The sequence below is a fragment of the Blastococcus sp. SYSU DS0533 genome (assembly GCF_054050775.1).
In genome coordinates, this window is the sequence record NZ_JBJGZZ010000003.1 from 113,319 (window position 1) to 169,563 (window position 56,245).

The window sequence follows — 56,245 nt, forward strand, 5'->3', positions numbered from 1 at the left end:
CCTGGGCCAGTCGCTGGCCGAAGGGCTCGCTGCGCACGTGGCGGCCGTGCAGGCCCGGGTGCCGGGGGCGCGGATCGTGGTGCAGCTCGACGAGCCGTCGGTCCCCGCCGTCCTCCAGGGCGCGCTGCCGACCGCCAGCGGGTTCGGGAAGCTGCCGGCCGTCGCCGAGGACGTCGTCGAGCAGGAGCTCGCGGCCGTGCTGCGCGCCCTGCCCGGCCCCGTGGTCGTGCACTGCTGCGCGCCCCGGATGCCGCTGGGCCTCTTCCGGGCGGCCGGTGCGGCCGGGCTCTCGTTCGACCTGGGGCTGGTGCAGGACCTGGACGCGGTGGGCGAGGCGGTCGACGCGGGGGTGCACCTGCTGCCCGGTGTCGTCCCCGGCACCGACGCCTCCCTGCCCGCGCCCAGGACGACGGCGACGCGGGTGCAGGCGTGGTGGCGCGAGCTCGGCTTCGCCGCCGACCGGCTGCCGGACGCGGTCACCCTGACCCCCGCCTGCGGGCTGGCCGGGGCCACGCCGGCCTACGCCCGCGCCGCGATGCGCCAGGTGCGCGAGGCCGCGAAGTACCTGCTGCCGGGGTGACTCAGGCCAGGACCGCGGCGCCGACGGCCCCGGCGGCGACGGCCAGGAGCGCCAGCACGACGAGCGCCTGCAGCGACGGCGGCGTCCGGGCGAACGCCGGGCGCGTCCGGAAGCAGGCCAGCAGCACCACGCCGAGCAGGCCGGCGATCCCGAGGAACGGCGCGGCCAGGGCGCCGGCGAAGCCCACGCTGTCGGCCGGCGTGAGCGAGCAGCCGAACCCGATCCCGGTGCACTGGCCGCCCGCGTTCTCGTCCGGCAGCGCCAGGGAGCCGGCGACCACCGCCAGCGCGGGGAGCAGCCACAGGACGCCCAGGAGGTACCCGTAGGCGCGGCTGCCCGGCGCCCGGTCGCCCGGCGGAGTGGTCACGAGCTGCATCCTGGCCTCTCCGGGTGCCGCGCCACGAGCGGGTGAGCCCCGGTTGACCGTCGTACCCGCCGGATACCGTTCGACCGTGAGCACCGACGCCGACCTCGTCGAACCGTCCGTCACCCCGGTGGCCGACCGCGAGGACCTCACCGAGGTCCCCGACGACGTGCGCACCCGGCACCGCGACCTCTCCGAGGAGCTGGACCGGTACGCGTTCGCCTACTACGTGCGCGACGAGCCGCTGATCAGCGACGGCCAGTACGACGAGCTGATGGCCGAGCTCAAGGAGCTCGAGGCGGCCCATCCGGCGCTGGTCACGCCCGACTCACCCAGCCAGAAGGTCAACGGCGGGTTCACGGCCACGTTCGCCCCGGTGCAGCACCTGGAGCGCATGCAGAGCCTGGACAACGCCTTCAGCGGCGACGAGCTGTCGGCCTGGGCGGCGCGGGCGGAGCGGGAGGGTGCGGCAGGGGCGAGCTACCTCTGCGAGCTGAAGGTCGACGGCGTGGCGGTCGACCTCGTCTACGAGCAGGGCCGGCTGGTCCGGGCCGCCACCCGGGGCGACGGCGTGACCGGCGAGGACGTGACCGCGAACGTCCGGACTATGCGGGACGTCCCCCAGCAGCTCACGGGGGAGGACGTGCCCGGGCTGCTCGAGGTGCGCGGCGAGATCTACTTCCCGGTGGCGGCGTTCGCCGACGTCAACGCGGCCATGGTCGAGCAGGGGCGGCCGCCGTTCGCCAACCCGCGCAACGCCGCGGCCGGCTCGCTGCGCCAGAAGGACCCCAAGGTCACCGCCTCGCGGCCGCTGCGGCTGGTCGTGCACGGGCTCGGCGCCCGCACCGGGTTCGAACCGGAGCGCCAGTCGGCCGCCTACGAGGGCCTGCGGGCGCTGGGCCTGCCGGTGAGCGACCGCTTCGAGGTGGTGGCCGACCTCGAGGGGGTGTGGGCCTACATCGAGCGCTACCGCGAGCAGCGCCACTCCGTGGAGCACGAGATCGACGGCGTGGTCGTGAAGGTCGACCAGGTGGCGCTGCAGCGACGGCTGGGCTCGACCTCGCGGGCGCCGCGCTGGGCGATCGCCTTCAAGTACCCGCCGGAAGAGGCGACGACGAAGCTCGTCGACATCCGGGTCAACGTAGGGCGCACCGGCCGGGTGACGCCGTTCGCCTTCATGGACCCGGTGAAGGTGGCCGGCTCCACCGTGCAGCTGGCCACCCTGCACAACGCCAGCGAGGTCAAGCGCAAGGGCGTGCTGATCGGGGACACCGTCGTCATCCGCAAGGCGGGCGACGTGATCCCCGAGGTGCTCGGCCCGGTGGTCGCCGCCCGCACGGGTGACGAGCGCGAGTTCGTGATGCCGACCCACTGCCCCGAGTGCGGCACCGAGCTGCGGCCGGAGAAGGAGGGCGACGCCGACATCCGCTGCCCCAACGCCCGGTCCTGCCCTGCGCAGCTGCGGGAGCGCGTCTTCCACGTGGCCGGTCGTGGGGCGTTCGACATCGAGAACCTGGGTTACGAGGCGGCGGTCGCGCTGCTGCAGAGCGGTCTGCTCCAGGACGAGGGCGACCTCTTCTTCCTCGACGAGGAGGCGCTGTGCCGCAGCACGTTCTTCACGAAGAAGGACGGCGCCCTGTCGGCCAACGGGCGCAAGCTGCTGACCAACCTGCAGACCCGCAAGGAGGTGCCGCTCTGGCGGGTGCTGGTCGCGCTCTCCATCCGGCACGTGGGTCCCACGGCCGCCCAGGCGCTGGCGCGCGACTTCCGCTCGATGGACCGGATCATGGCCGCGACGGAGGAGGAGCTGGCCGCTGCCGACGGGGTCGGCCCGACCATCGCGCGCTCGGTCCGCGACTGGTTCGCCGTCGACTGGCACCGCGACGTCGTGGAGAAGTGGCGCCAGGCCGGTGTGCGGATGGCCGACGCGGCCGAGGACGCGCCGCCCGGTCCGCTCACCGGCGTGACCGTCGTGGTCACCGGGTCGCTCCGTGACTTCAGCCGCGACGAGGCGATCGCGGCGATCCAGGAACGCGGCGGCAAGGTGACCGGGTCGGTGTCGAAGAAGACCGGCTTCGTCGTGGTGGGGGCCGATCCGGGCAGCAAGTACGACAAGGCGGTGCAGGCGAAGGCGCCGATCCTGGACGACGACGGCTTCCGCGTGCTGCTCGAGCAGGGCCCGGACGTCGCCCGCGAGATCGCGACCGTCGGCGACGGCAACGAGTAGCCCGCCGGCTGGCCTCGCCGCAGTCATCCAGGTCAGAACGGCGGGGGAGTGGTCGTCGCGATCAGGCCGGTCGGGGTGGTCACCGTCAGCCGCCCGTCGGGTGCCAGCTCGTACCGCCAGCCCGGCGCCTGGTGCTTGTCCCGGTGGTGGCCGGTGCAGAAGCCGGTGAGGTCGTCCGCGCTCGTCGGGCCTTCGGGCCAGGGGCGGTCGTGGTCCAGTTCCCCGCCGAGCGGCACGCGTCGGCGGCAACCGGGGAAGCGGCAGCGGCGGTCGCGGGCAGGCAGATACCGGTCGGGCGAAGCCCCGGGGCGGTAACCGTCGGTCGGTCCGGGTGGGTCGAGCCCCGGCCGACCGGTGAGGTCGTGCGTGCAGGGGGCCGCCGCGCGGTGGCAGGCGCCGTCGTCGCAGCGGGCCAGGCGGCGGAGCTCGCAGCTGTCGGTGAGCGCGAGCAACGCACCGGTGAGTTCGTCGACCCCCGCGATCCGCGGCCGGTCGACCAGCGTTCCGCCCCCACTGGCGTCGAGCAGTGCGGCAAGGGCTGCCCGGCGGTGCTCCCCGGCTTCGGCGCACGCGTCGAGATCGCTCGGCGCGCGGGTGATCCGGCCCTCGGCGCTGCGCAGCCACGCGTCCTCGTCCTCGCGGTCGGCGCGCTCGGCAGCGGTCACCATCCGCCGCGCGTGACCGATCGCCCGGTCCAGGCCGAGCAGGGCGTCGGCGGCAGCCTGCAGCGACCCGTGGGCGGCGGCCCAGCGACCGGAGTCGTCGCCGTCCCCGTGATCCGTCATGGGTGCCGGGCCGACTGCGGGCCGGTGATCGGGTGCTGGCCCGGGATCGGGGTCAACGGCCGGCGCCGGGTCGGCGAACGCACCCGCGCTCTCGAGCCAGGTCATGTAGGGGGCTTCCTCCGCCCACCGCCGGAGCAGCTCGTCCTCCGGGGCGTACTCCTCGCCGCCCCACTCACCCCGGAGGGCACGGGCCTCGACCTCCGCCCACCACCGCTCGTCGGCCTCCCGCCACTCCGCAGGCGAGGTGTGCAGCGGCCGGGCATCGGTGGGGCAGGCGTCGGTGGGGTAGCCGTCGTCGGCGCAGGCAGCTGCCGGCCGATCGCCGGCCCGGTGACCTCCGTCGGCGGGTGGCCGTCAGGGGGCGAGCGCGTCATGCCCTCCTCGCAGGCATCCCCCGACTCGGGCAGTAGGCCCAGGGCCCGGGCGAGCGCGCGGACGACCTCGGCCGGCACGGGCTCACCGCCGATCTCGCCCGGCTGGTCGCCCCCGAGGAGGGCTCGCACGCCGGCCACCACGGTCAGCTGCGCCTGCACGGCGGGGCGGTCCTCCTCATCCGGCCGGAGCACCAGGTCGAGGAGGCAGTCGGCCATCTGCTGGCCGCGGGTCCGGGTGTCCTCCGGCTCGTCGAGCGCGTCGGCGTACCTGCCCAGCGCGTCGAGCAGCGCCTGCGCCTCGGGCACCGTGAGGAGTGCGCCGAACGCGGCCACGCCCTCGCGCCGGTCGGACAGCACCGAGACCCCTCGCTCGCGCAGCCACGCCGCCACCCGCTCGAGCATCGGCCAGAGGTGCCCCGCATGGAGCTCCCCGCGCTCCCGGCGCAGGACCCGACGCCTCGTCGCTGGACGCGGCCGAGGACCTCGCCACCCCTGGTGCCGCCCGCGTCATGCGTCCGAACATGTGTCCGATAGAACGGAACTGCAGCAGCTGGGACGAGCACCGGTGCAGCTCAGAGCGGCATCTCGGTGGATGTCGGCCGGCGGGCATGCCGCGGCGTCAGGCGGGCGGGAGGTGCGCCACCGTCGTCGCGATGCCGGTGAAGTGGGCCAGCCGGAGCAGCTCCGACCGGCGGAAGGCGGGGCCGCCGGAGCGCCCGAGCACGATCGCCCGGCCCGCCCCGTAGGGCACCGCCATCATCTCGATGGCCATCTCCTGCCACCGCTCGGGCAGCCACGGCTCGTCGCTGGGCAGCAGCCGGGGACCGGTCAGCGGGAGCCACGGGAGGGTGAGGCCGGTGAAGGAGGGGGCCGCCTCCGACGCGGCGACCACCGCGCCGTCGGTCAGCGGGGTGGGCTGCCCCGAGTCGTCCAGGACCACCGCCCAGCCGCTGTGGAAGACCCGCGGCAGCGACTCGGTCAGGAGCGCGGTCGGTGGGCGGTCACCGCGGGCGAGCGCGTCGAGCAGGTCCAGTTCCCGGTGGGTGTCGAGGGGGCCGGCGAAAGGGCGCAGCGACTCCACCTGCACCCCGGGCACCGCCTGGGCGACGGTGATCAGGCTGTCGGGCAGCCGGTCGCCGGGCAGGTCCACGACGACGTCGTCCACCGCGATGCCGTTGCCGCGCTCGAGCACGTCGAGCGAGACGATGTCGATGCCCGCGGTGCCCAGCGCCGTGGCGACGGCGCCGAGGATGCCGGGGCGGTCGGGCAGGACCAGGCGCAGGAGATAGGACACGGTTCCTCCGGGGGACTGCTCGCCGGTTCGGGCCGATCTCCGTCGATCGCGATCGGGGGCAGCCTCTCACGCTGACCAGGGCCGGGACGCCGCCACGTACAGTGACCCGGTCACGTCCCGGGCCGAGAGCGGGCCGCCGGGCACTGCCGAAGTGGAGTTCCACCGCAGCATGAGCACCCCCTCCCCGAAGGGCCAACTGACCCGTGATGAGGTGGCCCACCTGGCGCACCTGTCCCGGCTCGCGGTGAGCGACGAGGAGCTCGACCTCTTCGCCGGTCAGCTCGCCGCCGTGCTGGACGCCGTCGCGCAGGTCGGCAAGGCCGACGTCGCCGACGTGCCGCCCACCACGCACGCGGTGCCGATGACCAACGTCATGCGTCCCGACGCCGTCCGGCCCAGCCTGCCCCGCGACGTCGTCCTCGCCGGCGCGCCGGCCGCGGAGGACGACCGCTTCCGCGTGCCGCGGATCCTCGGGGAGGAGGCGTGAGCGACGTGACCGCCACGGACATCACGGGCACCAGCGCCGCCGACCTCAGCGCCGCCCTGCGGGCCGGTGAGCTCAGCTCGGTCGAGGTGACCCGGGCCTACCTGGACCGCATCCAGGCCGAGGACCCGACGATCGGCTCCTACCTGCACGTCGACGCCGAGGCCGCGCTGCAGGCCGCCGGCGAGGTCGACGCCGCCCGCGCGAAGGGCGAGGAGCTCGGCCCGCTGGCCGGCGTCCCGCTCGCGCTCAAGGACGTCGTCGTCACCGAGGGCGTGCCCACGACCAGCGGCTCGAAGATCCTGGAGGGCTGGCGGCCGCCGTACGACGCCACCCTGGCCGCCCGGCTGAAGGCCGCCGGCACGGTGCTGCTGGGCAAGACGAACATGGACGAGTTCGCGATGGGCTCCTCCACGGAGAACTCCGCCTACCGGGTCACCCGCAACCCCTGGGACACCGACCGCATCCCGGGCGGCTCCTCCGGTGGCTCCTCGGCCGCGGTCGCCGCCGGGCTCGCCCCCTGGGCCGTCGGCACCGACACCGGCGGGTCGATCCGCCAGCCCGCCGCCGTCACCGGGCTGGTCGGGCACAAGCCGACCTACGGGTCGGTCTCCCGCTACGGGCTCATCGCGTTCTCCTCGAGCCTCGACCAGGCCGGCCCCATGACGCGCACGGTGCTGGACGCCGCCCTGCTGCACGAGGCCATCGCGGGGCACGACCCGCTGGACTCCACGAGCATCGACGCACCGGTGCCCGTGCTCGCCGAGGCCGCCCGCCGCGGCGCCGGGGGCGACCTGGCCGGCCTGCGGGTGGGTGTCGTCACCGAGCTGGGCGGCGAGGGACACACCGACGGGTACGAGCCCGGGGTGCTGGCGCGCGTCGCCGAGGCGGTCGCGCTGCTGGAGGGCATGGGCGCCGAGGTGCGGCCGGTCTCCTGCCCGGCCTTCGACCTGGCGCTGCCGGCCTACTACCTGATCGCGCCGAGCGAGGCGTCGTCGAACCTGGCCCGCTTCGACGGCGTCCGCTACGGCCTGCGGGTCGGTGACGACGGCAGCCGCGACCTCGACGAGGTCATGGCACTGACCCGCGAGCAGGGCTTCGGCCCCGAGGTGAAGCGCCGCATCATCCTCGGCACCTACGCGTTGTCCAGCGGCTACTACGAGGCCTACTACGGGCAGGCGCAGAAGGTCCGCACGCTGATCAGCCGCGACTTCACCACCGCCTGGGACGGCGTCGACGTGCTCGTCAGCCCGACCAGCCCGACGGTGGCTTGGCCCATCGGCGCGCGCGTGGACGACCCGATCGCCATGTACGCCGCCGACCTGTGCACCCTGCCGGCCAGCCTCGCCGGCATCCCGGCCATCTCGGTGCCGTGCGGGCTGTCCGAGGGGCTGCCCGTGGGCTTCCAGGTCATGGCGCCGGCCCTGGCCGACGACCGCTGCTACCGGGTCGCGGCCGCGCTGGAGGCCGCGCAGGACGCCGCCCGCGGGCACGTGCTGCTGGCCGGGATCGGCTCGAAGGAGAACGCCCCCTCATGACCGACACCCTCGTGGGCTACGACGAGGTCCTGACCCGCTACGAGCCGGTCATCGGCCTGGAGACCCACGTCGAGCTGGGCACCGCGTCGAAGATGTTCTGCGGCTGCTCGACCACCTTCGGTGCCGAGCCGAACACCCAGACCTGCCCCGTCTGCCTCGGCCTGCCCGGCTCCCTGCCGGTGGTCAACGCCGACGCGATCGAGTCCACGATCCGCATCGGCCTCGCGCTGGGCTGCCGGATCGCGAGCTGGTCGCGGTTCGCCCGGAAGAACTACTTCTACCCGGACATCCCGAAGGGCTTCCAGACGAGCCAGTACGACGAGCCGTTGTGCACGGCGGGTCACCTGGACGTCGAGGTCGACGGCGAGACCTACCGCGTCGAGATCGAGCGGGTGCACATCGAGGAGGACACCGGCAAGAACCTGCACGTCGGTGGCGCAACCGGGCGCATCCACGGCGCCGATCACTCCCTCGTCGACTACAACCGCGCCGGCATCCCGCTGGTCGAGATCGTCACCCGCCCGATCCCGGGCACCGGCGCCAAGGCCCCCGACGTGGCTCGCGCCTACGTCACCGAGCTGCGGGAGATCCTGCTCGCCCTCGGGGTCTCCGAGGTCCGGATGGAGCAGGGCAACCTGCGCTCCGACGTGAACACCTCGCTGGCCCCGATCGGCAGCCTCGAGTGGGGAACCCGCACCGAGACCAAGAACGTCAACTCGCTGCGCTCGGTGGAGCGCGCGGTGCGCTACGAGATGCGCCGGCAGGCCGCCCTCCTGGACGCCGGTGAGCGCGTGGTGCAGGAGACCCGGCACTTCCACGAGGACACCGGCTCGACGTCCGAGGGGCGCAGCAAGGAGGAGGCCACCGACTACCGGTACTTCCCCGAGCCCGACCTCGTGCCGATCGCGCCCGACGAGGAGTGGATCGAGAAGCTGCGGGCCGCGCTGCCGGAGCTCCCGGCCGCCCGCCGCGCCCGCCTGCAGGAGGAGTGGGGCCTCTCGGCCACCGAGATGGCGTGGATCGTCAACGCCGGCGCCCTCGGCCTGGTGAGCGAGACGGTCGCCGCCGGCGCGACCCCGGCCGACGCCCGGAAGTGGTGGCTGGGCGAGCTGGCCCGGCGGGCCAACGACGCGGGCGTGGACCTCGCGGAGCTGCCGGTCACGCCGCGGCAGGTCGCCGAGCTGGCGGGGCTGGTGCAGGCCGGCACGGTCAACGACCAGCTCGCGCGGCAGGCGCTCGACGGGGTGCTGGCCGGCGAGGGCGACCCGGCGGCGGTCGTGGAGTCCCGCGGCCTCGCGGTCATGGGGGAGTCCGACGAGCTGGTCACCGCCGTCGAGGACGCGATCGAGGGCAACCCGGACGTCGCCGAGAAGGTGCGCGGCGGCAAGGTCCAGGCGATCGGGGCGCTCGTCGGCGCGGTCATGAAGACCACCCGTGGCAAGGCGGACGCCGCCACCGTGAAGCGGATGCTCGAGGAGAGGCTGCTCGGCTCCTAGCCTGACCGGGTGGGCGTCCCGGAGGTGGAGCTGCGGCCGCTGAGCCGGGGCGACTTCCCGCCGGTCTCCCGGTGGCTGGCCGAGCCGCTGGTGGTGGTAGGAGGGCCACCGCCGTGTCCCTCGGGGTGCACGGGGGCGAGCCGTGCGGGCTGGTCCGGGTCTACCGCTGCGACGACGAGCCCGGGTCGCTCGCCGAGCTCGGCCGGTCCCGCCCGGGGCGCTGCATCGACCACCTGGTGGAGGAGCCGTCGGCCGACGAGGCTTCCCTGGCGGGCGCTGCGGCGGGCGGGCGCCACCTGGTCCGCCGATGGCGAGCTGATCCTGGACGACCTGGCCGACTCCCGGCAGCACGTCGGCCACCGGTTCGTGCGCTGATCCCCTAGAGCGGGGAGTTGGGCTGACCCCCGGGCGGGCGGATCCGCAGCACCTTGTCGTCGTCATCCGCGGGGGAGCCGACGCCGTCGCGGTTGGACGTGGTGACCCAGAGCGCGCCCTCGGCGTCGAGGACGACGGTGCGCAGCCGGCCGTACCGGTCGGTGAGCACCTCGTCGACGGCGCCGTCGACCGGGACGCCGTTCTCGTCCAGGGTGATGACGTGCACCCGCTGCCCGTCCAGGGCGCCGAGGAACACGGTCCCGTTGGCCACCGCGCAGCCGCCCAGGCCACCTTCCCCGGCCGGGACGGTGATGAGGGGGACGCCCTCACCGTCCTCCTGGACGAGGTCGACCTCGTCGGGGCGCTCGCGGGACTCGTCGGTGGCGTAGAGCCGTTCCCCGTCCTGGCAGAGCGCCGTGACGTCGCGGTACCCCCAGCTGTGCACCGGGGTGAGGCTCTGCACCGGGCGGCCGAAGACGTCGATGCGCAGCACCTTGCCGGCCAGCGACTCAGGATCCGCCGCGAGCGCCGGGTCCCCGGTGTCCCCGGTGCCGACGTAGAGGTGGCCGTCGGCGCCGGTCAGGAGCGCGCCGCCGTTGCCGGTCTCGCCGCGCGGGATGCCGGTGAGCACCGGGTTCGGCGTCCCCCCGATCGGGAAGCGCACCACCCGGTTGTCGGTCGCCGTCGTGATGTAGGCGAACAGCAGCCCGTCCTCGAGGAAGGTGGGGGACAGCGCCAGCCCCAGGAGCCCGCCGTCGCCGCTGGTGTCCAGCCCGGGCACGGTCATGAGCTCCACCGCCGGGGACCGGTCGGGGAAGACCTGCAGCAGCCGCCCGGTCTCCCGCTCCCCGACGACGGCCGAGCCGTCAGGCAGCAGCACCAGACCCGTGGGCACCTCCAGGCCGGTGGCGACGACGTTCGGGTCGCCCTCCTCCTCGCCCGAGCCCGGCTGCGCCGGGTCCGCGGGCGGCGGGAGGGTGGCCGTGGGCGGGCCCACCTGCGGCGGGGGGCCCTCGGGGAGCGGCCGGAAGGGGCCGGCGGGCTCGTAGCCACCACCGCCGCAGCCCGCCAGCAGCAGGCCGGCGAGCAGCGCGGCGGCCGCGCGCGGTGCGCTCCGCGCGCTCGTCGGCCTCACCCGGCCCAGGGTACGTGCGGCCGGGGTACGCACGCGGGCGCGCCGCTGGCTAGCGTGGGGTGGTGACGACCCTGGAGCTGGCGGCGGACGAGACGCTGCACGTGCTGGTCCCCTCCCGACGGCTGGCCGAGGCGGTCGAGGAGCTCTCCCCGCGGGTGCGGGCGCACCGGGTGGCGCCGGCGGACGGACCGCCCCGCGGTGAGCCGGCCGGGGCGCAGGTCTGGGTCGCGGGTGGTGGCGCGACCCCGCCCCCCGAGGGCTTCCTCGACGCGCTGCCGCGGTTGCGGCTGGTGCAGCTGACCAGCGCCGGCGCCGAGGGGTTCGCGGGCCGGATGCCCGAGGGCGTCCTGCTGTGCAACGCCCGTGGCGCGCACACGCCTGCCACCGCCGAGTGGGTGGTGGCGGCGACGCTCGCCGCCCAGCGCGGGCTGCCCTTCTTCGTCCGCGAGCACGACGCCGGCCGGTGGTCGTTCAGCACGCACCGGTCGCTGGTCGGTGCCCGCGTGCTGGTCGTCGGGGCCGGTGACATCGCGGCGACGGTGGGCCGCATGCTCGCCGGCTTCGACGTGCGGCTGACCTACGTGGCGCGCCGTCCGCGGGAGGGCGTGCGCACGGTGGCCGAGCTGCCGGAGCTGCTGCCCGAGGCCGACGTCGTCGTCCTGCTCGTGCCCCTGACCCCCGAGACCACCGGGATGGTCGACGCGCGGTTCCTGGCCGCGATGCCCGACGGCGCCCTCCTCGTGAACGCCGCCCGCGGGCCGGTCGTCGACACCGGGGCGCTGCTGGCCGAGCTCACCTCGGGGCGCCTGCGCGCGGCGGTCGACGTCACCGACCCCGAGCCGCTGCCGGAGGGGCACCCGCTGTGGCGCGCGCCCGACCTGCTGCTCACCCCGCACGTCGGCGGTGAGGTGCCGGCGACGCGGGAGCGGGCGACGGCGGCGGTCACCGAGCAGATCGGCCGCATCCTGGCCGGGCAGCCGCTGGCGAACGTCGTCGACGCCTACTGATCCGCCGGGCGGGCGGAGGGGTCGGCGAGGCGCCCGCCCGAGGCGGCGGCGACCCGGGGCAGGTCCCGCACCCGGAGCACCGGCAGCCGCACCTGGGTCCCGCCCGTCGTCACCAGCCACACCTCGCCGCGCCCGCCCAGGCGGAGCCCGGAGAGCTCGGACCACGGCACCGAGCGGGACCCCAGCAGCGACCGGGCCGTGATGCCGTCCTCGCCGACGTCGACCCCGGCCCGCAGCACCCATGCGGCCACCGCGGCCGGGACCAGCAGGAGCAGGAGGGTCCACGCGCTGACCAGGGCGGTGGGCAGGACGCAGAGCGCGAAGATGATCACGGGTAGCAGCGCGCTCCGGTTCATCCGGAAGCGGGCGGGAGGGGTCACGGAGGGCGATCCTCCCACCCGCGCCCCGCAGCCCGTCGGGGAACGGGCCTACCATCCCCGCTCGTGACGATCGGCGAGGACCTCATCCCCGGAAACGAGCCCGCGGGCGCGACCCACAGCCCGCTCAAGCCCCGCAGCTACGAGGTGACCGACGGGCTGGCGAAGGCCCCGGCGCGCGCGATGCTGCGGGCGGTCGGCATGGGCGACGAGGACTTCGCCAAGCCGCAGATCGGCGTCGCGTCCTCGTGGAACGAGATCACCCCGTGCAACCTGTCCCTGGACCGGCTGGCCAAGCGGGCCAAGGAGGGCGTGCACGCTGCCGGCGGCTTCCCGCTGGAGTTCGGCACCATCTCGGTGTCCGACGGCATCTCCATGGGCCACGAGGGCATGCGGGCCTCGCTGGTCTCCCGCGAGGTGATCGCCGACTCGGTCGAGACGGTGATGTTCGCCGAGCGGCTGGACGGGTCGGTCCTGCTCGCCGGCTGCGACAAGTCCCTGCCGGGCATGCTCATGGCCGCCGCGCGGCTGGACCTGGCCAGCGTGTTCCTCTACTCGGGCTCCACGTTGCCGGGGAAGCTCGGTGACCGCGACCTCACGATCATCGACGTCTTCGAGGGCGTCGGAGCGTGCGCCCGCGGGCTCATCACCCAGGACGAGCTCGACGCCATCGAGAAGGCCGCCTGCCCCGGCATGGGTTCCTGCGGGGGCATGTACACCGCCAACACGATGGCCAGCGTCGCCGAGGCGATCGGCATGGCCCTGCCCGGCAGCGCCGCCCCGCCGGCCCCCGACAGCCGGCGCGACGCCTACGCGGTCGCCTCCGGCGAGGCGGTCGTCAACCTGCTGCGCAAGGGGATCACCGCACGGCAGATCATGACCCGCGAGGCCTTCGAGAACGCCATCACCGTCGTCATGGCGCTGGGCGGCTCGACCAACGCCGTCCTGCACCTGCTCGCCATCGCGCACGAGGCGCAGGTCGAGCTGACCCTCGACGACTTCAACCGCATCGGGGACCGCACCCCGCACCTGGCCGACGTGAAGCCCTTCGGCAAGTACGTCATGACCGACGTCGACCGGGTGGGCGGCGTCCCGGTCGTCCTGCGCGCGCTGCTCGACGCCGGGCTGCTGCACGGGGACACGCTCACCGTGACCGGCAAGACGATGGCCGAGAACCTGGCCGAGATCGCCCCGCCGGACCTCGACGGCACGATCGTGCACGCGATGAGCAACCCCATCCACCGCACCGGCGGGCTGAGCATCCTGCGCGGCTCGCTGGCGCCCGAGGGCGCCGTGGTGAAGTCGGCCGGCTTCGACGCCGACGTCTTCGAGGGCACCGCACGGGTCTTCGACGGCGAGCAGGGCGCCATGGACGCCGTCACCGACGGCACGCTGCAGCCCGGCGACGTCGTCGTCATCCGCTACGAGGGCCCGCGGGGCGGCCCGGGGATGCGCGAGATGCTCGCGGTCACCGGCGCCATCAAGGGCGCCGGCCTCGGCAAGGACGTCCTGCTGCTCACCGACGGCCGGTTCTCCGGGGGCACCACCGGCCTGTGCATCGGGCACGTCGCCCCCGAGGCGACCGACGGCGGCCCGATCGCGTTCGTGCGCGACGGCGACCGGATCCGGCTGGACCTCACCACGCGCACCCTCGACCTGCTGGTCGACGCCGACGAGCTCGCCCGCCGGGCGGAGGGCTGGGAGCCGCTGCAGCCGCGCTACACCACCGGTGTGCTGGGCAAGTACGCCAAGCTCGTCGGATCCGCGGCGCAGGGGGCCATCTGCGGCTGACCCCCCAAGGGGTGAGGCGCGGGCGGGCCGGCCACAGCGACGGAGCAGCGCTGCCGACACAACGGTCGTGAGTGCGTCGCCGGACCGGCCCGACCCGGGCCTCGTGGTGCCGCCGCACCTGCCCCTGGGCCCGGCTCCCCGGGTGCGGGCGGCGCTCCCCGCGTGCGCCCTGCCCGATCGCCGGGCCCGGCGGGAGTCGGCGACCACGCTGCTGGCGGTGGCCGCCCTGGCGGTGCTCGCGGTCGGGCTGCAGCTCCTGCTCGGCGCGTCCGCCGCGCGGGTCACCCCCGTCCTGCTCGGGGTCTCCTCGGCGCTGGCCGCGGTCGTCGTCGCCCGGCACGCCCGCCGCCTCGACCGGCCCTCGCGCCGGCCCTGGCAGCTGCTGTCGGCGGTGGCCGGACTGCTCGTCCTCGCGCAGCTCGTCTTCGCCGTCGCCCCCGACGGCGGGTACGCGCAGAGCGGTTGGGCCCACCTGCCGCAGCTGCTCGCCGTCCCGCTCGCGGTCGCCAGCTGCGTCCTGCTGCTGCCCTCCCGCGCCGGCCGCCGCCCGGGTGCCCGCGAGTTCCTCGACGCCGGGATCGTGCTGGTCGCCGTGGCCCTCATCTGCGCCCTCGTGCTCTCCGACGCGGTCACCAGCAGCCGCGGGCCGGTGGACACGCTCCTGATCGTCGGCTACCCCGTCTCCGGGGCGCTGCTGTGCGGCGTCTCGCTGACGGCCGTGACCCGCGCCCCGGCCGCACGCCGCCGAGCCGCCACGTGGCTGCTGGTCACGATGCTCGCCCTGGTCGTCGTCGCGGTCGCCGGTGCCCTGGCCAACGTCCTGGGCGACGCGGCCTCCGGTGTCCTGACCGTGCTGGCCTGGTCGGGCATGCTCGCCGCCGCCATCCGCGCCGTCGACAGCGACCCCGGCACCCCGGCGTCGGGGGAGGACCAGGCAGGCCGCCCCGCCCTGCTGGGCGTGGTCGTCAGCCACCTGACCGCCTACGGCGTGGCGGCGGTGCTCGTCGCGCTGCTGAGGGCGGGGCACGTCTTCACGGCGCCCGAGTACGTGCTGGTCGGGCTGCTGATCCTGCTCACCTGCGCCCGCAGCCTGCTCTGGGCCGCCGACGGCGCCCGCCTGACCCGCCGGCTGCTGCAGACCGAGGCCTACTTCCGCGCCCTGGTGGCCAGCGCGGAGGACGTCACGGTCGTGCTGGACGACGCCGGCCGGGTGCGCTGGGTCTCCGGGGCGGTCGACGCCCAGCTCGGCTGCTCCGAGCGCGACCTGACCGGGCGGCGGCTGGCCGACCTGGTCGACCCCGACGACCACGCCGTCCTGGCGCGCGCGGTCGCGGACACCGGGAACCCGACCACCCCGGGCGTGCGGCCGACCGTCCGCCTGCGCGGCCGCGACGGCGGGCGGCGGGACGTGGAGCTGTCCGGGGCCGCCCGGGCCGGGGTGCCGGGATCGGCGCTGCGCGAGGGCGCCGTCCTGCACCTCCGCGACGTCACCGCCCGCCGGTCGGGCCAGCGCGAGCTCGAGCGGCTCGCCTACACCGACTACCTCACCGGGTTGCCCAACCGGGCCCGCTTCATGGCCGCCCTGGACGCAGCCGGTGCCCGGGCGGCCGCGGGGCAGCCCAGCTGCGTCCTCCTGGTGGACCTCGACGGGTTCAAGGCGGTCAACGACGTCGCCGGGCACGAGGCCGGCGACGAGCTGCTCACCCAGGTGGCCGAGCAGCTGCGCAGCGGTGCCCGGGAGCAGGACCTCGTCGCCCGGTTGGGGGGCGACGAGTTCGCTCTCCTCGTGCCGGGTGGTCTCGACGAGGCCACCGGCCTGGCCGAGCGGCTGGTCCTCGCCCTCGACCGCCCCTTCCGGGCGCCCTCGCCCGACGGGCAGGGCGCCGGGCCGCGTTTCGCGGTCTCCGGGAGCATCGGCCTGGCCGTGCTCGACCCCGCCGCCGACGTGTCGAGCACCGTCCGGCAGGCCGACCTGGCCCTGCGCGCGGCGAAGGCCGCGGGGAAGCGCTGCGTGCGCTCCTCGGGCGAGGCCGTGGACGCGGCGGTGGGCCGGCGCACCAGGCTGGCCCGCGACCTGCCCGCGGCGATCGCCGACGGGCAGCTGAGCGTGCTGTACCAGCCCGTCGTGGGCGTCCACGACCGCCGTGTCCTGGGGCTCGAGGCGCTGGTGCGCTGGGAGCACCCCCTCCTGGGCACCGTGCCGCCCGACGAGTTCGTCCCGCTCGCGGAGGAGGACGGCCTGATCGTCCCCCTCCAGCGCTGGGTGCTCCGCGTGGCCACCGAGCAGGCGGCGGTGCTCCTGGCCGACGGCTGGGACGTGCAGACCGGCGTCAACGTCTCGGTGCGCCACCTCCAGGCGGGCTGCCTGGCCCCGGACGTCGCGGCCGCGCTCGCCGCGGCGCAGCTGCCCGCGAGCAAGCTCATCCTGGAGATCACCGAGTCCGTGCTGCTGGACACGCACGAGGGGGCGCTGGGCGACCTGGAGACGCTGCGCGGCATGGGCGTGGTGCTCTCCCTGGACGACTTCGGGCGGGGCTGGTCCTCGCTGGCGTACCTGGCCCGCCTCCCGGTGCAGATCCTGAAGATGGACCGGGAGTTCGTGGCCGGCATCGACACCGATCCGCGGGGCCGCGCGCTGGTGGCCAGCGTCGTCGACCTCGGCCGGGCGCTCGGCATGGACGTCGTCGCCGAGGGCGTGGAGACCGAGGCGCAGCTCGCCGAGCTGCAGGCCATGGGCTGCAGCTACCTGCAGGGCTACCTCTTCGGGCGGCCGATGCCCTTCGCCGAGCTGCGCGCGCTGCTGGCGAGCTTCGACGACTCGGTCCTGGACGTCCGGGGCGGCGTGGCGTCGAAAATGGACCGGGGTGTCCACACAGTGGGACGGGACGGTTGACGCCGGGCGGGGCGCGGGCGCACAGTGTGCCCGTGCCTCGCACCAGCATGCTCGCCGACGCCCGCACCCCCGGCGTCCTCGTACTCGCCTAGCGCGTCCGGTCACCGACCGACGCGCTGACCCTTCGTGCCCGGGGCACGAGGGGTTTTTTGTTGGCCGTGACCTGCCGCACAGCGAGCACGCCGCCCGTCGCACCAGCCCGTACCACGCCGCAAGGCACCAGGAGACCCGCGCGATGACCAGCACCCCGAACGAGGCCCCCGACTCCGAGGCCCCCACCCGTGAGGCCGCCGCGGCGCTGACCGGCGTCGAGACCACGGCCCGCTCCGTGGCCGAGGCCGCCGCCCAGCCGGTGACCGGCATCACCGGGGCCCAGAGCCTCGTCCGCTCCCTCGAGGCCGTCGGGGTCGACGTGGTCTTCGGCATCCCCGGCGGCGCCATCCTGCCGGCGTACGACCCGCTCTTCGACTCGCACGTCCGCCACGTGCTCGTCCGCCACGAGCAGGGCGCCGGCCACGCCGCCACCGGTTACGCCCAGGCCACCGGCCGGGTCGGGGTGTGCATGGCGACGTCCGGCCCGGGCGCGACCAACCTGGTGACCCCGCTGGCCGACGCCTACATGGACTCGGTGCCCGTCGTGGCGATCACCGGGCAGGTGCCCAGCGCCGCCATCGGCACCGACGCCTTCCAGGAGGCGGACATCCGCGGCATCACGATGCCGATCACCAAGCACAACTTCCTGGTGACGCACGCCGAGGAGATCCCGCAGCGGATCGCGGAGGCCTTCCACCTGGCCTCAACCGGCCGCCCCGGGCCGGTTCTGGTCGACATCCCCAAGGACGTCCTGCAGGCGACCACCGACTTCGCCTGGCCGCCGCGGCTGGACCTCCCCGGCTACAAGCCGACCACCCGACCGCACGGCAAGCAGGTCCGCGAGGCGGCGGCGCTCGTCGCGCGGGCCCGCCGGCCGGTCCTCTACGTCGGCGGCGGCGTGCTCAAGGCGCGGGCGACCGAGGAGCTGGCCGCGCTGGCCGCGCTGACCGGGGCGCCCGTCGTCACCACCCTCATGGCCCGCGGCGCGTTCCCCGACAGCGACCCGCAGCACCTGGGCATGCCCGGCATGCACGGCACGGTGGCGGCGGTGACCGCGCTGCAGAAGGCCGACCTGATCGTCGCCCTCGGCGCGCGGTTCGACGACCGGGTGACCGGGCAGCTGTCCACCTTCGCGCCCGAGGCGCTGGTCGTCCACGCCGACATCGACCCGGCCGAGATCGGCAAGAACCGCAAGGCCGACGTGCCGATCGTGGGTGACGCGAAGGAGACCATCGCGCAGCTGGTCGAGGCACTGCGCGCCGAGCACGAGGCCGGTCGCACGCCCGACCTCGCCGCCTGGTGGGCCCAGCTGGACGACTGGCGCGAGCGCTACCCGCTCGGCTACGACTGGCCCGAGGACGGCGCGCTGTCCCCGCAGTACGTGATCGAGCGGCTGGGGGCCATCGCGGGGCCCGAGGCCATCTACACCTCCGGCGTCGGCCAGCACCAGATGTGGGCCGCGCAGTTCATCTCCTACGAGAAGCCCGGCACCTGGCTCAACAGCGGTGGGCTCGGCACCATGGGCTACGCCGTCCCGGCCGCGATGGGCGCCAAGTACGGCTGCCCGGAGACGACGGTCTGGGCCATCGACGGCGACGGCTGCTTCCAGATGACCAACCAGGAGCTCGCCACCTGCGCCATCGAGGGGATCCCGGTCAAGGTCGCCGTCATCAACAACGGGAACCTCGGGATGGTCCGGCAGTGGCAGACCCTGTTCTACGAGGGCCGCTACTCGAACACGAAGCTGCACGCGCGCAACGCGGACGGCACCCCGAAGCCGGTGCGCATCCCCGACTTCGTCGCGCTCGCGGAGGCCCTGGGCTGCGTCGGGCTGCGGTGCGAGACCAAGGAGGAGGTCGACGCGGTCATCCAGAAGGCGATGGAGATCGACGACGCCCCGGTGGTCATCGACTTCGTGGTCGGGGCCGACGCCCAGGTGTGGCCGATGGTGGCCGCGGGCGCGAGCAACGACGACATCCTGGCCGCGCGCGACCTGCGCCCGGTCTTCGGCGACGGGCAGGTGTGAGACGGATGAGCAGGCACACGCTCTCGGTTCTGGTCGAGAACAAGTCCGGGGTGCTGGCCCGGGTGTCGGCGCTGTTCAGCCGCCGCGGGTTCAACATCGAGTCCCTCGCCGTCGGGCCGACCGAGAACCCCGACCTCTCCCGCATGACGATCGTCGTCGACGCGGAGAGCCAGCCGCTCGAGCAGATCACCAAGCAGCTCAACAAGCTCATCGAGATCATCAAGATCGTCGAGCTGGACGGCGAGGCCGCCGTGCAGCGCGAGCTGCTGCTGGTCAAGGTCCGCGCGCCGATGGCCGAGCGCACCCAGGTGCTCCAGACCGCCGAGCTGTTCCGGGCGCGCGTCGTCGACGTCAACCCGGACACCGTGACGATCGAGGCGACCGGCACCCCCGACAAGCTCCAGGCGCTGCTGGCGGTGCTCGCACCGCTGGGCATCAAGGAGATGGCCCAGTCGGGCACCGTCGCCCTGGGGCGGGGGCCGCGCGCGATGTCCGGCGCCGGTACCTTGCGGCCGGTCGAGCGCACCGGATAAGGACCCCTCCTCTCCCCACCGCTCGCACGCTCGCGGCGGGCCCCTGAAGAGGGGCCGGCCACATCACCTCGAAGGGAAACCCACCACACATGGCCGCCGAGATCTTCTACGACGACGACGCCGACCTCTCGATCATCCAGGGGCGGACCGTCGCCGTCCTGGGCTACGGCAGCCAGGGTCACGCCCACGCGCTGTCGCTGCGCGACTCCGGCGTCGACGTCCGCGTCGGCCTGCCCGAGGGCAGCAAGAGCCGGGCCAAGGCCGAGGCCGAGGGCCTTCGGGTCGTCACGCCGGCCGAGGCGGCCGCCGAGGCCGACCTGATCATGATCCTGGCGCCGGACCACGTGCAGCGGCACCTGTACACCGAATCGGTCGAGCCGAACCTGCAGGACGGCGACGCGCTGTTCTTCGGCCACGGCTTCAACATCCGCTTCGGCTACATCAAGCCCCCGGCCGGTGTGGACGTCGCGATGGTCGCCCCGAAGGGCCCCGGCCACCTGGTGCGCCGCGAGTTCGAGAACGGCAAGGGCGTGCCGTGCCTGGTCGCCGTCGAGCAGGACGCCAGCGGCAGCGCTCTCCAGCTCGCCCTCTCCTACGCCAAGGGCATCGGTGGCACCCGCGCCGGCGTCATCCGGACGACGTTCGCCGAGGAGACCGAGACCGACCTCTTCGGCGAGCAGGCCGTGCTCTGCGGCGGCGCCAGCGCGCTGATCACCGCCGGCTTCGAGACCCTCACCGAGGCCGGCTACCAGCCCGAGGTGGCCTACTTCGAGTGCCTGCACGAGCTGAAGCTGATCGTGGACCTCATGTACGAGGGCGGGATCGCCAAGCAGCGCTGGTCGGTGTCGGACACCGCGGAGTACGGCGACTACACCAGCGGGCCGAAGGTCATCGACGCCCGCGTCAAGGAGTCGATGAAGGAGGTCCTCGAGGCGATCAAGGACGGTTCCTGGGCCGCGGCCTTCATCGCCGACCAGGACGCCGGGGCGCCGGACTTCAAGGCCAAGCGGGCCGCCGCCGAGGCGCACCCGATCGAGGAGACGGGGCGCAAGCTGCGCGGTCTCATGAGCTGGGTGTCGGCGTCCGACGACTACACCGGCACCGCCGCCCGCAACTGAACGACGACGGCCCCCGCTGCCCCGGGCAGCGGGGGCCGTCGTGCGTCCGGCGGGAGGTCAGACGGACTGACCGCGCGAGGCGAAGTACTGGCGGGACTGCTCGGTGCGCAGCAGCACCACCACGAGGATCGGCAGGACGAAGCCCAGCAGGCCGGTGAAGACGAAACCCTCGTCCTGGACCAGGCCCCACAGCAGGTACAGCAGCTGCAGTGCGATGGACGCGTAGCTGCCGAGCAGCAGCAGCCGCGGCTCCTGGCCGCGCAGCACCTGGATGCCTCCGATGAGCAGGACGACGGCCGCCGCGAACGACAGCAGCGCCAGGATGCCCAGCAGCGCGTCGATCTCGAAGACGGCGCCGATGGCGAACAGGGTCAGCAGCCCGCCGAGCGTCCCCAGCCCGCCGATCACCACCCCGATGACCGCTGCCGCGGTGACCTGGCCCGGGCGCTGACCGCCGGGCGCCTGCCCGTAGCCGGCCGGGGCGTCGGGGTAGCCGCCGGGCCGGCCGTAGCCCTGCCCGTACTGCTGGGGGTGCTGCTGGCCGTACCCGGAGGCCGGCTGCTGGCCCGGTGGCGGCCCCCAGCCCGGCTGGCCCTGCGGCGGACTGCCGTGCGGTCGGTCGGGATCGGGACCGGTGGGGGTGGACATCGCGGTTCCTCCTGCTCGGGGTCTCCGTCGAGGCCGACGAAGGAGTTCGGTAGTGATGGTCACACCGGTGCCCCGCCGAGGCAGCGCCGAGCGGGGTCGCCCCGCCGCAACCACCCGGTTCAGCGACCGGTGCGGCGGTACCGGTGCGCCGCGAAGAACTGGGTGGCCGTCCGCAGCGACAGCAGGACGACGATCGCCAGCGACGCGAGGAAGAAGAGCAGGTTCACCACGAGGTCGCCGCCGGTGCCGTCGACCAGGCTGCCGAGCAGGCCGATGGTCGTGAAGGTGAGGGCGATCGACCCGCCGACGAGCAGCAGCACCCGGCTGCGGCCGGTCAGGGCCCACACGGCGCCCCAGATCATGACGACCGTCCAGGCCAGGGCGAGCACCCCGACGGCGAGCAGTGCGCCACCGACGGCACCGCTGACCGCGCCGAAGCCGGGGATCTCCTCGTCCAGCCCGCCACCGGCGCCGCTGGCGGCCGCCCCGAAGACCAGGAGGAAGAAGGTCACCAGCAGCCCGATCGCGCCGTAGACGAAACCGAGCACGGCCGCCGTGATCACCCCACCCGGCTTCGCGGGTACGCCCGGATCGCCGTAGCCCCCGTAGCCGCCGTACCCGCCGTAGGGCTGCGGCTGACCGTAGGGCGACGGTGCCCCGTACTGCTGCCCGTAGCCCTGCTGCTGCCCGTACTCGCCGTACTGCCCGTACGGGGGCTGCCCGTACTGCTCCTGCCCGTACTGCTGCTCGCCGTACTGCGGCTGCCCGTACTGCGGCTGCCCGTACTGGCCGTACCCGGGTTGCCCGTAGGAGGACTGGCCGTGCTCCTGACCGCTCCCGCCGCCGTACGGCTGGGACTCGGAACGACGCTCGTCGTCGGACTGGCTCACTGTTCTCCTCGGTCGGGGCCGGCCTGCACCGGCGTCACGGTCAGGATGTCGGGGCCTCCCGGCGGGGGCAAGGACCACCGCGGTCGGCCGGGACGACGCGGTGGCGGGCGTCCCCACCGGAGCGTCGGCAGCCCGGGCCGCAGGCCGGGCCACCCCCTGACCTAGTGTCCCTTCCCATGCGCCTGGCAGTGATCCCCGGAGACGGCATCGGTCCCGAGGTCGTGGCGGAAGGGCTGAAGGTCCTCCGCGCGGTCGCCCCCGACCTGGAGACGACGCCCTACGACCTCGGCGCCGCGCGCTGGCAGCGCACCGGTGAGCTGCTGCCGGACACGGTGCTCGACGAGCTGCGGCAGCACGACGCGATCCTGCTCGGTGCCATCGGCGACCCCAGCGTCCCGCCGGGCATCCTCGAGCGCGGGCTCCTGCTGCGGCTGCGCTTCGAGCTCGACCACCACGTCAACCTGCGCCCGGCGAAGCTCTTCGACGGCGTCCGCAGCCCGCTGGCCGACCCCGGCCCGATCGACATGCTCTGCGTCCGCGAGGGCACCGAGGGCCCCTACGTCGGCAACGGCGGGGTGCTGCGCAAGGACACGCCGCAGGAGGTCGCGACCGAGGTCAGCCTCAACACCGCCTTCGGGGTGGAGCGCGTGGTCCGCTACGCCTTCGAGCGGGCCGTCGCCCGTCCCCGCAAGCACCTGACGCTGATCCACAAGACCAACGTGCTCACCCACGCCGGGGGTCTCTGGTCGCGGGTCGTGGAAGAGGTGTCGGTCGAGTTCCCGGAGGTGACCGTCGCCTACCAGCACGTCGACGCCGCCTCGATGTTCTTCATCACCGACCCGCGCCGCTACGACGTCATCGTCACCGACAACCTCTTCGGCGACATCGTCACCGACGTCGCCGCCGCGGTGACCGGTGGCATCGGGCTGGCGGCCAGCGGCAACCTGGACGCCTCGGGCACCAACCCGAGCATGTTCGAGCCGGTGCACGGCTCCGCCCCCGACATCGCCGGCCAGGGCGTCGCCGACCCGACCGCCACCGTGCTGTCCGTCGGGCTCCTGCTCGAGCACCTCGGCCGCGGGGAGCAGGCGCGCAAGGTCGAGGCGGCGGTCGCCTTCGACGTCTCCACGCGCGACCCGCGGGCGACGATCCGCACGGCCGAGGTCGGCGACCGCCTCGCCGCGCTCGCCGGCGGCTGACGTCCAGCCGGGCGGTTCCGCCAGCAGGAGGTCGCCGACCGGCACAGGCAGGAGCGCCCCGGCCCGTCTCGCCCGGCGCGGGCCACCCCGGCCGCACCCTGCAGCCGGCGGGGGATGACTCCACGAGCACGACCGGCTGCCAGGTCCAGCCGGCAGCCGGTTCGGCGGCCCGCAGCGCGAGGGCCTCGCCGCGGGGCAGCGCGCCGGCCAGCGGCGTGCCGGTGAGGAGGACCGGCAGGCCAGGCCCCCGTCGCCGCCGGGCGCCAGCCAGCCGACGAGCTCGCGGTGCTCGAGGGTCCAGCCGGGTGGGATCACGGCCGGACCCTGGCGCGGGGGCCGCCGCCGATCACGCCGATTCCCGGCGGCGGGTGAGGGCAGCTCGTCGCGGCAGTGGTTTACTGCTCCGTGATGAGCACCACCGGCCGGATCATCATCGCCTAGCGCGCAGTCACCTCCCCGACTGCGCGCAGACCTCCCGTACCCGGGGGGTCTTTTTCGTGTTCGGGCCGCCACCACCGCCCCGGGAGACCCCATGACCAGCACCGACTTCCACGTCTTCGACACCACGCTGCGCGACGGCGCCCAGCGCGAGGGCATCAGCTACTCGGTCGCCGACAAGCTCGCGGTCGCCCGGCTGCTGGACGAGATCGGGGTCGGCTTCATCGAGGGCGGGTGGCCCGGGGCCCTGCCCAAGGACACCGAGTTCTTCGCCCGCGCGCGCACCGAGCTCCAGCTCAAGCACGCGCAGCTGGTGGCGTTCGGCGCGACGCGCAAGGCCGGTGTCGCCGTCGAGGACGACCTGCAGGTGCGCGCGCTGCTGGACGCCGGGACGCCGGTGGTGTGCCTGGTCGCGAAGTCCGACGTCCGGCACGTGCGCGAGGCCCTGCGCACGACGCTGGAGGAGAACCTGGCGATGGTGGCTGACACCGTCGCCTTCCTCGTGGCGCAGGGCCGCCGGGTGTTCCTCGACTGCGAGCACTTCTTCGACGGCTACGCGGCCGACCGCGACTACGGGGTGCGCGTGCTGCGGGCGGCGTTCGGCGCCGGGGCCGAGGTCGGCGTCCTGTGCGACACCAACGGCGGGATGCTGCCCATGGGCGTGGGCCGGGTGGTCGCCGACGTGGCGTCCCGCGTGGACGGCAAGCTGGGCATCCACTGCCAGGACGACACCGGGTGCGCGGTGGCCAACACCCTGGCCGCGGTCGAGGCCGGCGTCACCCACGTGCAGGGGACGGCGAACGGCTACGGGGAGCGGGCCGGCAACGCGGACACGTTCGCGCTGATCGCCAACCTGGTCACCAAGATGGGCATCCCCGCGGTGCCCGCCGAGTGCCTCCCGGAGCTGCAGCGGGTCAGCCACGCGATCGCCGAGCTGGCCAACATCGCCCCCGACGACCACCAGCCCTACGTGGGCGCCTCGGCGTTCGCGCACAAGGCGGGGCTGCACGCCAGCGCGATCAAGGTCAGCCCCGAGCTCTACAACCACCTGGACCCCGCCGTCGTCGGCAACGACATGCGCATCCTGGTCACCGAGATGGCCGGCCGCGCCTCGGTCGAGCTCAAGGGGCGCGAGCTCGGCGTGGACCTCACCGGCCAGTCCGACGCGATCGGCCGGGTCGTCGACCAGGTGAAGGTGCTGGAGGCCGACGGCTGGTCCTTCGAGGCCGCCGACGCCTCCTTCGAGCTGCTGCTGCGCGCGCAGCTGCCGGAGGCGCCACCGCCCCTGTTCGAGCTGGAGAGCTACCGCACCTCCGTCGAGCACTGGGGCAACGGCGTCGTCGTCAGCGAGGCCACGGTGAAGGTCCACGTGGACGGCGAACGCATCATCAGCACCGGCGAGGGCAACGGCCCGGTGAACGCCCTGGACAACGCGCTCCGCCAGGCGCTGGTGCACCGCTACCCGCAGCTGGCCGAGGTCTCCCTGGCCGACTACAAGGTCCGCATCCTCGGCTGGAAGGGCGGCACCAGCGCGACCACCCGGGTGCTCATCGACACCACCGACGGGGTGGGGGAGTGGACCACGGTGGGCGTCCACGCCAACATCGTCGAGGCGTCGTGGCACGCGCTCGTCGACGCCCTCACCTACGCGGTGCTGCGCCGTCCTCAGCCGTAGCGGGCGACGAAGTTCGCCAGCAGCCGGCCGGGTGCGGTCACCACCGCGGGGGTCAGCCGCGCGACGACCGCCTCGACCTCGCTCGGCGCGAAGTAGCCGGCGTGCTGGTAGATGCGCACCCGGGCGACGATCGCGGCGACGTCGAGCTCGGGGTGGAACTGGGTGGCGTAGACGTTCTGCTTGACCTTGAACATCTGCACCGGGCAGGTCGCCGACGAGGCGAGCAGCACCGCGGTCGGCGGCAGCACGCGGCAGGCCTCCTTGTGCCCCACGAACGCGGTGAAGCGGTCGGGCACCCCGGCCAGCAGGGGGTCCGCCCGACCCTCCGGGGTCAGGCCCACCTCCACCGCCGACACCGGCTCGCCGTACGTCCGGTCGACGACGCCGCCCTGGTGCGTGCCCAGGGTGCCGATGCCGTAGCAGGCGCCGAAGAAGGGCAGGTCCCGGTCGACGACCTCGTCCAGCAGCCGGCCGACGTCGCGCTCGACCCGCACCTGGACCTCGGACTTCTCGGCGTCGGAGGAGTTGAACGGACCGCCACCCAGGAACACCCCGGCGTAGTCGTCGAGGTCGAGCGCCGGCAGCGGCCCGGCCTCCAGCCGGATGCGGTCCAGCCGGTCGGCCGGCAGGGCGGTGCAGCGCAGGAAGGAGGCGTGCTCCTCGTCCGCCGCCTCGTCCTCGGGTCGCGACGAGAGCAGGAGGAAGGGCTTCACCCGGTCAGCGCGGCTGGATCTCGCCCATCGGGCCCCAGCCGGCCACGTCGGGGGCGTCCACGTAGATGATCTGCGGCTGGGCGGAGACGAGGTCGGGGGCCTGCTCGACGAACCGCTTGAAGGCGTCGGTGGCGACGTGGGCGGCACCCGCGTCCGCGTCCCGGAAGCCCTCGACGCAGACGAAGGTGTCCGGCTCCTCGAGGCTCCGCGACCACTCGAAGAACAGCGAGCCCTCCTCGGCGTTGACCGCGCGGGCGTAGTCGCTGGCCAGCCCGGCCCACTCGTCGGCGCGCTCGGGACGGACGGGGAACTTCACGACGATCAGGATCACGGTGTCATTGTCGGCCTCCGGCCGGCACCGCGGCCAGTTGCCGCCCCCGGCTGCGCGGAGCGCGTCCGTCGCCGCTGCGCAGGACCCTCCGGACCCCACTCGGGATGACCGGGCTCTACTGCGGGTCGAGCCTGCGGCGCAGCAGGCAGAAATCGTTGCCCTCGGGATCGGCGAGGACGTGCCAGGTGGCGTCGGCGGGCTGGCCGACGTCGGCCGGCGTCGCGCCGAGGTCGAGCAGCCGCCGCAGTTCGGCGTCCTGGTCGCGGTCGGTCGGGCGGACGTCGACGTGCAGGCGCACCTTCCCCGGCGTCGGGTCGCTGACCGGCACGAAGATCAGCGTGGGCGCGGGCCCGCCGAAGCCGGCCTCCGGGCCGATCTCGACGGCGCCGTCGGCCTCTCGCCCCACGACCCGGTAGTCGAGCACCGCCGCCCAGGAGGCGGCGAGGGACTCGGGTCCCGGCTGTCGACGACGAGCTCGTTGAACCGGCAGGCCATGGGTGCGCGGTAGGCAGCAGGAGGCGCGGTTAACCTCGGCTCGTGCGCATCGTCCGTTTCGCCAGTCCTCAGGGCATGTCCTTCGGCGTCCTCGACGGAGACGGCCAGGTGGCCCAGATCGAGGGCCACCCCTTCGGCCAGATCTCCTTCACCGGCGCCCGGTTCGCCCAGGCCGACATCCGGCTGCTCTCGCCGATCCTGCCGAGCAAGGTGGTGTGCGTCGGCAAGAACTACGCCGAGCACGTGAAGGAGATGGGCACCGGCGACGCGCCGGGGGAGCCGCTGCTGTTCCTCAAGCCCTCGACGTCGGTCATCGGCCCCGGCGACGCGATCCGCATCCCGCCGGGGAGCACCAACGTGCACCACGAGGTGGAGCTCGCGGTGGTCATCGGCGCCCGCGGGGCCCGCAACGTCACCCCCGAGCAGGCGCTGGGCAGCGTCTTCGGCTGGACGATCGCGAACGACGTCACCGAGCGGGACATGCAGAAGAGCGACGGGCAGTGGACCCGGGCCAAGGGCTTCGACTCCTTCTGCCCCCTCGGCCCGTGGATCGAGACGGACCTGGCGGGCATCGGCCTGGACGCCGGCGACCTGGAGATCACCTGCGACGTCGACGGCGAGCGCCGCCAGACCGGCCGCACCAGCCAGTTGCTCTTCGGCGTCCCGACGCTGATCTCCTACATCTCCCAGGTGATGACCCTGCTGCCCGGCGACGTCGTGCTGACCGGCACCCCGTCGGGCGTGGGCCCCATCCGCCCCGGTCAGACCGTGTCCTGCTCCGTGCAGGGGCTGGGCACGCTGACCAACACGGTGACGGCGGCCGACGCCGTCTCGACCGCCGGTGGCGCCCGGTGACCGTCCGCACCCGCTTCTGCCCGTCGCCGACCGGGCTGGTGCACGTCGGGCTGATCCGCACCGCGCTGTTCAACTGGGCGCACGCCCGCCACCACGGCGGCACCTTCGTCTTCCGCATCGAGGACACCGACGCCGCCCGCGACTCCGAGGAGTCCTACCGGCACCTGCTCGACAGCCTCCGGTGGCTGGGCCTGGACTGGGACGAGGGCCCGGAGGTCGGTGGCCCGAACGGGCCGTACCGCCAGTCGGAGCGGCACGAGGTGTACCGGGAGGTCGCCGCCAAGCTGCTCCAGTCCGGGCACGCCTACGAGTCCTTCTCGACCAACGAGGAGGTCGACGCCCGGCGACGGGCCGCCGGCGAGGACCCGAAGCTCGGCTACGACAACCACGACCGGTTCCTCACCGACGCGCAGAAGGCGGCGTTCCGGGACGAGGGCCGCCAGCCCGTGCTGCGGCTGCGCATGCCCGACGAGGACCTCACCTGGACCGACCTGGTGCGCGGCGAGGTGCGCTTCGCCGCGGGCGCGGTGCCGGACTTCGTGCTGGTCCGCGGCAACGGCGTCCCGCTCTACCCCTTCGTGAACCCGGTCGACGACGCCCTGATGGGCATCACCGACGTGCTCCGCGGCGAAGACCTGCTGCCCTCGACCCCGCGGCAGCTGGCGCTGTACGCGGCGCTCAGCGACATCGGCGTGGCCCAGGGCACCCCGCGCTTCGGCCACCTGCCCCTGGTGACGGGTGAGGGCACCAAGAAGCTGTCCAAGCGCGACCCCACGTCGAACCTCGACGTCTACCGCGAGCGCGGGTTCCTGCCCGAGGGGCTGGTGAACTACCTGGCACTGCTGGGCTGGTCGATCGCCGACGACCGGGACATCTTCTCGACGGCGGAGCTGGTCGAGGCGTTCGACGTCACGCGGGTGAGCGCCAACCCGGCCCGCTTCGACCTGAAGAAGGCCGAGGCGATCAACGCCACCCACCTGCGGGCGCTCCCGGTCGAGGAGTTCACCGCCCGCGTGGTGCCGCACCTGGCCGCCGCCGGGCTGGTGGCCGACCCGCCCACCGCCGAGCAGGACGCGGTGCTGCGGGCGATCGCCCCGCTGGCGCAGGAGCGGATGGTGGTGCTCTCCGAGGCCGTCGGGCTGCTCGGCTTCCTGTTCGTGGACCAGGTGGAGATCGACCCGGCCGCCGCCGACAAGCAGCTGGCCGGCGAGAGCGCCGTCGAGGTGCTCGACGCGGCCACGGCCGCGCTCGAGCGGCTCCCGGAGTGGACCACCCCGGCCATCGAGCAGGCGCTGAAGGAAGCGCTCGTCGAGGGGCTGGGCCGCAAGCCGCGGCAGGCGTTCGGCCCCGTCCGCGTCGCCGTCAGCGGGCGCACGGTGTCCCCGCCGCTGTACGAGTCGATGGAGCTGCTGGGCCGGGAGCGGACGCTCGCCCGGCTGGCCGCGGCCCGCACGGTGGCGTCGGCGGGATGAGCTCCCCGGCGGCCGGCGGGGGGCCGGTCGAGGAGCCCTACGCCGGGCCGCCGCCCACGCTGCGGCCGGCACCGGGGCGGTCCCCGGTGCCGCCCTGGCCGCAGGTGCCCGGGCCGTACGCGCCGGCGCCGTGGTCGTACGGGCACGGGCCGTACCCGCCGGCGCCCTTCCCGCCCGCGCCGTTCCCCTCTGCGTCCTTCCCGCCGGCGCCTCTCCCGCCGGTGCCGCCGGCCGGGTGGGCGCTGCCGCCGGGCACGCCGCCGCACGACCGGCCGACGTCCTTCCTGCACGTCATGCGGACCCGCGACTGGGCCTGGTGGCGGCCGCTGCTGGGGCTGCTCCTGCTCGGGGTGGTCTTCCTCGTGGCCGGGGCGCTGCTGGGCGTGATCGGCATCCTCACCGGCATCAGCCCCGACCTCGCCCTGGTCGAGCTCACCGACCCCGGCACGCTGCTGGTCACGAACGCGACCCTGGTCGTCGGCATCCCGGTGGTGTGGCTGGCCTGGGCGGTGGCGCACGGCATGCGCCCGGGCTGGTCGTCGTCGGTGCTGGCGCGGTTCCGGTGGCGGCTGCTGCCCCGGCTGACCGCGCTGGCGCTGCTCTCGATCGGCGTCGTCATCGGGCTCTCCGTGCTCGTGGGCGTCACCGCCGGCGAGGTGGAGGTCACCGGGCCGGTTCCGTCGTGGGGCTGGCTGCTGGCCGTCGTCCTGCTCACCACGCCGCTGCAGTCGGCGGCCGAGGAGTACCTCTTCCGCGGGTACCTCAGCCAGGCGATCGCCGGCTGGATCCGGGCACCGCGCACCGGTGCGGTGGTGGCCGCCGTGGTGACCGGCGCCCTCTTCTCGCTCGCGCACCTGCCGCCGGACCTCGCCACCTTCCTCGACCGTTTCGCCTTCGCCCTCGCCGCCTCCGCGGTGGTGTGGCTGACCGGCGGCATCGAGGCGGCCGTGGTCATGCACGCGGTGAACAACGTGGTGCTGTTCCTGCTCGTCGCCCTGCTGGGCGACGCGGTCGCCACCGACGTGGTTCCCGCCGGGTTCGTGCCCGTGTCGCTCGCGCTCACCGCGGCCGGCTTCGGCGGCTTCGTCCTGCTCGTCGCCCGGTGGCGGCGGCGGGCGCAGCCGGAGCTGCGCACCGCCGCCCTGGACCTGCGCGTCCTGCCCGGCGCGCCACCCGTGCCCGCGCGCTGACCCGCCGTCCAGGGGGCGGTGCGACCCGCGTCCGGGACGTCGGGTACAGTTCTTCCCGGCGCCGCGAGGTGCCACCCATGGGGTATGGGGTAATTGGCAGCCCGACGGTTTCTGGTTCCGTTAGTCTAGGTTCGAGTCCTGGTACCCCAGCGAGGAAGCCTGGTTCCTCTCGCACCACCCAGCACGGCCCCGTCGTCTAGCGGCCCAGGACGCCGCCCTCTCACGGCGGTAGCGAGGGTTCGAATCCCTTCGGGGCTACGCGACCGAGAGCCCCCGACCCACCGGTCGGGGGCTCTCGCCGTTGCCGGGCCCCCCGGTGCGTGCCCCGGGAGCGGGCATGGCAGGATGTTGTCCGCACGGCCCCGTCGTCTAGCGGCCTAGGACGCCGCCCTCTCACGGCGGTAGCGAGGGTTCGAATCCCTTCGGGGCTACGCGACCGAGAGCCCCCGACCCCCGGGTCGGGGGCTCTCGCCGTTCCCGGGCCCGTCGTCCGGACGTAGCGGAGATCGCACTGCTCCAGGTGGCAGCGTGATCACCGGCGGGCTTACCGTCTCTCCGCCGTTCACCCCCGTGACACGGCGGGAAGGCGGTCGCGCGGTGTTCCGGACGAGGCGTGCCCTGGCCGACGGCCGGGAGATCCTCTACTTCGACGCGCAGCCCGTGGCACGCGACGCCGAGGACGGCCGCGACCTGCCCGCCGTAGCCACCCGGTCCCAGCTCCGCTTCGACCCGCTGCTGGACGAGTGGGTCATCGTCGCGGCGCACCGGCAGACCCGCACGTTCCTGCCCCCGGTCGACCAGTGCCCGCTGTGCCCCTCGCGACCGGGCCGGCCCACGGAGGTGCCCGAGAGCGACTACCAGGTGGTCGTCTTCGAGAACCGGTTCCCGTCCCTGGCCACCGACGTCGACCGCGACGTGCCGCCCGCCGCGCCCGGGAACCCGCTCGCTCAGCTGCGGCCCGGGCGGGGCCGCTGCGAGGTCGTCTGCTTCACCAGCGAGCACGACCGCGACTTCGCCGGGCTCGGCCGGGACCGGGCTCGGCTGGTCGTCGACGTGTGGGCCGAGCGCACCGCCGAGCTGTCGACGCTGGAGGGGGTGGCCCACGTCTTCTGCTTCGAGAACCACGGCGAGGAGATCGGGGTGACCCTCAGCCACCCGCACGGCCAGATCTACGCCTACCCGTTCGTGCCGCCCCGGGTGGAGCGGGTGCTCGCCTCGGCGCGGCGGCACCGGGCGGAGACCGGACGCGGGCTGTTCGCCGACGTGCTGGCGGCGGAGCGGGGCGGCCCCCGGGTGGTCGCCGCCAACGAGCACTGGACGGCGTTCGTGCCGGCGGCCGCCCGCTGGCCCTACGAGGTGCAGCTGTTCCCCACGCGCCAGGTGCCCGACCTGCCCGCGCTCGGCGTCGCCGAGCGGGACGCCCTGGCCGAGGTCTACCTGGACCTGCTCGGCCGCTTCGCCCACCGGTTCGACACCCCCATGCCCTACATCGCCTCCTGGAACCAGGCCCCCGTGCACGACGGCCGCGAGGAGTGGTGGCTGCACCTGCAGCTGTTCTCGCTGCGCCGGGCCCCGGGCAAGCTGAAGTACCTGGCCGGCTCCGAGTCCGGCATGGGCGCCTTCATCACCGACACCAACCCCGAGGACGTCGCCGAGCAGCTGCGGGCCGTGACCTGGTGACGGGGGAGCGGGCCGTGGACCGCGCCGCCGCGGCCTTCGCCGATCGGTTCGGGGGCCGTCCCGAGGGCGTGTGGGCGGCACCGGGGCGGGTCAACGTCATCGGTGAGCACACCGACTACAACGGCGGCTTCGTGCTGCCCATCGCGCTGCCGCACACGACGCGCGCCGCCGTCGCCCGGCGGGACGACGGCCGGCTGGTGCTGCGCTCGCTGCAGCACCCCGACGAGGACGCCGACGTCCCCGTCGCCGACCTGCGGCCGGGTGTGCCGTCGGGGTGGGCCGGATACGTGGCCGGGGTCGTGCACGAGGTGGCCGGCTCGGTACCGGGCGGGCTGAGCGTCCTGGTGGACGGCGACGTGCCGGCCGGTGCCGGGCTGTCCTCGTCGGCGGCGCTGGAGTGCGCCGTCGCGCTGGCCCTGCGCGACCTGCTGGACCTCGGCCTCGGCGCCGGCGACCTGGTGGACCTCGCCAGGCGCGCCGAGAACGACTTCGTCGGCGCCCCCACCGGAATCCTCGACCAGTCGGCGTCGGTCCTCTGCACGGAAGGGCACGCGCTCTTCCTCGACACCCGCGACCGCAGCAGCGAGCAGGTGCCCTTCGACCTGGCCGCCGCCGGCCTGGCGCTGCTCGTCCTCGACAGCGGGACGACGCACGACCACGCCGCCTCGGGATACGGGGACCGGCGCCGCGAGTGCGAGGAGGCGGCCGCCCGGCTGGGCGTCGACCTGCTCCGCGAGGTGGCCGACGTCGCCGCGCTCGATGCCCTCGCCGACGGGAGCGCCGAGGGCGGGCGGCTGCGCCGCCGGGCGCGGCACGTCGTCACCGAGGACGCCCGCGTGCTCCAGGTGGTCGCGGCGCTGCGCTCCGGGGCCGACCCCCGGGCGATCGGCCCGCTGCTCACCGAGGGGCACGCCTCGCTGCGGGACGACTTCGAGGTCTCGGTGCCCCTGCTGGACGCATGCGTGGACGCCGCCGTGGCGGCCGGCGCCCACGGCGCCCGGATGGTGGGCGGCGGCTTCGGTGGCAGCGCGATCGCGCTGGTCGAGGCCGATGCCGTCGACGCCGTCACCGCCGCCGTCGCCGACCGGTTCGCCCGCGAGGGCGCACCCGCCCCTCGCTCCTTCGTCGCCGTCCCCTCCGCCGGGGCCCGGCGGCTGCGCTGATCACACCCGGGAAGAGGAGAACGTGGACGACTCGCTCAGGCTGGACGCGAACGCCGTCGACTACGCGCTGGTCGCCGTCTACTTCGCCGTCGTCCTGCTGATCGGGTTCGCCGCCCGGCGGCGGGTCTCCGACAGCCTGGACTTCTTCCTGTCCGGGCGGTCGCTGCCTGCGTGGGTGACCGGCCTGGCGTTCATCTCGGCGAACCTCGGCGCGGTCGAGATCGTCGGCATGTCGGCCAACGGCGCGCAGTACGGCATGAGCACCATGCACTACTTCTGGATCGGCGCCGTGCCGGCCATGCTCTTCCTGGGCGTGGTGATGATGCCCTTCTACTACGGGTCGAAGGTGCGCAGCGTCCCGGAGTTCATGCGCCGCCGGTTCGGCACCGGGGCCCACCTGGTGAACGCGGTCAGCTTCGCCGTCGCGCAGGTGCTCATCGCCGGCATCAACCTCTACCTCCTGGCCACGATCGTGGAGGCGCTGCTGGGGTGGCCGCTGTGGGTGGCGCTCATCGTCGCCGCGGCCGTGGTGCTCAGCTACATCACCCTCGGCGGGCTCTCGGCCGCGATCTACAACGAGGTCCTGCAGTTCTTCGTCATCGTCGCCGCGCTGCTGCCGTTGACGCTGATCGGGCTCCACCGGGTGGGCGGCATCGGCGGGCTGGTCGACCGCGTCACCGAGGCCGACGGCGCCGAGCAGCTGTCCAGCTGGCCGGCCACCGACCTCTCCGGCTTCGAGAGCCCGGTCTGGTCGACGGTCGGCATCGTCTTCGGGCTGGGCTTCGTGCTCTCCTTCGGCTACTGGACGACGAACTTCGTCGAGGTCCAGCGGGCCATGGCGACCCACTCGATGTCCGCGGCCCGCAGCACCCCGATCATCGGCGCGTTCCCGAAGATGTTCATCCCGTTCATCGTGGTGGTCCCGGGGCTCATCGCCGGGGTGCTGGTACCGGAGATCCAGCAGCTCAAGGCCGGGCAGGAAAGCGGCCTGGACTACAACCAGGCGCTGCTGGGCCTGATCCGCGACGTGCTGCCGAACGGGCTGCTCGGCGTGGCGATCGCCGGCCTGCTGGCGGCGTTCATGGCAGGCATGGCCGCGAACATCTCGGCCTTCAACACCGTCTTCAGCTACGACCTGTGGCAGCAGTACGTGAAGAAGGACCGGCCCGACCACTACTACCTGGCCGTCGGCCGGTGGGCGACCGTGGGGGCGACCGTCGTCGCGATCGGCACCGCGCTCATCGCGGCCGGATACAGCAACCTGATGGACTACCTGCAGACGCTGTTCGGCTTCTTCAACGCGCCGCTGTTCGCCACCTTCATCCTCGGCATGTTCTGGAAGCGGATGACGCCCACGGCGGGCTGGACCGGCCTGGTGTCGGGGACCCTCGCCGCGGTGTTCGTGTTCGTCCTGAGCGAGACCGGCGTCGTGGAGCTGCCCGGCCAGGGGACCGCGTTCGTCGCCGCCGGTGCCGCCTTCGTCGTCGACATCCTGGTCAGCGTCGCGGTGACCCAGGTGACCACCCCGAAACCCGTGCGGGAGCTCGCCGGCCTGGTCTACTCCGAGACACCCGAGGAGCAGCGCACCGATCCCGAGGCGCACCGGCTGCCCTGGTACCGGTCGCCGGTCCCGATGGCCGGCATCGCGCTGGTCCTGGTCATCGCCCTGAACGTCGTCTTCCGCTGAGCGAAGGGAACGCAGCCGTGAGCAGCGCATCGAGCAGCACCGGCCGCCGCCGCCAGGCGGGGGCCTTCGACATCCGCAACATCATCGGCGCCCTGATCGGCTTCTACGGCGTCGTCCTGGTGATCACGGGGCTGGTGAACGACACGGCGGCCGAGCGGGCCAAGACCGGTGACGTCAACGCCAACCTCTGGGCGGGCCTCGGCATGGTGGCGTTCGGGCTCGTCTTCTTCGCGTGGTCGTGGCTGCGGCCGGTCGTCGTCGACGAGGAGGCCGTCGCCGGGGACGAGGACGGGCCCGCCGGTACCTGACGGCTACCGGGCGGCGCGGGAGATGGCCGCCGCGGCGTCGAGCACGGCGCCGACCACCTCGGGGCTGGGCCGGCGGCCGAGCCGCTCCACCGGCCCGGAGATGGAGACGGCGCCGAGCACCGTGCCCGTGGCGTCCCGGACCGGTGCCGACAGCGAGGCGACGCCGGCCTCGCGCTCGGCCACGCTGTGCGCCCAGCCGCGCCTCCGGACGTCGAGCAGCGTGCGCGCCGTGAAGCTCGCCGACGGCAGCAGGCGGGTGACCTCGTCGGCGGGCATGAACGCCAGCAGGGCGTGCGCCGCCGACCCCGCCGTCATCGGCAGGCGCGCGCCGACGGGGACGGTGTCCCGGAGGCCGCTGGTGCGCTCCGCGGCCGAGACGCACACGCGCGTGGCGCCGTCGCGCACGTAGAACTGCGCGCTCTCGCCGGTCGCGTCGCGCAGGGTGACCAGGTGGCGTGCGGCGATCTCCCCGATGTCGGCCGTGCCCCGGCCCAGCTCGGCCAGCGCCGGCCCCGGTGCCCAGCTGCCGCTGTCGGTGCGCCGGACGAGGCGGTGCCCCTCGAGCGCGACGGCCAGCCGGTGGGCCGTCGCCCGGGGGAGGCCGGTGCGCGCGACGAGCTCGGCGAGGGTGGCCGGCTCGTGCGCCACGGCGTGCAGGATCGACACCGCTTTGTCCAGAACCGCGACCGGGTTAGGCTGTCCCACACAGCAATACTCGCATCCCGAAGAGTGAGACTGTCAACTCGGGATCGACCAGTCACCCGAAGGGGACGAGCCGTGCCGAAGACCCTGGCCGAGAAGGTCTACGACGCCCACGTCGTGCGCAGCACGCAGGGTGAGCCAGACCTGCTCTACATCGACCTGCACCTCGTGCACGAGGTCACCAGCCCGCAGGCCTTCGACGGCCTCCGGGCGGCCGGGCGCACGGTGCGCCGCCCCGACCTCACGATGGCCACCGAGGACCACAACGTCCCGACCCTGGACATCCTCGCGCCGATCGCCGACCCGGTCAGCCGGGCGCAGGTCGACGCGCTGCGCCGGAACGCCGCCGAGTTCGGGATCCGGCTGGCCCCCATGGGCGACCGCGACCAGGGCATCGTGCACGTCATCGGCCCGCAGCTGGGGCTGACCCAGCCGGGCATGACCATCGTGTGCGGCGACAGCCACACCTCCACCCACGGCGCCTTCGGGGCGCTGGCCTTCGGCATCGGCACCAGCGAGGTCGAGCACGTGCTGGCCACCCAGACGCTGCCGCAGTACCGCCCCAAGCAGATGGCGGTCACCGTCGACGGCGAGCTGGCGGCCGGCGTCTCGGCGAAGGACATCATCCTGGCGGTCATCGCGCAGATCGGCACGAACGGTGCCGCCGGCCACGTCATCGAGTACCGCGGCAGCGCCATCGAGGCGCTGTCGATGGAGGCCCGCATGACGATCTGCAACATGTCCATCGAAGCCGGTGCCCGCGCCGGGCTGATCGCCCCCGACCGGACCACGTTCGAGTTCCTGCGCGGCCGCCCGCACGCACCGGAGGGTGCCGACTGGGACGCCGCCGTCGAGTACTGGTCGACGCTGCGCACCGACGAGGGCGCGGTCTTCGACACCGAGGTCGTCCTCGACGCCTCGACGCTCACGCCGTTCGTCACCTGGGGCACCAACCCCGGCCAGGGCCTGCCGATCAGCGAGCGCGTGCCCGACCCGGCGGAGATGGCCGACGAGGGGGAGCGGCGGGCCGCCGAGCAGGCGCTGGCCTACATGGGGCTGACCCCGGGCACCCCGCTCACCGAGATCGAGGTGGACACCGTCTTCCTCGGCTCCTGCACCAACGGGCGGATCGAGGACCTGCGCGTCGCCGCCGAGATGCTGCGCGGGAAGAGGATCGACCCGGGCACGCGGATGCTGGTCGTCCCCGGCTCGGTCGGCGTGAAGAACCAGGCCGAGGCCGAGGGGCTCGACCGGGTCTTCGTCGAGGCAGGTGCGGAGTGGCGCGGCGCCGGCTGCTCGATGTGCCTGGGCATGAACCCCGACCAGCTCAAGCCGGGCGAGCGCTCCGCCTCGACCAGCAACCGCAACTTCCAGGGCCGGCAGGGCAAGGGTGGGCGCACCCACCTGGTCTCGCCGTCGGTGGCTGCCGCCACCGCGCTCACCGGCCGCCTGACCGCCCCCGCCGACCTGATCGGAGCCTGACCCGTGGACGCCTTCACGACGCACACCGGCACCGTCGCACCGCTGCGCCGCAGCGCCGTCGACACCGACCAGATCATCCCGGCCGAGTACCTCAAGCGGATCACCCGCACCGGGTTCGAGGACGGCCTCTTCGTCGCCTGGCGCACCAACGAGCCGGACTTCGTGCTCAACAAGCCGGAGTTCGCCGACGCGTCCATCCTCGTCGCCGGGCCCGACTTCGGCACCGGTTCCTCCCGCGAGCACGCCGTCTGGGCGCTGCTGGACGGCGGCTTCCGCGTGGTCATCAGCTCGCGGTTCGCCGACATCTTCAAGAACAACTCCACCAAGGCCGGGCTGCTCACCGTCGTCCTGCCCCAGGCCGAGGTGGAGGCCCTGTGGGCGGCCGCCGAGGCCGACCCGACCACGCAGGTGACCGTCGACCTGGTGGCCAAGCAGATCAGCTACGGCGAGACGACGGTCCCCTTCGACGCCGACGACTACACCCGCTGGCGCCTGCTGGAAGGGCTCGACGACGTCGGCCTCACCGAGCGGCACCTGGCCGACGTCGAGGCCTACGAGGCGAGGCGCCCCGCCTGGCTGCCCCAGGCGCTACCGGCTCGGTGACGTGATGGAAGGGCCACCGCCCAGGGGCCCGCGCCGAGCGCGCGAGGTGCGGGGAGGGCGGTGGTCCTCCTACTGCGAGGGTGCGTCGGGGTCGGGTTCGAAGTCGCGGTAGTAGTCGGCCACCAGCGCACCGCGCCGGCCGCCCAGGGCCCACACGCTGCCCTTCGCGGCCGGCGGCGGCAGGCCGGGGACGCCGTGGCCGTGCACCCCGAGCGCCTGCAGCAGCGACGGGATGGTCCCGCCCTGGCTGCACACCACCGTGGCCCCGGCGTCCGGCCCGGCGGCGAGCAGCCGCTCCAGCGCGGTGAGCGCCGCCTGCGGGTTCTCGGTGAAGCACTCCTCGCCGAACTCGGGCCGGTCGCGCACCTCCAGGTCCAGCCGCTCCGCCAGGGGCTCCACCGTCGAGCGGCAGCGCAGCGGTGGAGCCGAGGCGACAGCGCCCGGGTGGAAGCGCGGCAGCGCCCCGGCCAGCCGCTGCGCCTGGCGCCGTCCCTTGCCGTCCAGCGGGCGCAGCTCGTCGGGGCCGTCGAACTGGTGCTTGCTCCCCGCGCGGCCGTGGCGCACCAGCAGCACGGCCACCTCGCGGGGGACGTCGGTGCGGGCGGCATCGGCGATCACCAGCCGGTCGTGGTCGTGGGTCACCAGGGCCTCGGCGTCCGCGGGGGAGAGCCAGCGCAGCTCGTCGACCTCGTCGTTGGCCGCGAACCCGCCGCCCACGCAGCGCATCGCCCAGTAGTCCACCCGCTTGGGCGCACCGTCGACGACGTAGCGGGTGGTCGGGCAGCGGCGGCCGGCGACGACCTCCAGCCCCGTCTCCTCGACGACTTCCCGGCAGGCCGCCTGCAGGGGGTGCTCCCCGGCGTCGAGCTTCCCCTTGGGCAGCGACCAGTCGTCGTAGCGCGCACGGTGCACCACGGCGACCTCGATCCCGTCGCCCTCGGCGGGCCGCCACACCACGCCGCCCGCGGCGACGACGGTGCGGGGCTCAGCCGGCGAGCTCATGGACCCGACGCATCAGCGCCGCCTGGTGGTCGCGGCCCTCCAGCCGCTCCCAGCTCCCGTCGCTGCGCAGCTCCCAGCAGCGGACCCCGGGAGCCATCGCCGGCTCGAGGGCCTCCCGGAGCTGGGTCCGGGCAGCCTCGTCGCAGACGCGGAGGAGCACCTCCACGCGGCGGTCGAGGTTGCGGTGCATGAGGTCGGAGCTGCCGATCCACCACTCCGGGTCCCCGCCGTTGTGGAAGGACATGACCCGGGAGTGCTCCAGGAAGCGGCCGACGATCGAGCGCACGCGGATGGTCTCCGAGAGGCCGGGCACCCCGGGTCGCAGCGCGCAGATGCCGCGGACGAACAGCTCCACCGGGACGCCGGCGCGCGAGGCCTGGTAGAGCGCGTCGATGATCCGCTCGTCGACGATCGAGTTGGCCTTGATGCGGATGCCCGACGGGCGGCCCTCGGCGGCGTGCCGGGCCTCGCGGCGGATCTTCTCGATCAGCCCGTTGCGGATGCCGTGCGGCGCGACCATGAGCGTGCGGTAGTTGGTCTGCCGCGAGTAACCGGTGAGCACGTTGAACAGGTCGGTGAGGTCCGCGCCCACCCGCGGATCGGCGGTGAGGATGCCCAGGTCCTCGTAGATGCGCGCGGTCTTGGGGTTGTAGTTGCCGGTGCCGATGTGGCAGTACCGGCGGATGACCCCTTGCTCGCGGCGCACGACCAGTGCGGTCTTGCAGTGCGTCTTGAGGCCGACCAGGCCGTACACCACGTGGCAGCCGGCTCGCTCCAGCGAGCGGGCCCAGCTGATGTTGGCCTCCTCGTCGAAGCGGGCCTTGATCTCGACGAGCACCACCACCTGCTTGCCGGCCTCCGCCGCCTCGATGAGCGCGTTGACGATCGGCGAGTCACCGGAGGTGCGGTAGAGCGTCTGCTTGATGGCGAGCACGTGCGGATCGGCCGCCGCCTGCTCGATGAACCGCTGCACGCTCGTGGCGAACGAGTGGTAGGGGTGGTGCACCAGGACGTCGCCCTCGCGGAGCGTGGCGAAGACGCTCTTGGGCGTCTCGCCCTCGGAGAGGCGCGGGTGCGTCGCCGGCACGAACGGATCGTCCTTGAGCTCCGGCCGGTCGAGGTCGTAGAGGGCCATGAGCGACGCCAGGTCCAGTAGCCCGGGCACGTGGACGACGTCGTCGGGGGAGACCTCGAGCTCGGAGATGAGCACCTCGAGGATCCGCGGGTCCATCGGCTCGGCCACCTCGAGCCGGACGGCCGGGCCGAAGCGGCGCCGGGCGAGCTCGCGCTCGAGGGCCTGCAGCAGGTCCTCGTCGCGGTCCTCCTCGACCTCCAGGTCGGCGTTGCGCGTGACCCGGAAGAAGTGGTGGTCGATCACCTCCAGCCCCGGGAAGAGCTGGGCGAGGTGGGCGGCGATGAGGTCCTCGAGCGGGAGGAAGGTCGCGGTGGAGTCGACCGCCTCGACCGCGACGAACCGCGGCACGTTGTTGGGCACCTTGAGCCGGGCGAACCGCGGCGCGCCCGTCTCCGGGTCGCGCACCGACACCGCCAGGTTCAGCGACAGCCCGCTGATGTACGGGAAGGGGTGCGCGGGGTCGACCGCGAGCGGGGTGAGCACGGGGAACACCTGGTCGCGGAAGTAGTCCCGCAACCGGCGGGTGTCCTCGTCGGCGAGGTCCTCCCAGTGCACGATCCGGATGCCCGACTGCTCCAGCCGGGGGAGCACGTCCTTGTTGAAGACGTCGGAGTGCCGCTGCACCAGCTCCTGGGTGCGCGCCGTGACCAGCCCCAGCTGCTCGCGGATGGTCAGACCGTCGGGGGAGCGGACGGTGAGCCCGGTGCTCTGCCGGCGCTTCAGGCCGGCGATGCGCACCATGTAGAACTCGTCGAGGTTGCTGGCGAAGATCGCGAGGAACTTGACGCGCTCCAGCAGCGGCAGGGAGTCGTCCTCGGCCAGCTCGAGCACGCGGGCGTTGAAGTCCAGCCAGGACAGTTCCCGGTTCAGGTAGCGGTCGGCGGGCAGGGCATCGGTCCGGGGAGCGCTCTCTGGGGCCACGCCCTCATCGTGCCGTACCGACCCGGTCCGCGAGCAGCGGCGAGGCCAGGACCAGCCCCCTCGTGCACGGGCCGGCCCCGAGCGCGAGGGCCGAGCGCAGGTCCTCGGGGACGTCGACGTCGCGCCGCAGCCCGGGCCACGCGCCGGTGAGCCGCACGGCGCCGCCGGTCTCGTGCACGTGCGCGGATCCGCGCCCGAACCGCGGGTGCAGCGGCACGCCCGCGGCGGTCAGCAGCGTGGTGCCCGTCCCCTGGGCGTCGGCCACGAAGCACCGGGGGGCCGCCTCCGCGGCCGCCAGCGCCTCGGCCAGCTCCTCCGGGCGGAGGGCGGGCAGGTCGGAGGAGAGGGCGGCGACGGCCGTGCTCCCGGCGCGCCCGGCGCCGTGCTCCAGCGCGGGGTTGAGGCCGCGGTCGGGCTCGTCGGGCACGGTGGTCGCGCCGAGCCCCCGCACCAGCTCCGCGGACGCCGGCTCGTCGGTGACGACGACGACCGACCCCACCCGCTCGCAGGCCAGCGCCGCGGCGACCGTGTCGGCCAGCAGGGCGAGCACCAGGGCGCCGTGGTCACCGCCCGGGCCCGCGGTGAGCGGGCGCAGCCGCGTCTTCGCCGCGGCGAGCCGCTTCGCCGGGACGACGACCGACCACCTGGACACGCCACCACAATGTCAGCACGCGGTCGGGGAGGAGCCCCACGGACCGGACCCGGTGGTCCGGTCCGGGCGCCACGGGTCGATCATGGGCTGGCTCACGGCAGAGGGAGGCGGGTCGGTGACGGAGGAGACGTCCGCGCGCGGTGCGGCCGCCGACGGGGGACCGGGTGCCCGGTCCGAGGGCAGGTGGCGCACCCGGGGGCCCATCTCGTTCCCCCTCTGGTTGTGCATCCTGGTCATCTACCCGGTGGCGTCCCTGCTGTTCCGGCTCCGCTACCGCCACCTCGAGCGCATCCCGGTGCGCGGGCCGGTCCTGCTCGTGGCCAACCACGTGTCCGTGCTCGACCCGCTGGCCTGCGCGCGCCTGGTGTTCGACCGGGGGCGGATCCCGCACTTCCTCGCCAAGGAGAGCGTCTTCAAGGGGCTGGCCGGCGTCATCCTGCGGGCGGCGGGCCAGATCCCGGTGGCCCGGTACTCCTCGGCGGCCCGGGGTTCCCTCGACGCGGCCCGGGCCGACCTCCAGGCCGGCAACCTGGTGGTCATCTACCCCGAGGGATCGGTGACGCGGGACCCGGCGTGGTGGCCCATGCAGGCCCGCACCGGGGCGGCGCATCTCGCGCTGACCACCGATGCCGTCGTCGTCCCCGTGGCGCAGTGGGGCCCGCAGCGGGTGCACGACTACCACGCGAAGAAGCTGCACCTGCGGCTGCGCACGCCCGCCGACTACCTGGTCGGCGAACCGATCGACCTGTCGGCCCTGCGGGCCGAGGTCCGGGCCGGCCGGCCGCTGGACACACCCCTGCTGCGGGAGACGACCGACCTGATGATGACCAGGGTGCGCCACCAGCTCGCCGAGCTGCGGGGCGAGCCCGCCCCGGCCGCCGTCCACCCGGGGCCGGGTCGCTCGCGCCCCGGTGGCGTCGCGGGGAGCGCCGCGTGACGCGGGCGGCGGTGCTCGGCGCCGGCTCCTGGGGGACCACGTTCGCCAAGGTGCTCGCCGACGCCGGCTGCGAGGTGCGGCTGCACGCGCGCCGGCCCGAGCTGGTGGAGGCCATCAGCGAGCGGCGCGAGAACGCCGACTACCTGCCCGGTGTGCGCCTCCCCGACCGGCTGCGGGCGACCGCGGACCCGGCCGAGGCGCTCGACGACGCCGAGGTCGTCGTGCTGGCGGTCCCCTCGCAGTCGTTGCGCGGCAACCTGACGGTGTGGCGGGAGATGCTGCCGCCGGACGCCACCCTCCTGTCGCTGATGAAGGGGATCGAGCTCGGCAGCACCAAGCGCATGAGCGAGGTCATCTGCGAGGTCACCGGCGCCGACCCCCGCCGGGTGGCGGCGCTGTCCGGGCCGAACCTCGCCCGGGAGATCGCGGAGGAGCAGCCGGCGGCCACCGTCATCGCGTGCGCGGACGACGGCCGCGGCACGCAGCTGCAGGCGGCCTGCCACACCCGCTACTTCCGGCCCTACACCAACCCGGACGTCGTCGGGTGCGAGCTCGGCGGGGCGGTGAAGAACGTGATCGCCCTGGCGGCCGGCATCGCCGAGGGGCTCGGCTTCGGCGACAACACCCGGGCGTCGCTGATCACCCGCGGGCTCGCCGAGACCGCCCGGCTGGGGCTCGCGCTGGGGGCCGAGCTGACCACCTTCGCGGGGCTGGCCGGCCTGGGCGACCTGGTGGCCACCTGCAGCTCGCCGCTGTCGCGCAACCGCACGTTCGGCGAGAAGCTCGGCCGCGGCATGAGCGTGGAGGAGGTGCAGCGGAGCACCCGGCAGACCGCGGAGGGCGTGAAGAGCTGCCGCTCCGTGCTGGACCTCGCGCGGGCGCACGGCATCGACGTGCCCATCACCGAGGCCGTGGTGCGGGTCTGCCACGAGGGCGAGGCGCCGGCGCAGATGGTGCGCGAGATCATGTCGCGCGAGGCGAAGCCGGAGTGATGGAGTTCCCGGTCGTGGACAGCGGGTGGGGCGACGGGACCAGATCGGTGCGCGCGGGGGAGGACCCGGCCGTGCCCGGTGCGCCGCTGCGGCCCTCACCGGTGTTCGCGGCGCCCTTCCACCTCGGGGACCAGCCCCCCCGGGCCGGCGGCGCCGACGCCTACGCGCGCACCGAGCAGCCCACGCTCCGGCACTTCGAGGACGCCGTCGGGGAGCTCGACGGCGGCCGGTGCCTCTCCTTCGCCACGGGGATGGCGGCCCTCACCGCCGCCGTCCTGGCGTGCGTGCGCAGCGGGGACCGCGTCGTCCTGCCGTCGGACGGCTACTACGCGACGCGCATGCTGGCCGCGCAGGAGCTGAGCCGGTTCGGCGTCGAGGTGCAGTACGTGCCGACGCCGGAGATCGAGCGGGTGGCGGCCGGGGGCGGGCTCGCGGGAGCCCGGATGGTCCTGCTGGAGACGCCCAGCAACCCCCAGCTCGACGTCTGCGACATCGCGGCCGTCGCCGCCGCCGCGCACACCGCGGGCGCCCTGGTGGCGGTCGACAACACCACCGCCACCCCGCTCGGCCAGCGGCCGCTGTCGCTGGGTGCCGACCTCACCGTCGGCAGCGACACCAAGGCGCTCACCGGGCACAGCGACGTGCTGCTGGGGCACGTGTCGGTCACCGACGACGAGCTGCACGCGGCCGTGAAGGGGTTCCGCGACCGCACGGGCAGCACGCCGGGTCCGTTCGAGGCCTGGCTGGGGCACCGATCGATGAGCACCCTGGACCTGCGGCTGGCCCGCCAGGCGGAGAACGCGGCGGCCGTCGCCGAGCTGCTCGCCGGTCACCCCGCCGTCACCGGCCTGCGCTGGCCGTGGCGGCCGCAGGACCCGTCGTTCGCGCTCGCCTCCCGGCAGATGCTGCGCCCCAACGGCGTGGTGTCGGCCGAGCTGCCCGACGAGGCCGCCGTCTCCCGGTTGCTGGGCGCCAGCCGGCTGTGGGCGGCGGCGACCAGCTTCGGCGGCGTGCACAGCACGATCGACCGCCGGGCGCAGTGGGGTGGGGACGCCGTCCCCGCCGGCTTCGTGCGGCTCTCCTGCGGCATCGAGGACACCGCCGACCTGGTCGCCGACCTATCCCACGCGCTCGACGCCGTCGGCTGACGCGGGCCGGCGGCGGGTGCCGGCCACGGTGAGCCAGATGCTCACGCCGAAGTAGTAGGCGAGGTACACCATGCTCACCGCGACGACGACCGGGTTCGGGTCGGGGTACTGCACGACCAGCACCGCCGAGGCGGCCAGCCACACCGCGGCCAGCCCCAGGTTCACGCCGCGCAGCAGCTTGGTGCGCGACGGGTAGACGTACTTGACCGGCACGAACACCAGCACGGTCAGGACGGCGAGCGCGATGCCGACGCCCGTCGTGCCGACGCCGAGGACGATCGCGTAGAACGCCACGACGTTCCAGTAGCTGGGGAAGCCGAGGAAGTAGTGGTCCTCGGTCTTCGCGTCCACCCGGCAGAACTGGTAGCAGGAGGCCAGCAGCGGCAGCGCGGCCAGGACCCAGCCGAGGCCCCCGCCGGGCAGCCGGTCGGTGGTCCAGAGCAGCACGACCGGCGCGAAGACGTAGGTCAGGTAGTCGACGATGTCGTCCATCCGGGCGCCGTCGAACCAGGGGATCGCCTCCTTGACCCGGAACCGCCGGGCCAGCATCCCGTCGGTGCCGTCGATGAACAGGGTCACGAGGATCAGCCACAGCGCGGTCTCCACCGCGCCGTCGAAGGCGGCCAGGACGATGAGCAGGCCGAGCACCGACCCGCTGGCGGTGTACAGGTGCACCGCCGCACCGGCCAGGCGCAGCCCTCGGGAGTGCCCGGGCCCGTCGGTGGTGCGCACCGTCCCGGGCGCGGTCTGCTGGGCGGGGTCGTCGTGCACGGCGACGAGGCTGCCACACCGCGGTCGGGCCGGCGGACCGGCGCGTGCACCGACGTCGCGGCGGGGGTCGTGACCGGGCCTCGGTTAGGGTCGCCCCGATGAGCGGACAGCGGGGCAGGGTGCGGGTGGCGGTCGTCTTCGGCGGGCGCAGCGAGGAGCACGCCATCTCCTGCATCTCGGCCGGGAGCGTGATGGCCGCGCTCGACCCTGAGCGCTACGAGGTGGTGCCGGTCGGCATCGCCAAGGACGGGCGCTGGGTGCTGCCCGACCCCGGTCAGCGGCTGGCCCTCACCGACGGCGCGCTACCCGAGGTCACCGGCGGCACGGCGGTCTCCCTGGTCGGCGACCCCGAGGCGCGCGGGCTGGCCGTCCTGGAGCCCGGCGCGGCGGTCGGGCGGGCGCTCACCGAGGTCGACGTCGTGTTCCCGGTGCTGCACGGGGCCTTCGGCGAGGACGGCACGGTGCAGGGCCTGCTGGAGATGACCGGGCTGCCGTACGTGGGCTCCGGGGTGTTCGCCAGCGCCGCCTCCATGGACAAGGAGTTCACCAAGAAGCTCCTCGCCGCCGCCGGCCTGCCGCAGGGCGACCACGTCGTGCTGCGCGACGCGCAGGGCGCGGTCTGCGCGGACGCCGCCCTCCTCGGCGAGGCCGAGCGGGAGCGCCTGGGCCTGCCGGTCTTCGTGAAGCCCGCGCGCGCCGGCTCGAGCATCGGCATCAGCAAGGTGACCGACTGGGCGCAGTTCCCGGCGGCCGTCGCGGCGGCCGCGGCGGTCGACCCGAAGGTGGTCGTGGAGGCCGCCGTCCCCGGCCGGGAGATCGAGTGCGGCGTGCTCGCCGCGCGCGGCCCGGGCCTGCCGGAGGCGAGCCTGCCCGCCGAGATCCGGCTGCGGCCCGGCGTGGACTGGTACGACTTCGCCGCCAAGTACCTCGACGACGCCGCGGAGTTCGACATCCCGGCCGACCTCACCCCGGAGCAGCTCGCCGCGGTGCAGGACACGGCGCGCCGCGCCTACCTGGCGCTGGACTGCCGGGGGCTCGCCCGGGTCGACTTCTTCCTGGCCACCGGGCCCGACGGCGCGGACCGGCTGGTGGTCAACGAGGTCAACACGATGCCCGGGTTCACGCCGATCTCGATGTTCGCCCGCATGTGGGCCGCCAGCGGGGTCGGGTTCGGTGAGCTCGTGGACCGCCTGGTGAGCGGGGCGCTCGCCGGCGGCGCGCGGCCGGGCCGGTGACCGAGGGGCGGCCGGGGCCCGGGGCAGCCGCCGCCGGCTCCCGGTTCGCCCCGGCGGTCCTCCTGACCGCCTGCCTGCTCGCCGCCTGCGGGCGCGCGGTCGACGGCGTCCCGACCGCCGCGCCGCCCTCGGACCGGCCCTCCTCGCCGCAGGAGCTGGAGGAGCTCGTCGTCCGGGAGGTGCCCTCCGGCCTGCCGCGGCTGCCCGACGACGAGCTGGAACCCCCGGCCGGGGCCAAGCGGCTCGAGGACGTCGCCGCCTACGCACCCGACCCCGAGCGCGAGCTCGCGGTCCTCGACGACTACGGCTACCGGTACGGGTGGGAGCGCTTCTGGGGGCGGGAGTCGGGCCCGATGACGGGCGTCTTCGTCGACCAGTTCGAGCAGCGCGCCGGCGCCGGCGCCTACGCGGAGGCCCTGGCCCGCAACGACGCGGAGCTCTACGGCGGGGTGCTGAGCGTGGATCCGCCCGAGCTGCCCGCGAACTGCCGGCTGCTCACCGTGGACACCCCCGTGCCGGAGGCCGGGTTGGCCGACCCGGCGGCGTTCGCGTGGTGCTGGCACGGCGTGTTCAGCGTGTCGGTGACCGCCGTGGCCGGGTCGGTCGCCGACGCGGTCGACGAGGTCGGCGCCGTCCTGGAGGAGCAGCTGGCGCTGCTGCCGCCGGCGTGAGCGGGCGCTCAGGGCCCGGGTGCGGGCTCCTGGTAGGGGAGGGCCTCGGCCAGCGGCACGGTCAGCGCCGTCACCGGGGCGCTGTCGACGCCGGGGGGCAGCCGCACCTCCACGTAGACGGGGCGGTCGACCGCCGTCCACACCGTCGCGTCCGGGTCGCTGGTGTCGACGTGCCACTGCACACCGTTGATCTGGATGGCCGACGCGCCGACGGTCCACCCGGCCGGCCGCTCGACGCCGCAGGTGAGCACGACGGGCGGCTCGCCCCAGGCGTAGACGAACGGGGTCCCGGACTGCACGCGGCGGGACGGCTCGCCGGCCAGCTCCAGGGGGAGGTTGCCCAGCAGCGCGGTGCAGGACTGCTCGGCCTCGGGGCCGAGCACCGGGCTGTCCAGCTCGAGCGTCGGCAGGTCCTCGGGGCGCACCGGCGTGACCCCGTCGACGGTGGCCGGCCCCTCGGACTCCCGGGCGGGCTCCTCCGCGCCGCGCAGGTTGACCAGCACGACGAGGGCGATCACCACCGGCAGGGTGACCGCCGTGATCAGGATCGCGGCCCGGCGCAGCGGGTCCACGGGGCGAGCGCTCAGATGTTGACGACCGGGCAGGTCAGCGTCCGGGTGATGCCGTCCACCGACTGCACGCGGGCGACCACCAGGCGGCCCAGCTCGTCGACGGTGTCGGCCTCGGCGCGGACGATCACGTCGTACGGGCCGGTGACGTCCTCGGCCTTGGTGACACCGCTGATCTCGCTGATCGTCGACGCGACCTGGGCGGCCTTGCCGACTTCGGTCTGGATGAGGATGTAGGCGTGGACCACGGGAGATCCTTCCTCCGGCAACAGTGCCGAGACGTCGTCCCCGCCGGCTGGCGGACTCGTCGGCAACCTACCGCAGCGACTGGAGAGCATCGATGAGCCGACCCCGCCCCCTGGTCCCGCGCGGCGATCCGGCCGACAGCGTCCGGGTCGTCGGCGAGTTCGGCGTCATCGCCCGCGTGCTGGCCCGGTCGGGCACCGCGGCGGCCGCGGACGTCGGCCCCGGCGACGACGCGGCCGTGGTGCGCACCCCCGACCGGCGGGTCGTCGCCACCACCGACGTGCTCGTGGAAGGACGGCACTTCCGGCGGGACTGGTCCTCGGCCGAGGACGTCGGGCACAAGGCGGCCGCGGCCAACCTGGCCGACGTGGCCGCGATGGGCGCCCGGACGACGGCGCTGGTGGTGGGGCTGGCCTGCCCGCCGGACACGCCCACCAGCTGGCTGGAAGGGGTGGCCACCGGCCTGGCCGACGAGTGCGCACCCCAGGGGGCGGCCGTCGTCGGCGGGGACACCGTGGCCGCCGCCCCCGGCAGCACCGCCGTCGTCCTCTCGGTGACCGCCCTGGGTGACCTGGGCGGCCGGGCGCCCGTGCTGCGGTCGGGCGCGCGTCCCGGCGACGTCGTCGCGCTGGCCGGGCGGCTGGGGTGGTCGGCGGCCGGGCTGGCGGTGCTGCGCCGCGGGTTCAGCAGCCCGCTGGCGGTGGTGTCGGCGCACCGGCGCCCCACCCCGCCGTACGCGGCGGGGCAGGTCGCTGCCGACGCGGGCGCCACGGCGATGTGCGACGTGAGCGACGGGCTGCTCGCCGACGCCGGGCACATCGCGGAGGCCAGCGGCGTCGTGCTCGACCTGGACCGAGCGGCGCTGGTGCAGGCCTGCCTGGAGCCGGTCGGCCCGCTGCAGCAGGTGGGGTCGGCGCTCGGGGTCGACCCGATGGCGTGGGTGCTCAGCGGTGGGGAGGACCACGCGCTGCTGGCCACCTTCCCGCGGAAGGTGCGCCTGCCCGAGGGCTGGACGCCGGTCGGGCTGGTGCGGCCGGGAAAGCGCGGGCCCGGGGTGCGGGTCGACGGCGCGGACGCCGCCGACGCGCTGGCGGCGGTGGGAGCGGAGAGGGCGGGGCATGTGCACTTCGGCTGAGCAGGTGCTGCGGGACGGGGCGGTGGTCCGGCTGCGGCCGCTGCCCTACGAGGACCCCCTGGCGCAGCTGCTGGTCGAGCAGGTGCAGCAGGAGTACGTGGTGCGGTACGGCGGCCGCGACGAGGCCGTGGTCGACCCGGCGGAGTTCCGGCCGCCGGCCGGGCTGTTCCTGGTCGCCGAGGTGGCGGGGGTGCCGGTCGGCTGCGGCGCGTGGCGGGCCTACCCGCCGGGGGGCGCGGAGATCAAGCGCGTCTACGTGGCTCCGGCGTTCCGCCGGCGGGGGCTGGCCCAGGTGCTGATGGCGGAGCTGGAGGCCTCGGCTGCCCGCGCCGGGCACCGCTCGGTGGTGCTCAACACCGGGCAGCGGCAGCCCGAGGCGGTCGCGCTGTACCGGGAGCTGGGCTATGCGCCCGTGCCGGGGTACGGGGTGTACGCCTGCTCCCCGGAGGCGGTGTTCCTCGGCAAGGAGCTGACCGCGCGGGCGGGGGAGGAGCCGACGTGGGCGTCGTGACGATCTCGGCCCCCTACGGCGCTGCGGGGGCCGAGGTGGCGCCGGCGGTCGCCCGGCGGCTCGGGCTGCCCTTCCACGACCGCGCGATCCCCGCCCAGGTCGCCGGGCGGCTGGGGGTGCCGGTCGAGGAGGCCGAGGCCAACGACGAGACGGTGGTGCGCGGGCTGTGGCGGCTCGTGGCGTCGCTGGGCACCATGCCCGACCCGGTGGGCGGGGTGGTGCCGGGGGCGCCGCTGCCCGACACGCGCGCCTACCGGGAGCAGACCGAGCGGATCCTCGCCGAGATCGCGGCCGGCGACGGCGGCGTGGTGCTCGGCCGGGCCGCGATGGTGGTGCTCGCCGACCGCGCCGACGCGTTGCACGTCCGGCTGGACGGCCCGCGGGGCCGGCGCCTGGCCGCGGCGGTGGCCCGGTCGTGGCGCCCGCGCGAGGAGGTGGCGCGGGAGATGGCGGCCAACGACCGCGCGCGCGAGGCCTACGTCCGGCACTTCTACCGCCGCGACCCGGCCGATCCCCGCCTCTACCACCTGGTCGTGGACGCGACCGCCCTCCCGGTGGAGACGGTCGTGGAGATCGTGGTGAGGGCCGCCCGGGGCCGGGGGATCGGGCGCTGAGCGCACGCGAGGAGCCCCGGAGGTCGGTGACCTCCGGGGCTCCTCGCGTGCCTCGCGCCCCTCAGGGGGCGCCGGCGTCAGGCGCGGACGACCTTGCCGGCGCGGATGCACGAGGTGCACGCGTTGATCCGGCGACGGTTGCCGGGGGCGATCAGCGCCCGCACGGACTGGATGTTCGGGTTCCAACGGCGCGGCGTGCGGCGGTGCGAGTGCGACACCGACATACCGAAACCGGGGCCCTTGCCACAGACATCGCAGTTGGCAGCCACGGTTGATCACTCCCAGAAGAATCGTTCACAGACGGCGGGGCAAGGCAGCACCCGCAACAAGACCGTCCAGCAGTCTAACCGCTCCGCGGAGGTCATGTCGCAGCGCCCTCCGGACCGGGGTCCGCGGCTCGCGTGGCCGGGTCGTGTCGGCGCCCGTGGGTAGCCTGCTCCCGTGCTGACGGCGCTGGACGACGCCGCGGTCGGACAGTGGTGCCGGGCCGCGGTCGAGGCGCTGTCCGACTTCCGGGGGCGGCTCGACGACCTCAACGTCTTCCCGGTGCCCGACGGGGACACCGGCACCAACCTCCTGCACACCGCCGAGGGTGCCCGTGCGGCGCTGGACGAGGCGGCGCCCGGCGAGCCCACCTGGGCGGTCGTGGCCCGGGGTGCGGTGCTCTCCGCCCGCGGCAACTCCGGCACGATCCTGGCCCAGCTGCTCCGCGGTCTGGCCGACCAGCTCGCGGACCAGCCCCCCGCCGACGGGCCGGTCCTGGCCTCCGCGCTGCGCAAGGCCGCCGAGAGCGCCTACACCGCCGTCGCCGACCCCGAGGAGGGCACCTTCCTCACCGTGGCCCGCGCCGCCGGGGAGGCGGCCGTGGCGGCAGTCGACGCCGGGCGCACGGCGCTCGGCGACGTCGTCGAGGCCGCGGCCGACGGTGCTCACCACGCCCTGCAGAACACCCCCGACCAGCTGGCCGCGCTGCGCGATGCCGGGGTGGTCGACGCCGGCGGCGCCGGGCTCTCCCTCGTCCTGGACGCCCTCGTCCGCACGGTCACCGGCGTCCAGCCGGTGCGCCCTGCCCTCGCCCGCCGCGCGCACCCCCCGCACGACCACGTCCACGCCCCCCACCAGCCGCCGCCCGGGCCGGGCAGCGAGGTGCAGTACCTGCTCGCCGACACCGACGAGACCGCGGTCGCCCGCCTGCACGAGCGGCTGGCCGAGCTCGGGGACAGCCTGGTCGTCGTCGGCGTGGACACGCCGACCGGCCGGGAGTGGAACGTCCACGTGCACGTCGCGGACGTCGGCGCCGCCATCGAGGCGGGCATCGAGGCGGGCCGCCCGCACCGCATCACGGTCACCCCTCTGGCGCCGGTGCCCCCGGCGGCGCCCGTGGCGGGGGTGCGCGCGGTGGTCGCGGCCGTGCACAGCGAGGGCCTGGCCGAGCTCTTCCGCGCCGAGGGCGCCCGCGTCGTCGTCTGCGTGCCCGGCGGCATCACCGAGGACGACCTGTACGACGAGATCGTCGCCGCCGGCGCCCAGGAGGTGGTCGTCCTCCCCAACGACGCCGGCCTGCACGCCGTCGCCTCCCGGGCCGCGGAGCGGGCGCGCGAGGCCGGCCGGGAGATCGGCGTCGTGCCCACCCGCTCGCCGGTGCAGGGGCTGGCCGCCCTGGCCGTCGCCGACCCGCAGCGCCGGTTCGGCGACGACGTGATCGCCATGGCCGAGGCCGCCGCCGCCACCCGGTGGGCGGAACTGGCCGTCGCCGACCAGGAGGCGCTGACCAGTGCCGGCCTCTGCCGGCCCGGCGACGTGCTCGGCTCCGCCGAGGGGGACGTCGTCGTGATCGGCGCCGAGCACGCCGCCGTCGCGTGCGACCTGCTGGACCGGTTGCTCTCCGCCGGTGGGGAGATGGCCACCCTGGTCGTCGGCCCCGACGAGGCGCTCGGTGACGCGGTCTGCGCGCACCTGTCGTCGGCGCACCCCACGGTCGAGGTGGTGCGCTACGGCGGTGGTCCCGGCTCGCTGCCGCTGCAGATCGGGGTCGAGTGACGTGGGGGTGACGCTGGAGACCCCGCTCGCGCGGGTGCTCGGGCCCAAGACCGCCAGCGGCATGGCCGAGCAGCTGGGCCTGCACACGGTGCGCCACCTGCTGCGCCACTACCCGCGCCGCTACGCCCGGCGCGGGGAGATGGCCCGGCTCGACGACCTGCAGCCCGGCGACCGGGTGACGGTGCTCGCCCAGGTGAAGAGCGTGAGCACCCGGCCGATGCGGCAGCGCCGCGGCACGCTCACCGAGGTCACCGTGGGCGACGGCCCCAGCACCATGAAGCTGGTCTTCTTCAGCCACCGGCACGCGCGCCTCGCGCCCGGGGTCTGGGGCATGTTCGCCGGCACCGTCGGCACCTACCAGGGCAAGCTGCAGTTCACCCACCCCGACATGCACCTGCTCAGCGGTGACGACGATGACGACGACTGGGCCCGCGAGCTCGTCCCCATCTACCCGGCGAGCAAGGACGTCTCCAGCTGGGTGATCCAGAAGTCGGTCAAGCTGCTGCTGGGTGGCGCGGGCAACCTCGCCGACCTGGTCACCGACCCCCTGCCGGAGGAGATCCGCACCCGGCACGGCCTGCTGTCGCTGCCGGCCGCGCTGCTGGACGTCCACCGCCCCACCACCGCCCAGGACGTCGAGCGCGCCGAGCACCGGCTGAAGTGGGACGAGGCGCTGACCCTGCAGCTCACCCTCGCCGCCCGCCGCCGGGCCGCCGCGCTGGAGCCGGGCACCGCGCGCCCGCGGAAAGCCGGGGGCCTGCTCGACGCGGTCGACGCCGCGCTGCCGTTCGCGCTCACCGACGGCCAGCGGGCGGTGGGGGAGGAGCTCGCCGCCGAGCTGGACCGCGACCAGCCGATGCACCGCCTCCTGCAGGGCGAGGTGGGCTCGGGCAAGACGGTCGTCGCCCTGCGCGCGATGGCGCAGGTGGTGGACGCCGGCGGCCAGGCCGCCCTGCTCGCACCGACCGAGGTGCTGGCCGCCCAGCACGCCCGCGGCATCCGCGCCCTGCTCGGGCCGCTCGGCCGCGCCGGCGAGATCGACGGCGACCCCGCCGGCACCCGCGTCACCCTGCTCACCGGCTCGCTCAAGGCCGCCGCCCGCCGCGAGGCCCGCGCCGAGGTGGCGGAGGGGCGGGCCGGGATCGTCGTCGGGACGCACGCGCTGCTGCAGGAGGGCGTGGAGTTCGCCGACCTCGGGCTGGTCGTCGTCGACGAGCAGCACCGGTTCGGCGTCGAGCAGCGCGACGCGCTGCGCGCCAAGGGCAGCCGCCCCCCGCACGTGCTCGTGATGACGGCGACGCCGATCCCCCGGACGGTCGCGATGACCGTGTACGGCGACCTCGAGGTCTCCACGCTGCGGCAGCTGCCCAGCGGGCGCGGCGGCGTCGCCAGCTCGGTGGTCCCGGTCGCGGAGAAGCCCGGCTGGCTCGACCGGGCCTGGGAGCGGCTCCGCGAGGAGGTCGCCGCCGGCCGCCAGGCCTACGTCGTCTGCCCCCGCATCGGTGACCTGCCCGGGGACGAGCCCGAGGACGCCGACGGCGCGCCCCCGGAGGAGGGGCGCAGCGACCGCCGGCCCCCGCTCGCCGTCCTCGACGTCGCCGAGGCCCTGCGCGCCGGCCCGCTCGCCGGGCTGCGCCTGGACGTCCTGCACGGGCGGATGACCCCCGAGGGGAAGGACGGCGTCATGCGCGCCTTCGCCGACGGCGCGACCGACGTGCTGGTGGCCACCACGGTGGTCGAGGTCGGGGTGGACGTGCCGAACGCCACGGTGATGGTGGTCATGGATGCGGACCGGTTCGGCGTCAGCCAGCTGCACCAGCTGCGCGGTCGCGTGGCGCGGGGAGAGCACGCCGGGCTGTGCCTGCTGGTCAGCGAGGCCCCGACGTCCTCGCCGACGGGGCAGCGGCTGGCCGCCGTGGCCTCGACCTCCGACGGCTTCGAGCTGGCCCGGCTGGACCTGGAGACCCGGAGGGAGGGCGACGTCCTCGGCGCCGCCCAGTCCGGCCGTCGCTCCGGCATCAAGCTGCTCTCGCTGCTGGAGGACGAGGAGCTCATCGCCGACGCGCGGGCGGAGGCGACCGCGCTGCTGTCCACCGAGCGCGGGCTGGCCGACCACCCCGGGCTCGCCGCCGAGGTCGCGGCTCTGGCCAGCGACGAGCGCGCCGAGTGGCTCGAGAAGGCGTGACCAGGATCATCGCGGGGCTCGCGGGCGGGCGGCGCCTCACCGTCCCGCAGTCGGGGGTCCGGCCCACCGGTGACAAGGCCCGTGGCGCGCTGTTCAACTCCCTGGGCTCGCTGGTCGACCTCGACGGGGCGGCCGTCCTCGACCTCTACGCGGGCTCCGGTGCGCTGGGCCTGGAGGCGCTCTCCCGCGGCGCGGCCACCGCGGTGTTCGTCGAGCAGGGCCCGAGGGTGCTGCCCGTGCTGCGGGCGAACCTGGCGGCGGTCGGCCTGCCCGGCGGGCGGGTGGTGGCGGGCTCCGTGCCCGCCGTCGTCGCCGGGCCGGCGCCGCAGGCGTTCGACGTCGTCCTCGCCGACCCGCCCTACGACACCCCGGCCGAGGCGCTCCACGGGGTGCTCCGGGCCCTGGTCGCGGGCGACTGGCTGGCCCCCGGGGGCGTCGTCGTGGTCGAGCGGCCCAGCCGGGAGCGGGCGTGGGAGTGGCCGACACCCCTCGAAGGTCTGCGCGAGCGGCGCTACGGCGAGGCCGTGCTCCGGTACGGTCGGCGTCCGTGAGGCGTGCCGTCTGCCCAGGTTCCTTCGACCCGGTGACCAACGGGCACGTCGACGTCATCAACCGGGCGGCCGGGCTGTACGACGAGCTGGTCGTGGCCGTGCTGGTGAACCCGGGCAAGGCGGGGCTGTTCCCCGTCGAGGAGCGCATGGAGCTCCTCCGGGAGGCCGTCGCCGACCAGCCCAACGTGCGCGTGGACAGCTTCCAGGGGCTGCTCGTCGACTACTGCCGCACCCAGGACATCCCGGTCATCGTCAAGGGCCTGCGCGCGGTGAGCGACTTCGAGTACGAACTGCAGATGGCGCAGATGAACCGCGAGCTGGCCGCGATCGAGACGCTGTTCGTGCCGACCGCCCCGCAGGTCGGCCACCTCTCCTCCAGCCTGGTCAAGCAGATCGCCGGCTTCGGTGGCGACGTCTCCCGGCTGGTGCCCAAGGCCGTCGACGACCGGCTGCGCGAGCGGGCCCGCGAGGGGCGGTCGTGACCCGGCCCGGGCGCGGCCACACCACCGAGGTCGTCTACCGCCTCTACGAGACCGTCGACGAGCTGACCACGGTCATCGAGAACGCCCGCAGCGTTCCGATGTCGAGCTCGTGCATGGTGCCCCGTGACCACGTGCTCGACCTGCTCGACGACCTCCGGGAGTCGCTGCCCGAGGACGTGCAGGCCGCCGGCGCGATCGTCGAGCAGCGCACCGAGATCCTGCAGCAGGCGCAGGCCGAGGCCGAGCGGTTGACCGGCCGGACCCGCGCGGAGAGCGAGCAGCTGCTCGTCCAGGCCCGGCGCCAGCGCGACGAGATCATCGGCACGGCCCGGCGGCAGCGCGACGAGCTGCTGGCCCAGGCCCAGGCCGACGCGGAGCAGATCCTGCTGGACGCCGAGGCCGAGGCGCAGGCGCTGGTCGCCGAGGG

54 protein-coding genes and 3 tRNA genes (2 of these 57 only partly in view) are annotated in these 56,245 nt (G+C 74.7%); 38 read left to right on the forward strand and 19 right to left on the reverse strand.

Features of this window, described 5'->3' with window-relative positions:
• A protein-coding gene (locus ACI79W_RS05400) for a methionine synthase (protein ID WP_456561047.1) crosses the window boundary here: on the forward strand, window positions 1–580 show its 3' portion. It extends 431 nt beyond the left edge of the window; 580 of the gene's 1,011 nt are visible here — the last part of the coding sequence; its start codon lies beyond the left edge, outside the window; its stop codon occupies window positions 578–580.
• Window position 581: 1 nt separating this feature from the next.
• Here the strand turns inward: ACI79W_RS05400 and ACI79W_RS05405 are convergent, their stop codons facing one another.
• The gene (locus ACI79W_RS05405; RefSeq protein ID WP_456561048.1) at window positions 582–947 is read right to left on the reverse strand and encodes a hypothetical protein; all 366 of its coding nucleotides are present in this window, start codon (window positions 945–947) and stop codon (window positions 582–584) included.
• An 85-nt stretch (window positions 948–1,032) separates the two neighbouring features.
• Here ACI79W_RS05405 and ligA point away from each other — a divergent pair, with 85 nt between their 5' ends.
• Entirely contained in the window at window positions 1,033–3,171 is a 2,139-nt protein-coding gene (gene ligA, locus ACI79W_RS05410; RefSeq protein WP_456561049.1) for an NAD-dependent DNA ligase LigA, read from the forward strand.
• A 32-nt stretch (window positions 3,172–3,203) separates the two neighbouring features.
• On the opposite strand, the gene ACI79W_RS05415 is transcribed toward ligA, so the two are convergent.
• From ACI79W_RS05415 to ACI79W_RS05425, 3 genes are all read right to left on the reverse strand, one after another.
• A complete protein-coding gene (locus ACI79W_RS05415) occupies window positions 3,204–3,956 on the reverse strand; it encodes an HNH endonuclease signature motif containing protein (protein ID WP_456561050.1) in 753 nt (250 codons plus the stop codon).
• A 101-nt stretch (window positions 3,957–4,057) separates the two neighbouring features.
• A complete protein-coding gene (locus ACI79W_RS05420; protein ID WP_456561051.1) occupies window positions 4,058–4,732 on the reverse strand; it encodes a hypothetical protein in 675 nt (224 codons plus the stop codon).
• 217 nt (window positions 4,733–4,949) lie between these two features.
• Window positions 4,950–5,624, reverse strand: a complete 675-nt coding sequence (locus ACI79W_RS05425) for an ACT domain-containing protein (RefSeq protein WP_456561052.1) — start codon at window positions 5,622–5,624, stop codon at window positions 4,950–4,952.
• Window positions 5,625–5,793: 169 nt separating this feature from the next.
• Between ACI79W_RS05425 and gatC the strand changes: the two genes are divergently transcribed.
• From gatC to gatB, 3 genes are read left to right on the forward strand one after another with little or no spacing between them, the layout of a single operon-like run.
• Window positions 5,794–6,111 (forward strand): Asp-tRNA(Asn)/Glu-tRNA(Gln) amidotransferase subunit GatC, encoded by a 318-nt coding sequence (gatC, locus tag ACI79W_RS05430; RefSeq protein WP_456561053.1) that lies wholly within the window; start codon window positions 5,794–5,796, stop codon window positions 6,109–6,111.
• Window positions 6,108–7,646, forward strand: coding sequence for an Asp-tRNA(Asn)/Glu-tRNA(Gln) amidotransferase subunit GatA (gene gatA / locus ACI79W_RS05435; RefSeq protein WP_456561054.1), 1,539 nt, complete (start codon window positions 6,108–6,110; stop codon window positions 7,644–7,646). The genes gatC and gatA overlap by 4 nt, the downstream gene beginning before the upstream one ends.
• Window positions 7,643–9,142, forward strand: a complete 1,500-nt coding sequence (gene gatB, locus ACI79W_RS05440; protein WP_456561055.1) for an Asp-tRNA(Asn)/Glu-tRNA(Gln) amidotransferase subunit GatB — start codon at window positions 7,643–7,645, stop codon at window positions 9,140–9,142. Before gatA ends, gatB begins: the two co-directional genes overlap by 4 nt.
• A 379-nt stretch (window positions 9,143–9,521) precedes the next feature.
• On the opposite strand, the gene ACI79W_RS05445 is transcribed toward gatB, so the two are convergent.
• Window positions 9,522–10,652, reverse strand: coding sequence for a PQQ-dependent sugar dehydrogenase (locus ACI79W_RS05445; RefSeq protein ID WP_456561056.1), 1,131 nt, complete (start codon window positions 10,650–10,652; stop codon window positions 9,522–9,524).
• A 62-nt stretch (window positions 10,653–10,714) separates the two neighbouring features.
• On the opposite strand from ACI79W_RS05445, the gene ACI79W_RS05450 reads away from it, so the two are divergent.
• The gene (locus ACI79W_RS05450) at window positions 10,715–11,659 is read left to right on the forward strand and encodes a 2-hydroxyacid dehydrogenase (protein ID WP_456561057.1); all 945 of its coding nucleotides are present in this window, start codon (window positions 10,715–10,717) and stop codon (window positions 11,657–11,659) included.
• Here the strand turns inward: ACI79W_RS05450 and ACI79W_RS05455 are convergent.
• Window positions 11,653–12,039 carry a PH domain-containing protein gene (locus ACI79W_RS05455; RefSeq protein ID WP_456561058.1) on the reverse strand — a complete coding sequence of 129 codons (387 nt, stop codon included), beginning with the start codon at window positions 12,037–12,039 and terminating at the stop codon, window positions 11,653–11,655. The genes ACI79W_RS05450 and ACI79W_RS05455 overlap by 7 nt on opposite strands.
• A 63-nt stretch (window positions 12,040–12,102) precedes the next feature.
• On the opposite strand from ACI79W_RS05455, the gene ilvD reads away from it, so the two are divergent.
• The 5 genes from ilvD (at window position 12,103) to ilvC (ending at window position 20,490) form a co-directional block, all read left to right on the forward strand.
• Complete coding sequence (ilvD, locus tag ACI79W_RS05460; protein WP_456561059.1) at window positions 12,103–13,827, forward strand: dihydroxy-acid dehydratase; 1,725 nt, start codon at window positions 12,103–12,105, stop codon at window positions 13,825–13,827.
• A gap of 67 nt (window positions 13,828–13,894) precedes the next feature.
• Window positions 13,895–16,720 carry a putative bifunctional diguanylate cyclase/phosphodiesterase gene (locus tag ACI79W_RS05465; protein ID WP_456561060.1) on the forward strand — a complete coding sequence of 942 codons (2,826 nt, stop codon included), beginning with the start codon at window positions 13,895–13,897 and terminating at the stop codon, window positions 16,718–16,720.
• A 235-nt stretch (window positions 16,721–16,955) separates the two neighbouring features.
• Window positions 16,956–18,839, forward strand: coding sequence for an acetolactate synthase large subunit (locus ACI79W_RS05470; RefSeq protein ID WP_456561061.1), 1,884 nt, complete (start codon window positions 16,956–16,958; stop codon window positions 18,837–18,839).
• A gap of 5 nt (window positions 18,840–18,844) precedes the next feature.
• Complete coding sequence (gene ilvN, locus ACI79W_RS05475) at window positions 18,845–19,372, forward strand: acetolactate synthase small subunit (RefSeq protein WP_456561062.1); 528 nt, start codon at window positions 18,845–18,847, stop codon at window positions 19,370–19,372.
• An 89-nt stretch (window positions 19,373–19,461) separates the two neighbouring features.
• The gene (ilvC, locus tag ACI79W_RS05480) at window positions 19,462–20,490 is read left to right on the forward strand and encodes a ketol-acid reductoisomerase (RefSeq protein ID WP_456561063.1); all 1,029 of its coding nucleotides are present in this window, start codon (window positions 19,462–19,464) and stop codon (window positions 20,488–20,490) included.
• A gap of 57 nt (window positions 20,491–20,547) precedes the next feature.
• Here the strand turns inward: ilvC and ACI79W_RS05485 are convergent, their stop codons facing one another.
• Window positions 20,548–21,138 (reverse strand): hypothetical protein, encoded by a 591-nt coding sequence (locus tag ACI79W_RS05485; protein WP_456561064.1) that lies wholly within the window; start codon window positions 21,136–21,138, stop codon window positions 20,548–20,550.
• Between the two features lie 119 nt (window positions 21,139–21,257).
• Window positions 21,258–22,028 (reverse strand): hypothetical protein, encoded by a 771-nt coding sequence (locus tag ACI79W_RS05490; RefSeq protein WP_456561065.1) that lies wholly within the window; start codon window positions 22,026–22,028, stop codon window positions 21,258–21,260.
• A 176-nt stretch (window positions 22,029–22,204) separates the two neighbouring features.
• Here ACI79W_RS05490 and ACI79W_RS05495 point away from each other — a divergent pair, with 176 nt between their 5' ends.
• The gene (locus ACI79W_RS05495) at window positions 22,205–23,227 is read left to right on the forward strand and encodes a 3-isopropylmalate dehydrogenase (RefSeq protein WP_456561066.1); all 1,023 of its coding nucleotides are present in this window, start codon (window positions 22,205–22,207) and stop codon (window positions 23,225–23,227) included.
• Window positions 23,228–23,759: 532 nt separating this feature from the next.
• Entirely contained in the window at window positions 23,760–25,340 is a 1,581-nt protein-coding gene (cimA, locus tag ACI79W_RS05500) for a citramalate synthase (protein ID WP_456561067.1), read from the forward strand.
• Here the strand turns inward: cimA and ACI79W_RS05505 are convergent.
• The 3 genes from ACI79W_RS05505 to ACI79W_RS05515 form a co-directional block, all read right to left on the reverse strand.
• Entirely contained in the window at window positions 25,331–26,053 is a 723-nt protein-coding gene (locus tag ACI79W_RS05505; RefSeq protein WP_456561068.1) for a glutamine amidotransferase, read from the reverse strand. The two genes, cimA and ACI79W_RS05505, sit on opposite strands and share 10 nt — an antisense overlap.
• Window positions 26,054–26,057: 4 nt before the next feature.
• Window positions 26,058–26,384 (reverse strand): putative quinol monooxygenase, encoded by a 327-nt coding sequence (locus tag ACI79W_RS05510; RefSeq protein ID WP_456561069.1) that lies wholly within the window; start codon window positions 26,382–26,384, stop codon window positions 26,058–26,060.
• 115 nt (window positions 26,385–26,499) lie between these two features.
• Window positions 26,500–26,808, reverse strand: coding sequence for a VOC family protein (locus ACI79W_RS05515; RefSeq protein ID WP_456561070.1), 309 nt, complete (start codon window positions 26,806–26,808; stop codon window positions 26,500–26,502).
• Window positions 26,809–26,921: 113 nt separating this feature from the next.
• On the opposite strand from ACI79W_RS05515, the gene ACI79W_RS05520 reads away from it, so the two are divergent.
• The 10 genes from ACI79W_RS05520 to ACI79W_RS05565 all read left to right on the forward strand — a co-directional run bounded on the left by ACI79W_RS05520 (window position 26,922) and on the right by ACI79W_RS05565 (window position 35,234).
• On the forward strand, window positions 26,922–27,734 hold the full coding sequence (locus ACI79W_RS05520; protein ID WP_456561071.1) for a fumarylacetoacetate hydrolase family protein: 813 nt from the start codon (window positions 26,922–26,924) through the stop codon (window positions 27,732–27,734).
• Window positions 27,731–29,206, forward strand: coding sequence for a glutamate--tRNA ligase (gene gltX, locus ACI79W_RS05525; RefSeq protein ID WP_456561072.1), 1,476 nt, complete (start codon window positions 27,731–27,733; stop codon window positions 29,204–29,206). The genes ACI79W_RS05520 and gltX overlap by 4 nt, the downstream gene beginning before the upstream one ends.
• On the forward strand, window positions 29,203–30,396 hold the full coding sequence (locus ACI79W_RS05530; protein ID WP_456561073.1) for a CPBP family intramembrane glutamic endopeptidase: 1,194 nt from the start codon (window positions 29,203–29,205) through the stop codon (window positions 30,394–30,396). The genes gltX and ACI79W_RS05530 overlap by 4 nt, the downstream gene beginning before the upstream one ends.
• 78 nt (window positions 30,397–30,474) lie before the next feature.
• Window positions 30,475–30,546 (forward strand) — tRNA-Gln (locus ACI79W_RS05535).
• Window positions 30,547–30,581: 35 nt separating this feature from the next.
• Window positions 30,582–30,654: transfer RNA gene (locus tag ACI79W_RS05540), tRNA-Glu, on the forward strand.
• 100 nt (window positions 30,655–30,754) lie between these two features.
• Window positions 30,755–30,827, forward strand: a tRNA-Glu gene (locus ACI79W_RS05545).
• 166 nt (window positions 30,828–30,993) lie between these two features.
• On the forward strand, window positions 30,994–32,076 hold the full coding sequence (galT, locus tag ACI79W_RS05550) for a galactose-1-phosphate uridylyltransferase (RefSeq protein ID WP_456561074.1): 1,083 nt from the start codon (window positions 30,994–30,996) through the stop codon (window positions 32,074–32,076).
• Between the two features lie 14 nt (window positions 32,077–32,090).
• Entirely contained in the window at window positions 32,091–33,239 is a 1,149-nt protein-coding gene (galK, locus tag ACI79W_RS05555) for a galactokinase (RefSeq protein ID WP_456561075.1), read from the forward strand.
• 22 nt (window positions 33,240–33,261) lie between these two features.
• On the forward strand, window positions 33,262–34,926 hold the full coding sequence (locus ACI79W_RS05560) for a sodium:solute symporter family protein (protein WP_456561076.1): 1,665 nt from the start codon (window positions 33,262–33,264) through the stop codon (window positions 34,924–34,926).
• A 17-nt stretch (window positions 34,927–34,943) separates the two neighbouring features.
• On the forward strand, window positions 34,944–35,234 hold the full coding sequence (locus ACI79W_RS05565) for a hypothetical protein (protein WP_456561077.1): 291 nt from the start codon (window positions 34,944–34,946) through the stop codon (window positions 35,232–35,234).
• A gap of 3 nt (window positions 35,235–35,237) precedes the next feature.
• On the opposite strand, the gene ACI79W_RS05570 is transcribed toward ACI79W_RS05565, so the two are convergent.
• On the reverse strand, window positions 35,238–35,900 hold the full coding sequence (locus tag ACI79W_RS05570) for an IclR family transcriptional regulator (RefSeq protein ID WP_244524108.1): 663 nt from the start codon (window positions 35,898–35,900) through the stop codon (window positions 35,238–35,240).
• Between the two features lie 111 nt (window positions 35,901–36,011).
• Here ACI79W_RS05570 and leuC point away from each other — a divergent pair, with 111 nt between their 5' ends.
• Window positions 36,012–37,418, forward strand: a complete 1,407-nt coding sequence (leuC, locus tag ACI79W_RS05575; protein WP_456561078.1) for a 3-isopropylmalate dehydratase large subunit — start codon at window positions 36,012–36,014, stop codon at window positions 37,416–37,418.
• A 3-nt stretch (window positions 37,419–37,421) separates the two neighbouring features.
• Entirely contained in the window at window positions 37,422–38,021 is a 600-nt protein-coding gene (gene leuD / locus ACI79W_RS05580) for a 3-isopropylmalate dehydratase small subunit (RefSeq protein ID WP_456561079.1), read from the forward strand.
• Window positions 38,022–38,090: 69 nt separating this feature from the next.
• On the opposite strand, the gene ACI79W_RS05585 is transcribed toward leuD, so the two are convergent.
• Genes ACI79W_RS05585 through cofC form a run of 3 tightly spaced genes read right to left on the reverse strand, consistent with a single transcriptional unit; the run spans window position 38,091 to window position 41,731 of the window.
• On the reverse strand, window positions 38,091–39,023 hold the full coding sequence (locus ACI79W_RS05585; protein WP_456561080.1) for an NUDIX hydrolase: 933 nt from the start codon (window positions 39,021–39,023) through the stop codon (window positions 38,091–38,093).
• A complete protein-coding gene (locus ACI79W_RS05590) occupies window positions 39,007–41,079 on the reverse strand; it encodes an RNA degradosome polyphosphate kinase (RefSeq protein WP_456561081.1) in 2,073 nt (690 codons plus the stop codon). Before ACI79W_RS05590 ends, ACI79W_RS05585 begins: the two co-directional genes overlap by 17 nt.
• Before the next feature lie 4 nt (window positions 41,080–41,083).
• On the reverse strand, window positions 41,084–41,731 hold the full coding sequence (gene cofC, locus ACI79W_RS05595; protein WP_456561082.1) for a 2-phospho-L-lactate guanylyltransferase: 648 nt from the start codon (window positions 41,729–41,731) through the stop codon (window positions 41,084–41,086).
• A 115-nt stretch (window positions 41,732–41,846) separates the two neighbouring features.
• On the opposite strand from cofC, the gene ACI79W_RS05600 reads away from it, so the two are divergent.
• The 3 genes from ACI79W_RS05600 to ACI79W_RS05610 are packed head-to-tail and all read left to right on the forward strand — an operon-like array spanning window position 41,847 to window position 44,808.
• Window positions 41,847–42,668 carry a lysophospholipid acyltransferase family protein gene (locus ACI79W_RS05600; protein WP_456561083.1) on the forward strand — a complete coding sequence of 274 codons (822 nt, stop codon included), beginning with the start codon at window positions 41,847–41,849 and terminating at the stop codon, window positions 42,666–42,668.
• Entirely contained in the window at window positions 42,665–43,660 is a 996-nt protein-coding gene (locus ACI79W_RS05605; protein ID WP_456561084.1) for an NAD(P)H-dependent glycerol-3-phosphate dehydrogenase, read from the forward strand. The genes ACI79W_RS05600 and ACI79W_RS05605 overlap by 4 nt, the downstream gene beginning before the upstream one ends.
• Window positions 43,660–44,808, forward strand: a complete 1,149-nt coding sequence (locus ACI79W_RS05610) for a cystathionine gamma-lyase (RefSeq protein ID WP_456561085.1) — start codon at window positions 43,660–43,662, stop codon at window positions 44,806–44,808. Before ACI79W_RS05605 ends, ACI79W_RS05610 begins: the two co-directional genes overlap by 1 nt.
• On the opposite strand, the gene ACI79W_RS05615 is transcribed toward ACI79W_RS05610, so the two are convergent.
• Entirely contained in the window at window positions 44,779–45,579 is an 801-nt protein-coding gene (locus tag ACI79W_RS05615) for a CDP-alcohol phosphatidyltransferase family protein (RefSeq protein ID WP_456561086.1), read from the reverse strand. The genes ACI79W_RS05610 and ACI79W_RS05615 overlap by 30 nt on opposite strands.
• Before the next feature lie 98 nt (window positions 45,580–45,677).
• On the opposite strand from ACI79W_RS05615, the gene ACI79W_RS05620 reads away from it, so the two are divergent.
• Together ACI79W_RS05620 and ACI79W_RS05625 are read left to right on the forward strand one after the other, a co-directional pair.
• Window positions 45,678–46,814 carry a D-alanine--D-alanine ligase family protein gene (locus ACI79W_RS05620; RefSeq protein WP_456561087.1) on the forward strand — a complete coding sequence of 379 codons (1,137 nt, stop codon included), beginning with the start codon at window positions 45,678–45,680 and terminating at the stop codon, window positions 46,812–46,814.
• Window positions 46,811–47,485: a hypothetical protein gene (locus ACI79W_RS05625; protein WP_456561088.1), complete on the forward strand. Its 675-nt coding sequence runs from the start codon at window positions 46,811–46,813 to the stop codon at window positions 47,483–47,485. The genes ACI79W_RS05620 and ACI79W_RS05625 overlap by 4 nt, the downstream gene beginning before the upstream one ends.
• Window positions 47,486–47,493: 8 nt before the next feature.
• Here the strand turns inward: ACI79W_RS05625 and ACI79W_RS05630 are convergent, their stop codons facing one another.
• Together ACI79W_RS05630 and ACI79W_RS05635 are read right to left on the reverse strand one after the other, a co-directional pair.
• Entirely contained in the window at window positions 47,494–48,057 is a 564-nt protein-coding gene (locus tag ACI79W_RS05630) for a DUF3515 domain-containing protein (protein WP_456561089.1), read from the reverse strand.
• A gap of 11 nt (window positions 48,058–48,068) precedes the next feature.
• Entirely contained in the window at window positions 48,069–48,302 is a 234-nt protein-coding gene (locus tag ACI79W_RS05635; protein WP_224500414.1) for an Lrp/AsnC ligand binding domain-containing protein, read from the reverse strand.
• A 92-nt stretch (window positions 48,303–48,394) separates the two neighbouring features.
• On the opposite strand from ACI79W_RS05635, the gene ACI79W_RS05640 reads away from it, so the two are divergent.
• Genes ACI79W_RS05640 through ACI79W_RS05650 form a run of 3 tightly spaced genes read left to right on the forward strand, consistent with a single transcriptional unit; the run spans window position 48,395 to window position 50,560 of the window.
• Entirely contained in the window at window positions 48,395–49,435 is a 1,041-nt protein-coding gene (locus tag ACI79W_RS05640; RefSeq protein ID WP_456561090.1) for a thiamine-phosphate kinase, read from the forward strand.
• Window positions 49,419–49,946, forward strand: a complete 528-nt coding sequence (locus ACI79W_RS05645; protein WP_456561091.1) for a GNAT family N-acetyltransferase — start codon at window positions 49,419–49,421, stop codon at window positions 49,944–49,946. The genes ACI79W_RS05640 and ACI79W_RS05645 overlap by 17 nt, the downstream gene beginning before the upstream one ends.
• Window positions 49,934–50,560, forward strand: coding sequence for a cytidylate kinase-like family protein (locus ACI79W_RS05650; protein ID WP_456561092.1), 627 nt, complete (start codon window positions 49,934–49,936; stop codon window positions 50,558–50,560). The genes ACI79W_RS05645 and ACI79W_RS05650 overlap by 13 nt, the downstream gene beginning before the upstream one ends.
• A gap of 77 nt (window positions 50,561–50,637) precedes the next feature.
• Here ACI79W_RS05650 and rpmB read toward each other — a convergent pair whose 3' ends face one another.
• Window positions 50,638–50,829, reverse strand: coding sequence for a 50S ribosomal protein L28 (rpmB, locus tag ACI79W_RS05655; RefSeq protein WP_104523111.1), 192 nt, complete (start codon window positions 50,827–50,829; stop codon window positions 50,638–50,640).
• Window positions 50,830–51,001: 172 nt separating this feature from the next.
• On the opposite strand from rpmB, the gene ACI79W_RS05660 reads away from it, so the two are divergent.
• The 5 genes in view from ACI79W_RS05660 to ACI79W_RS05680 are tightly spaced (at most 7 nt apart) and all read left to right on the forward strand, a layout consistent with a single transcriptional unit that may run on beyond the window.
• On the forward strand, window positions 51,002–52,600 hold the full coding sequence (locus ACI79W_RS05660) for a DAK2 domain-containing protein (RefSeq protein ID WP_456561093.1): 1,599 nt from the start codon (window positions 51,002–51,004) through the stop codon (window positions 52,598–52,600).
• Window positions 52,601–52,607: 7 nt separating this feature from the next.
• Window positions 52,608–54,785, forward strand: coding sequence for an ATP-dependent DNA helicase RecG (recG, locus tag ACI79W_RS05665; protein ID WP_456561094.1), 2,178 nt, complete (start codon window positions 52,608–52,610; stop codon window positions 54,783–54,785).
• Entirely contained in the window at window positions 54,782–55,336 is a 555-nt protein-coding gene (gene rsmD / locus ACI79W_RS05670) for a 16S rRNA (guanine(966)-N(2))-methyltransferase RsmD (RefSeq protein WP_456561095.1), read from the forward strand. The genes recG and rsmD overlap by 4 nt, the downstream gene beginning before the upstream one ends.
• Complete coding sequence (gene coaD / locus ACI79W_RS05675) at window positions 55,333–55,818, forward strand: pantetheine-phosphate adenylyltransferase (RefSeq protein WP_456561096.1); 486 nt, start codon at window positions 55,333–55,335, stop codon at window positions 55,816–55,818. Before rsmD ends, coaD begins: the two co-directional genes overlap by 4 nt.
• Window positions 55,815–56,245, forward strand: partial view of a hypothetical protein gene (locus ACI79W_RS05680; RefSeq protein ID WP_456561097.1) — the 5' portion only. The gene runs 250 nt beyond the window's last position; the window shows 431 of its 681 coding nt (coding positions 1–431); it begins with the start codon at window positions 55,815–55,817; the stop codon falls past the right edge of the window. Before coaD ends, ACI79W_RS05680 begins: the two co-directional genes overlap by 4 nt.

Bases quoted from the DNA above. Each gene is read 5' to 3' on its own strand.
- ACI79W_RS05470 (WP_456561061.1), top strand. From the start codon at position 16,956: ATGACCAGCACCCCGAACGAGGCCCCCGACTCCGAGGCCCCCACCCGT.
- cimA (WP_456561067.1), top strand. From the start codon at position 23,760: ATGACCAGCACCGACTTCCACGTCTTCGACACCACGCTGCGCGACGGC.
- ACI79W_RS05640 (WP_456561090.1), top strand. From the start codon at position 48,395: ATGAGCCGACCCCGCCCCCTGGTCCCGCGCGGCGATCCGGCCGACAGC.
- ACI79W_RS05585 (WP_456561080.1), bottom strand. From the start codon at position 39,023: ATGAGCTCGCCGGCTGAGCCCCGCACCGTCGTCGCCGCGGGCGGCGTG.
- ACI79W_RS05485 (WP_456561064.1), bottom strand. From the start codon at position 21,138: ATGTCCACCCCCACCGGTCCCGATCCCGACCGACCGCACGGCAGTCCG.
- ilvC (WP_456561063.1), top strand. From the start codon at position 19,462: ATGGCCGCCGAGATCTTCTACGACGACGACGCCGACCTCTCGATCATC.
- ACI79W_RS05610 (WP_456561085.1), top strand. From the start codon at position 43,660: ATGGAGTTCCCGGTCGTGGACAGCGGGTGGGGCGACGGGACCAGATCG.
- gatB (WP_456561055.1), top strand. From the start codon at position 7,643: ATGACCGACACCCTCGTGGGCTACGACGAGGTCCTGACCCGCTACGAG.
- ACI79W_RS05495 (WP_456561066.1), top strand. From the start codon at position 22,205: ATGCGCCTGGCAGTGATCCCCGGAGACGGCATCGGTCCCGAGGTCGTG.
- ACI79W_RS05620 (WP_456561087.1), top strand. From the start codon at position 45,678: ATGAGCGGACAGCGGGGCAGGGTGCGGGTGGCGGTCGTCTTCGGCGGG.
- ACI79W_RS05645 (WP_456561091.1), top strand. From the start codon at position 49,419: ATGTGCACTTCGGCTGAGCAGGTGCTGCGGGACGGGGCGGTGGTCCGG.
- ACI79W_RS05530 (WP_456561073.1), top strand. From the start codon at position 29,203: ATGAGCTCCCCGGCGGCCGGCGGGGGGCCGGTCGAGGAGCCCTACGCC.
- ACI79W_RS05420 (WP_456561051.1), bottom strand. From the start codon at position 4,732: ATGCTCGAGCGGGTGGCGGCGTGGCTGCGCGAGCGAGGGGTCTCGGTG.
- ACI79W_RS05415 (WP_456561050.1), bottom strand. From the start codon at position 3,956: ATGACGGATCACGGGGACGGCGACGACTCCGGTCGCTGGGCCGCCGCC.
- ilvN (WP_456561062.1), top strand. From the start codon at position 18,845: ATGAGCAGGCACACGCTCTCGGTTCTGGTCGAGAACAAGTCCGGGGTG.
- gatC (WP_456561053.1), top strand. From the start codon at position 5,794: ATGAGCACCCCCTCCCCGAAGGGCCAACTGACCCGTGATGAGGTGGCC.